Origin of the sequence: Ruegeria sp. HKCCD7296 (assembly GCF_013110775.1) — a bacterium.
Lineage (GTDB): Bacteria > Pseudomonadota > Alphaproteobacteria > Rhodobacterales > Rhodobacteraceae > Ruegeria.
Genome location: NZ_WVRF01000002.1, coordinates 172,357 through 228,267, shown reverse-complemented (window position 1 = coordinate 228,267; position 55,911 = coordinate 172,357). Strand labels below are relative to the sequence as shown.

General features: G+C 56.3%; 56 protein-coding genes and 3 tRNA genes (2 of these 59 cut by a window edge). 30 read left to right on the top strand and 29 right to left on the bottom strand.

Features of this window, described 5'->3' with window-relative positions:
- The 5 genes from GS632_RS03830 to guaA all read right to left on the bottom strand — a co-directional run.
- A protein-coding gene (locus GS632_RS03830; protein WP_171234150.1) for an ATPase crosses the window boundary here: on the bottom strand, positions 1–420 show its 5' end (the start). 453 nt of this gene lie to the left of the window's left edge; 420 of the gene's 873 nt are visible here — the first part of the coding sequence; the start codon lies at positions 418–420; its stop codon lies off the left edge, out of view.
- 52 nt (positions 421–472) lie between these two features.
- Positions 473–1,369: a DMT family transporter gene (locus GS632_RS03825; protein WP_171721379.1), complete on the bottom strand. Its 897-nt coding sequence runs from the start codon at positions 1,367–1,369 to the stop codon at positions 473–475.
- Between the two features lie 100 nt (positions 1,370–1,469).
- Positions 1,470–2,633 carry an OmpP1/FadL family transporter gene (locus tag GS632_RS03820; RefSeq protein ID WP_171174378.1) on the bottom strand — a complete coding sequence of 388 codons (1,164 nt, stop codon included), beginning with the start codon at positions 2,631–2,633 and terminating at the stop codon, positions 1,470–1,472.
- 127 nt (positions 2,634–2,760) lie between these two features.
- Positions 2,761–3,624 (bottom strand): DMT family transporter, encoded by an 864-nt coding sequence (locus tag GS632_RS03815; RefSeq protein ID WP_171237583.1) that lies wholly within the window; start codon positions 3,622–3,624, stop codon positions 2,761–2,763.
- Between the two features lie 364 nt (positions 3,625–3,988).
- Complete coding sequence (guaA, locus tag GS632_RS03810) at positions 3,989–5,548, bottom strand: glutamine-hydrolyzing GMP synthase (RefSeq protein WP_171237481.1); 1,560 nt, start codon at positions 5,546–5,548, stop codon at positions 3,989–3,991.
- Positions 5,549–5,706: 158 nt separating this feature from the next.
- Between guaA and GS632_RS03805 the strand changes: the two genes are divergently transcribed.
- Both GS632_RS03805 and GS632_RS03800 read left to right on the top strand, forming a co-directional pair.
- The gene (locus GS632_RS03805) at positions 5,707–6,402 is read left to right on the top strand and encodes an MgtC/SapB family protein (protein WP_171089683.1); all 696 of its coding nucleotides are present in this window, start codon (positions 5,707–5,709) and stop codon (positions 6,400–6,402) included.
- Between the two features lie 137 nt (positions 6,403–6,539).
- Entirely contained in the window at positions 6,540–8,084 is a 1,545-nt protein-coding gene (locus GS632_RS03800) for a trimethylamine methyltransferase family protein (protein WP_171721380.1), read from the top strand.
- Here GS632_RS03800 and GS632_RS03795 read toward each other — a convergent pair whose 3' ends face one another.
- On the bottom strand, positions 8,085–8,384 hold the full coding sequence (locus GS632_RS03795; RefSeq protein WP_171174369.1) for a DUF6477 family protein: 300 nt from the start codon (positions 8,382–8,384) through the stop codon (positions 8,085–8,087).
- A gap of 241 nt (positions 8,385–8,625) precedes the next feature.
- Between GS632_RS03795 and GS632_RS03790 the strand changes: the two genes are divergently transcribed.
- Positions 8,626–9,708, top strand: a complete 1,083-nt coding sequence (locus tag GS632_RS03790; protein WP_171721381.1) for a DUF6456 domain-containing protein — start codon at positions 8,626–8,628, stop codon at positions 9,706–9,708.
- A 60-nt stretch (positions 9,709–9,768) separates the two neighbouring features.
- On the opposite strand, the gene GS632_RS03785 is transcribed toward GS632_RS03790, so the two are convergent.
- A complete protein-coding gene (locus GS632_RS03785) occupies positions 9,769–10,317 on the bottom strand; it encodes a peroxiredoxin (RefSeq protein WP_171237484.1) in 549 nt (182 codons plus the stop codon).
- Between the two features lie 261 nt (positions 10,318–10,578).
- Here GS632_RS03785 and lipA point away from each other — a divergent pair, with 261 nt between their 5' ends.
- Positions 10,579–11,529 (top strand): lipoyl synthase, encoded by a 951-nt coding sequence (gene lipA, locus GS632_RS03780; protein ID WP_171174363.1) that lies wholly within the window; start codon positions 10,579–10,581, stop codon positions 11,527–11,529.
- Entirely contained in the window at positions 11,526–12,683 is a 1,158-nt protein-coding gene (locus GS632_RS03775) for an amidohydrolase (protein WP_171237485.1), read from the top strand. The genes lipA and GS632_RS03775 overlap by 4 nt, the downstream gene beginning before the upstream one ends.
- A gap of 6 nt (positions 12,684–12,689) precedes the next feature.
- Here GS632_RS03775 and GS632_RS03770 read toward each other — a convergent pair whose 3' ends face one another.
- On the bottom strand, positions 12,690–13,046 hold the full coding sequence (locus tag GS632_RS03770) for a hypothetical protein (RefSeq protein WP_171174359.1): 357 nt from the start codon (positions 13,044–13,046) through the stop codon (positions 12,690–12,692).
- 123 nt (positions 13,047–13,169) lie between these two features.
- The gene (hpt, locus tag GS632_RS03765) at positions 13,170–13,709 is read right to left on the bottom strand and encodes a hypoxanthine phosphoribosyltransferase (RefSeq protein ID WP_171234158.1); all 540 of its coding nucleotides are present in this window, start codon (positions 13,707–13,709) and stop codon (positions 13,170–13,172) included.
- 72 nt (positions 13,710–13,781) lie between these two features.
- On the opposite strand from hpt, the gene GS632_RS03760 reads away from it, so the two are divergent.
- Both GS632_RS03760 and GS632_RS03755 read left to right on the top strand, forming a co-directional pair.
- Positions 13,782–14,228 carry a type II toxin-antitoxin system RatA family toxin gene (locus GS632_RS03760; RefSeq protein WP_171174355.1) on the top strand — a complete coding sequence of 149 codons (447 nt, stop codon included), beginning with the start codon at positions 13,782–13,784 and terminating at the stop codon, positions 14,226–14,228.
- 37 nt (positions 14,229–14,265) lie between these two features.
- The gene (locus GS632_RS03755) at positions 14,266–15,558 is read left to right on the top strand and encodes an MmgE/PrpD family protein (RefSeq protein WP_171721382.1); all 1,293 of its coding nucleotides are present in this window, start codon (positions 14,266–14,268) and stop codon (positions 15,556–15,558) included.
- Here GS632_RS03755 and pyrC read toward each other — a convergent pair.
- Complete coding sequence (gene pyrC / locus GS632_RS03750; RefSeq protein ID WP_171237487.1) at positions 15,555–16,592, bottom strand: dihydroorotase; 1,038 nt, start codon at positions 16,590–16,592, stop codon at positions 15,555–15,557. The two genes, GS632_RS03755 and pyrC, sit on opposite strands and share 4 nt — an antisense overlap.
- Positions 16,593–16,753: 161 nt before the next feature.
- Between pyrC and GS632_RS03745 the strand changes: the two genes are divergently transcribed.
- Together GS632_RS03745 and GS632_RS03740 are read left to right on the top strand one after the other, a co-directional pair.
- Positions 16,754–17,662, top strand: coding sequence for a MoxR family ATPase (locus GS632_RS03745; RefSeq protein ID WP_171174349.1), 909 nt, complete (start codon positions 16,754–16,756; stop codon positions 17,660–17,662).
- 58 nt (positions 17,663–17,720) lie between these two features.
- Positions 17,721–18,980 carry a VWA domain-containing protein gene (locus tag GS632_RS03740; RefSeq protein WP_171174347.1) on the top strand — a complete coding sequence of 420 codons (1,260 nt, stop codon included), beginning with the start codon at positions 17,721–17,723 and terminating at the stop codon, positions 18,978–18,980.
- Positions 18,981–18,984: 4 nt separating this feature from the next.
- Here GS632_RS03740 and GS632_RS03735 read toward each other — a convergent pair whose 3' ends face one another.
- Positions 18,985–19,485, bottom strand: coding sequence for a hypothetical protein (locus tag GS632_RS03735; protein ID WP_171174345.1), 501 nt, complete (start codon positions 19,483–19,485; stop codon positions 18,985–18,987).
- Between the two features lie 228 nt (positions 19,486–19,713).
- Between GS632_RS03735 and GS632_RS03730 the strand changes: the two genes are divergently transcribed.
- Positions 19,714–20,682: an XdhC family protein gene (locus GS632_RS03730; RefSeq protein ID WP_171721383.1), complete on the top strand. Its 969-nt coding sequence runs from the start codon at positions 19,714–19,716 to the stop codon at positions 20,680–20,682.
- Positions 20,679–21,680 carry a molybdopterin-binding protein gene (locus GS632_RS03725; protein ID WP_171237489.1) on the top strand — a complete coding sequence of 334 codons (1,002 nt, stop codon included), beginning with the start codon at positions 20,679–20,681 and terminating at the stop codon, positions 21,678–21,680. Before GS632_RS03730 ends, GS632_RS03725 begins: the two co-directional genes overlap by 4 nt.
- A 38-nt stretch (positions 21,681–21,718) precedes the next feature.
- Here the strand turns inward: GS632_RS03725 and GS632_RS03720 are convergent, their stop codons facing one another.
- The gene (locus GS632_RS03720; protein WP_253284422.1) at positions 21,719–22,603 is read right to left on the bottom strand and encodes a MurR/RpiR family transcriptional regulator; all 885 of its coding nucleotides are present in this window, start codon (positions 22,601–22,603) and stop codon (positions 21,719–21,721) included.
- A 103-nt stretch (positions 22,604–22,706) separates the two neighbouring features.
- Here GS632_RS03720 and GS632_RS03715 point away from each other — a divergent pair, with 103 nt between their 5' ends.
- Positions 22,707–23,480, top strand: a complete 774-nt coding sequence (locus GS632_RS03715; protein WP_171237491.1) for a 3-keto-5-aminohexanoate cleavage protein — start codon at positions 22,707–22,709, stop codon at positions 23,478–23,480.
- Entirely contained in the window at positions 23,477–24,793 is a 1,317-nt protein-coding gene (locus GS632_RS03710) for an aspartate aminotransferase family protein (protein WP_171721385.1), read from the top strand. Before GS632_RS03715 ends, GS632_RS03710 begins: the two co-directional genes overlap by 4 nt.
- A gap of 68 nt (positions 24,794–24,861) precedes the next feature.
- Here GS632_RS03710 and infC read toward each other — a convergent pair whose 3' ends face one another.
- From infC to cobA, 7 genes are all read right to left on the bottom strand, one after another.
- Entirely contained in the window at positions 24,862–25,410 is a 549-nt protein-coding gene (gene infC, locus GS632_RS03705) for a translation initiation factor IF-3 (RefSeq protein WP_171176191.1), read from the bottom strand.
- A gap of 157 nt (positions 25,411–25,567) precedes the next feature.
- Positions 25,568–26,401 carry a ferredoxin--NADP reductase gene (locus GS632_RS03700; protein ID WP_171237493.1) on the bottom strand — a complete coding sequence of 278 codons (834 nt, stop codon included), beginning with the start codon at positions 26,399–26,401 and terminating at the stop codon, positions 25,568–25,570.
- 107 nt (positions 26,402–26,508) lie between these two features.
- Entirely contained in the window at positions 26,509–26,916 is a 408-nt protein-coding gene (locus GS632_RS03695; RefSeq protein WP_171174330.1) for a DUF934 domain-containing protein, read from the bottom strand.
- Positions 26,913–27,674: a phosphoadenylyl-sulfate reductase gene (locus GS632_RS03690; RefSeq protein WP_171237494.1), complete on the bottom strand. Its 762-nt coding sequence runs from the start codon at positions 27,672–27,674 to the stop codon at positions 26,913–26,915. Before GS632_RS03690 ends, GS632_RS03695 begins: the two co-directional genes overlap by 4 nt.
- Complete coding sequence (locus GS632_RS03685) at positions 27,664–29,328, bottom strand: nitrite/sulfite reductase (protein WP_171237495.1); 1,665 nt, start codon at positions 29,326–29,328, stop codon at positions 27,664–27,666. Before GS632_RS03685 ends, GS632_RS03690 begins: the two co-directional genes overlap by 11 nt.
- A gap of 66 nt (positions 29,329–29,394) precedes the next feature.
- On the bottom strand, positions 29,395–29,709 hold the full coding sequence (locus GS632_RS03680) for a DUF2849 domain-containing protein (RefSeq protein WP_171174325.1): 315 nt from the start codon (positions 29,707–29,709) through the stop codon (positions 29,395–29,397).
- On the bottom strand, positions 29,709–30,485 hold the full coding sequence (gene cobA, locus GS632_RS03675) for a uroporphyrinogen-III C-methyltransferase (RefSeq protein WP_171176188.1): 777 nt from the start codon (positions 30,483–30,485) through the stop codon (positions 29,709–29,711). Before cobA ends, GS632_RS03680 begins: the two co-directional genes overlap by 1 nt.
- A gap of 144 nt (positions 30,486–30,629) precedes the next feature.
- Here cobA and GS632_RS03670 point away from each other — a divergent pair, with 144 nt between their 5' ends.
- The gene (locus tag GS632_RS03670; RefSeq protein WP_171237497.1) at positions 30,630–31,112 is read left to right on the top strand and encodes an Lrp/AsnC family transcriptional regulator; all 483 of its coding nucleotides are present in this window, start codon (positions 30,630–30,632) and stop codon (positions 31,110–31,112) included.
- 24 nt (positions 31,113–31,136) lie between these two features.
- On the opposite strand, the gene GS632_RS03665 is transcribed toward GS632_RS03670, so the two are convergent.
- Positions 31,137–32,318 carry a cytochrome P450 gene (locus GS632_RS03665; protein WP_171237498.1) on the bottom strand — a complete coding sequence of 394 codons (1,182 nt, stop codon included), beginning with the start codon at positions 32,316–32,318 and terminating at the stop codon, positions 31,137–31,139.
- On the opposite strand from GS632_RS03665, the gene GS632_RS03660 reads away from it, so the two are divergent.
- The 7 genes from GS632_RS03660 to GS632_RS03630 all read left to right on the top strand — a co-directional run bounded on the left by GS632_RS03660 (position 32,317) and on the right by GS632_RS03630 (position 39,763).
- The gene (locus GS632_RS03660; protein ID WP_253284421.1) at positions 32,317–34,098 is read left to right on the top strand and encodes an ATP-binding protein; all 1,782 of its coding nucleotides are present in this window, start codon (positions 32,317–32,319) and stop codon (positions 34,096–34,098) included. The genes GS632_RS03665 and GS632_RS03660 overlap by 2 nt on opposite strands.
- Complete coding sequence (locus GS632_RS03655; protein WP_171721386.1) at positions 34,095–35,324, top strand: sigma-54 dependent transcriptional regulator; 1,230 nt, start codon at positions 34,095–34,097, stop codon at positions 35,322–35,324. The genes GS632_RS03660 and GS632_RS03655 overlap by 4 nt, the downstream gene beginning before the upstream one ends.
- Positions 35,325–35,616: 292 nt before the next feature.
- Positions 35,617–36,618: a DctP family TRAP transporter solute-binding subunit gene (locus GS632_RS03650; protein ID WP_171174316.1), complete on the top strand. Its 1,002-nt coding sequence runs from the start codon at positions 35,617–35,619 to the stop codon at positions 36,616–36,618.
- Positions 36,619–36,734: 116 nt separating this feature from the next.
- Positions 36,735–37,412: a TRAP transporter small permease gene (locus GS632_RS03645; protein ID WP_171174314.1), complete on the top strand. Its 678-nt coding sequence runs from the start codon at positions 36,735–36,737 to the stop codon at positions 37,410–37,412.
- Entirely contained in the window at positions 37,412–38,788 is a 1,377-nt protein-coding gene (locus GS632_RS03640) for a TRAP transporter large permease (protein ID WP_171234173.1), read from the top strand. The genes GS632_RS03645 and GS632_RS03640 overlap by 1 nt, the downstream gene beginning before the upstream one ends.
- A 151-nt stretch (positions 38,789–38,939) precedes the next feature.
- Complete coding sequence (locus GS632_RS03635) at positions 38,940–39,251, top strand: multidrug efflux SMR transporter (protein WP_171174310.1); 312 nt, start codon at positions 38,940–38,942, stop codon at positions 39,249–39,251.
- 65 nt (positions 39,252–39,316) lie between these two features.
- Positions 39,317–39,763 (top strand): nucleoside deaminase, encoded by a 447-nt coding sequence (locus tag GS632_RS03630; RefSeq protein ID WP_171237500.1) that lies wholly within the window; start codon positions 39,317–39,319, stop codon positions 39,761–39,763.
- A gap of 9 nt (positions 39,764–39,772) precedes the next feature.
- On the opposite strand, the gene tpiA is transcribed toward GS632_RS03630, so the two are convergent.
- A complete protein-coding gene (gene tpiA / locus GS632_RS03625; protein WP_171174306.1) occupies positions 39,773–40,522 on the bottom strand; it encodes a triose-phosphate isomerase in 750 nt (249 codons plus the stop codon).
- 125 nt (positions 40,523–40,647) lie between these two features.
- Between tpiA and GS632_RS03620 the strand changes: the two genes are divergently transcribed.
- Entirely contained in the window at positions 40,648–41,559 is a 912-nt protein-coding gene (locus tag GS632_RS03620; RefSeq protein WP_171721387.1) for an isopenicillin N synthase family oxygenase, read from the top strand.
- Here the strand turns inward: GS632_RS03620 and GS632_RS03615 are convergent.
- The gene (locus GS632_RS03615) at positions 41,556–41,921 is read right to left on the bottom strand and encodes an iron-sulfur cluster assembly accessory protein (protein WP_171176184.1); all 366 of its coding nucleotides are present in this window, start codon (positions 41,919–41,921) and stop codon (positions 41,556–41,558) included. The two genes, GS632_RS03620 and GS632_RS03615, sit on opposite strands and share 4 nt — an antisense overlap.
- Positions 41,922–42,136: 215 nt before the next feature.
- On the opposite strand from GS632_RS03615, the gene GS632_RS03610 reads away from it, so the two are divergent.
- Positions 42,137–42,478 carry a hypothetical protein gene (locus GS632_RS03610; RefSeq protein WP_253284420.1) on the top strand — a complete coding sequence of 114 codons (342 nt, stop codon included), beginning with the start codon at positions 42,137–42,139 and terminating at the stop codon, positions 42,476–42,478.
- A 36-nt stretch (positions 42,479–42,514) separates the two neighbouring features.
- On the opposite strand, the gene GS632_RS03605 is transcribed toward GS632_RS03610, so the two are convergent.
- The 3 genes from GS632_RS03605 to GS632_RS03595 form a co-directional block, all read right to left on the bottom strand.
- Positions 42,515–42,877 (bottom strand): SUF system Fe-S cluster assembly protein, encoded by a 363-nt coding sequence (locus GS632_RS03605; protein WP_171174302.1) that lies wholly within the window; start codon positions 42,875–42,877, stop codon positions 42,515–42,517.
- A gap of 94 nt (positions 42,878–42,971) precedes the next feature.
- Positions 42,972–43,250, bottom strand: a complete 279-nt coding sequence (locus GS632_RS03600; protein WP_171234177.1) for an NfeD family protein — start codon at positions 43,248–43,250, stop codon at positions 42,972–42,974.
- Complete coding sequence (locus GS632_RS03595) at positions 43,250–44,140, bottom strand: SPFH domain-containing protein (RefSeq protein WP_171237503.1); 891 nt, start codon at positions 44,138–44,140, stop codon at positions 43,250–43,252. Before GS632_RS03595 ends, GS632_RS03600 begins: the two co-directional genes overlap by 1 nt.
- Positions 44,141–44,315: 175 nt before the next feature.
- On the opposite strand from GS632_RS03595, the gene GS632_RS03590 reads away from it, so the two are divergent.
- From GS632_RS03590 to lon, 4 genes are all read left to right on the top strand, one after another.
- Positions 44,316–45,227: a nucleoside hydrolase gene (locus tag GS632_RS03590; protein WP_171721388.1), complete on the top strand. Its 912-nt coding sequence runs from the start codon at positions 44,316–44,318 to the stop codon at positions 45,225–45,227.
- Positions 45,228–45,290: 63 nt separating this feature from the next.
- On the top strand, positions 45,291–46,421 hold the full coding sequence (tgt, locus tag GS632_RS03585; protein ID WP_171237505.1) for a tRNA guanosine(34) transglycosylase Tgt: 1,131 nt from the start codon (positions 45,291–45,293) through the stop codon (positions 46,419–46,421).
- Between the two features lie 92 nt (positions 46,422–46,513).
- The gene (locus tag GS632_RS03580) at positions 46,514–46,921 is read left to right on the top strand and encodes a DUF6636 domain-containing protein (protein ID WP_171174288.1); all 408 of its coding nucleotides are present in this window, start codon (positions 46,514–46,516) and stop codon (positions 46,919–46,921) included.
- A gap of 223 nt (positions 46,922–47,144) precedes the next feature.
- Positions 47,145–49,553 (top strand): endopeptidase La, encoded by a 2,409-nt coding sequence (gene lon / locus GS632_RS03575; protein ID WP_171174286.1) that lies wholly within the window; start codon positions 47,145–47,147, stop codon positions 49,551–49,553.
- Positions 49,554–49,601: 48 nt separating this feature from the next.
- On the opposite strand, the gene GS632_RS03570 is transcribed toward lon, so the two are convergent.
- On the bottom strand, positions 49,602–51,188 hold the full coding sequence (locus GS632_RS03570; RefSeq protein WP_171721389.1) for an APC family permease: 1,587 nt from the start codon (positions 51,186–51,188) through the stop codon (positions 49,602–49,604).
- A 111-nt stretch (positions 51,189–51,299) separates the two neighbouring features.
- A tRNA-Val gene (locus tag GS632_RS03565) sits at positions 51,300–51,374 on the bottom strand.
- Between the two features lie 180 nt (positions 51,375–51,554).
- On the opposite strand from GS632_RS03565, the gene GS632_RS03560 reads away from it, so the two are divergent.
- The 3 genes from GS632_RS03560 to uvrA all read left to right on the top strand — a co-directional run bounded on the left by GS632_RS03560 (position 51,555) and on the right by uvrA (position 54,790).
- Positions 51,555–51,631, top strand: a tRNA-Asp gene (locus GS632_RS03560).
- Positions 51,632–51,676: 45 nt separating this feature from the next.
- Positions 51,677–51,753: transfer RNA gene (locus tag GS632_RS03555), tRNA-Asp, on the top strand.
- Positions 51,754–51,931: 178 nt separating this feature from the next.
- Positions 51,932–54,790 carry an excinuclease ABC subunit UvrA gene (uvrA, locus tag GS632_RS03550; protein ID WP_171619114.1) on the top strand — a complete coding sequence of 953 codons (2,859 nt, stop codon included), beginning with the start codon at positions 51,932–51,934 and terminating at the stop codon, positions 54,788–54,790.
- A 16-nt stretch (positions 54,791–54,806) separates the two neighbouring features.
- Here the strand turns inward: uvrA and GS632_RS03545 are convergent, their stop codons facing one another.
- Both GS632_RS03545 and mmsB read right to left on the bottom strand, forming a co-directional pair.
- Entirely contained in the window at positions 54,807–55,130 is a 324-nt protein-coding gene (locus tag GS632_RS03545) for a hypothetical protein (RefSeq protein WP_253284419.1), read from the bottom strand.
- Positions 55,131–55,236: 106 nt separating this feature from the next.
- Positions 55,237–55,911: the 3' portion of a 3-hydroxyisobutyrate dehydrogenase gene (mmsB, locus tag GS632_RS03540; RefSeq protein WP_171237508.1), read on the bottom strand. 198 nt of this gene lie beyond the right edge of the window; only the last 675 of its 873 coding nucleotides appear in the window; its start codon lies beyond the right edge, outside the window; its stop codon occupies positions 55,237–55,239.

The window sequence follows — 55,911 nt, the reverse complement described above, 5'->3', positions numbered from 1 at the left end:
AGCACGATCGATGAAATACTCGGTGTCAAGAAGGGCGTGAATTTCAGCCAGGCGGAACTGTTCCTGTCTGCGACGATACTCTGGCATCTCAAGACCACCGAGAGCCGGATTGCCTGGTTTGCCAAGATAGGTGGCAACTGGGGTCAGGTTTTCGAACGAAATGTTCGAGCCGATAAAGATCGAATCCGACAACAGCAGTTCTCGTAGAAACGGAACCTTCATAGCCTCGGCCTTGGCGTTGTCGGTGATGTATTCGCCCATGTATCGTGTGCCGATCCGGTAATCGATCGAATAGTGGAACCAGTTCCCAGAATCCCTGAGGATGTTAGAGACATAGGTCTTGCCCAGGCCAGACATGCCAAAGAACAGCACTTTCTTGCGGCGGGCGGTGCGCCAGTCTTCGGCGGAGGTGTAAATCATGGTGAGCTGTCGTCCCTATTTTTGCCTTTGCTAAATCGGGCAACGGACGACGTCAATCACGACGGCCAGAGCGATTGAGTACCAAAAGACCCGTGGCAAGAATGCCAAAGCCCAAATAGGCATTGGGGGGCAGGGCTTCACCGCGCAGTAATGACCCCAGAACGATGGCGACAGGGGGAATAACCAGTGTCACCAACATCAGATTGCCACTGCCGGCCATGGCCAGAACACGGTAGTACAGCAGATAGGCCCCGGCGGTTGCAACGATCGCATAATATGCGATGGCAGCCCAGGTGACGGCTGGCAAAACCAGACTTGGCCAGCCGTCGATCATAAGTGTCAGCGGAAGGACCAAAATGGTCGATCCCGTCAACATGCCAGCCGCAGCAACGATCGGTGGAAGGTCGGACAGAGCGTATCGGGCCCACGCGGCCGCAAAGGCGTACGAAACTGTTCCTGCCAGTACCGCAAGCTGCGCTGTGCTTTGCAGGCTGAACCCAATGAAGTTTTGAATCCCGATGGCAATCGTGACGCCGATAAAGCCTAGACATACGCCAAACAGACGCGACCTTGTCAGGCGTTCATCGCGAAAAAACAGTGCTGCAACCAGCACTCCAAAAACGGCGGTTGTTGCGTTCAGAATCGCGGTCAATCCGGTGTCGATGTAGAGCTGCCCCCAAGCCATGAGACTGAAGGGGATGGCATTGTTGAGCAGCGCCATGATCAGAAACGCACCCCAAACCCGAGGCGCACGCGGCACTTTGTGCCCTTGGGCCCATACGACAAGCCAAAGCACCAGCATGGCCCAAAAGGTGCGATGCAGAACGGACGTCATGACTGGAATCGTGTCCAGCGCGATTCGGATCGAGACAAAGGACGCGCCCCAAATGATTCCTAGCAGCACGAGTTCGGCCCAGGCGTGGGGTGAGAGGTGTTTTTGAGCATTCATGGCGTCACTGTCTCATCCAGGGGCTCATACCGCGACCCGGTTCTTGCGAAAAAGCCCCGCTGAAACAGCGGGGCTTTGACATGTTCTGAGATGGTGGCGATCAGTTCAGAGCGTATGTGATCTGGAACCCAACACTCCAGGCGCTGTTGCCTGTGAATGTTGCGCGCGCACCGGGACCAGCGCCGTCTGCTGTTGCGTCGCCAATATCCGTATAGCGAATGCCGCCAGAAATCTGTGCATTCTCAAGAGAGTAGGTACCGCCTACGCCGATGCTCCAGAAACCATCGGTCGGACCGAGGTTTGAAACCGGGGTACCTTGAGACGACTCGTAGCCAAGAGTCACAGCGCCGGAGAACTCTTCCGAGAACTGGTAGCCCAGTCCCAGTGAGTAGGTGAAGGTGGCATCGTCATAGTCAACAAGGTTGCTGGTCGGTGGATAGTTTGGCGGGTTGTAAACCAGCTGTGGCCAGTCGACCCAACGTACCGATCCGAACAGCAAGGTTTTGGGGGCAACACCTGTCTGGAAGTCCAGATTGATGGACTGGGGCGTTTCAATTTCGCTGTTGGTGTTGAAGGTTGCAACCGTTCCCGGAGGAATTGGGGGAATTGGCGGTGGGTTCAGAGATTCTGTCTGCGAAAGATCATGGCTGATCTTCGAGTTGTAGGTCAGCGAGACGCGGGCCGCGATCTCAGGCTTTTCCCAGGCTACACCTATTACGTACCCAAATGCTGTGTCAGCGTTCGTGTCTACGTTATAGCCCGCAGCAAGTGGTACGGTGACTGACGCTTTTACGCGCTGCGCACGAATGCCGCCGATGGCACTAAAGCCTCCGTCGAACTTATAGCGCAACAATGCGGTGATCGCATCCGTGTCCGCCGTTGCCCTCAGAACGTCCGACCGACCACCGGGAATTGGGTTGATCGACAGTGGATAATTAGCTGCATATTGGATGTCAGCGCCAAAAGGCTGATCATACATGATCGCGAAATCAAGCTGTTCGGTCAGCGCCGCCTTGTAGCCCAGGTGCGGCGTAAAAAAGTCGTTCGCCACCTCGCCAGAGTCTTGAGGTTGACCAATGTTTGGACCTGCTAATGCAGGCATTGTTCCGGTCACGCTTGGATTGGTATATCCAAGACGGAACTGCACGACCGAGCCTTCTTCGAAAATCAAATTGATCCCCTGACCGCTTCGGTCAAGGCCACCTGCATGGGCTGTCGCGGCCCCAACGCACAGCGCGCAGGTTGTGAGCAATGTTCTTTTCATTCTGTCCTCCCTGTAGGTCTCCTGCGGGTTTTATTGGCGACTGTAGTGAGTGAATAGATCGCCTGCCCGTTGTATTCCGCACGATACTTTCTTTTTGGTTACTTTAAGGTCAACTGGTGACGGAGCGTTACTTGGTTCGACTCATGTTTGAAGTTGTTGCCAAATTGCTACGATTTTCAGACCAGGTATTTAAAAAGATGCCAGAGAAAATGACCGCAGCACCGATCAGAACCCAATGGTCGATGGGTTCGTGATATAGGATCATGCCAACGACCGCTATCGTGGGAAGCCGGGCAAAGTCGAATGGAATGACGACGGTGGCCGGGGCAATGGCCAGCGCATTGGTGATGCAGAAATGGGCCAGCAATCCGGCCAACCCTACAAGTACAAGGTAAGGGGCCGTGGTTGCGTTCGGCAGTGAAACCTGACCATCGAAACCCGCCGCTACAGCCCCCAATACAGCCTGCATGGCCGTTAACCAGAAAACGATGCACCCAATGCTGGCGAATCGTGTGAGTTTCTTGGTGGTGATCGTTGTAAAGGCAAAGAAAATCGCCGACAGCGCCGCGGTGACAAGGCCGGGGCTCAGCGGTGCCGAGCCGGGTCGGGTGACGATCAGAACACCTGCAAATCCGATAAGCGCTGCTACAATCTTAAGCGGGGTCAGGCGTTCTTTGAGAAACAGAGGGGACAGCAGAATGACCCAGAGGGGTTGCGTAAATTCCAGCGCAAAGACCTGCGCCAACGGGGCCACCGCAAGCGCATAGAACCACAGGTTTTGTCCTGTGAAATGCAGTGTGTTGCGTATGGCGTGCAATCGCAAGCGTTCCGTTGAAACCTGCGTCCAGTTGTCTGTGACTGTTAAAACGACAGCCACGGTAAAGAAACCCACGATGCTGCGGTACATCATGATCTCGAAAGTGTCGTGGGTCAGGCTCAACTCGCGCCCGGCAACGGCCATGGATGAAAAAGAAGCAATGGCACCGGTCATCCAGAGTGCAGCTTGAAGTGTTTTTGCTTGTGGCTGTGTCACGATAAATCTGCTGATCCGGGTGCGCCTACACAGCACTCTTAGGCATTCCGAATGTCAACGGGTCAATGGTCGTTTAGGTATGGAAATGCCCAAATGCGCTACAATAAAAACAATACCGCCGGGCGACAGCAGATAAATGGCATAACTTACAGAGTTTACGCGATTTTCCAAAACCCGATCTACTGCGCATCGGCTCTGGTTGCAGGCGCATTCGATTTGCAGAACGTGGATCAAAGCGACCAACGTATCTGCAAATCCGAATTTCCCAACACTATTGGTCCTGAGTGTTGAGTAGAAAACGCCCGTGCTCAATGTGGCAGGTTTACTCCCACTCGATCGTTCCCGGCGGTTTCGATGTGATGTCATAGGTGCATCGGTTGATGCCTTTGACCTCGTTTATGATCCGTGTGGCGGTTTCGCCCAGGAACTCGTGGCTGAACGGATAGTAGTCAGCGGTCATACCGTCGACTGAGGTGACGGCCCGCAGCGCACAGGCATAGTCATAGGTACGACCGTCGCCCATGACACCCACGGTGCGGACAGGCAGGATGGCGACAAACGCCTGCCAGATTTCGTCATACAAGCCATGCTTGCGAATCTGGTCGATATAAACGGCATCGGCCTCGCGCAGAATTTCCAGCTTCTCACGGGTGATCTCGCCGGGGCAGCGGATTGCCAAGCCCGGTCCGGGGAAGGGGTGGCGGCCGATGAAGCTCTGCGGCAGTCCGAGTTCACGGCCCAGTGCGCGAACTTCGTCCTTGAAGAGTTCACGCAGCGGTTCGACCAGTTTCAAACCCATCTTTTCCGGCAGGCCACCCACGTTGTGGTGCGACTTGATGGTCACCGAAGGCCCACCCGAGAAGGACACCGATTCGATGACATCCGGATAGAGCGTACCCTGAGCCAGGAATTCAGCACCCTCGATGGTGTCGGCGTGTTTCTGGAACACGTCGATGAACAGCTTGCCGATGATCTTGCGCTTGGTTTCCGGATCGCTTTGACCTTCGAGTTCACCCAAGAACAACTCGGTTTCGTCTGCATGGATCAGCTGAATATTATAGTTGTCGCGGAACATGCCCACGACCTCTTCGGCCTCGTTTTTACGTAGCAAACCGTGGTCCACGAAGACACATGTCAGCTGATCCCCGATGGCTTCGTGGATCAGGATCGCCGCGACCGAGCTGTCGACCCCGCCGGACAGACCGCAGATGACCTTCTTGTCGCCGACCTGTTCGCGTATTTTGCGGATCATCTCTTCGCGATAGGCACCCATGGTCCAGTCGCCCTTGAAACCCGCCAGCTTGACGAAATTCTCGTACAGTTTAGCACCTTTGGGCGTGTGATGGACCTCGGGGTGGAATTGCACTGCATAGAAGTGGCGCGATGCGTCAGCCGTGATCGCGTAAGGCGCGTTGGGCGAGGTGCCAAAGACCTCAAACCCGGGCGCGATTTCACTGACGTGATCGCCGTGGCTCATCCAGACCTGCTCATCCCCATCGACGAACCAGCCGTCCAGAACATCCAAGGTGTTTTCAGGGGTGACAAAAGCCCGACCAAATTCAGCAGTGCCGTGGCCGCTTTCCACCTTGCCGCCCAGTTGATGCATCATCACTTGCTGGCCATAACAGATGCCCAGAATTGGTACGCCATAATTGAAAATCTCTTGCGGTGCGCGGGGCGAACCTTCGCGTGTCACGCTGTCGGGACCACCCGAGAAGATCACGGCGCGCGGGGCCATTTCCCGCACGAAATCCATCGTGACGTTCTGATATGGGTGGATTTCGCAGTAGACATTCAGCTCACGTAGGCGGCGGGCAATGAGCTGCGTCACCTGGCTGCCGAAGTCGATGATCAGAAGGCGGTCATGGGATGTCTGGGTCATGCCTGCGCCTTAGGGCAAGCCCGCTCAATTCGCAAGGGCGACATCCAATTCCTGTGGATTTTCAGGACCGGAAAAAAGCCAATTGTAAAAGTTTTGTAACAAAAATATGACAACCGGATGGAATCCTAGTCTGGATTCGTCTGGATAAGGATCATGAATTGCCGATTTCGATAGAAATTGCTGCGTTGAATCTGGCGCTGGCGTTGTTTTGCGGCGCATTGATCGGGTCGGAACGGCAAGTCCGACAGAGGATGGCGGGTTTGCGCACAAACGCACTGGTGGCCCTGAGCGCTGCGGCCTTTGTTGTGTTTTCTGCGCTGTTTCCGGATGAAGTCAGCCCAACCCGAGTGGCGGCACAGGTCGTATCCGGTATTGGATTTTTAGGGGCTGGGATCATCTTTCGTCACGGCTTCACGATCCACGGTCTGAATACGGCCGCAACCTTATGGTGTTCGGCGGCGGTTGGAATGATGGCGGGGACGGGGGCTTGGCTGTTCGCTTTGATGATGACGGGCTTCGTCATTTTCGTGAACCTGGGTCTCAGGCCATTGGTAAAATGGCTCAAGCGTACAACGCGGGCCGGGGTTCCGTTGACGCAAGAATTCAAGATTCTGCTGCAATGCAAGGAAGAGACGCAGGCCGATGCGCGTGTCGCGGTTTTGAAGGCTCTGGCCCAAAATGACATTCGAATCGTGGGGTTCGAAAAAGGAGACAGCGCAGACGGGTCGCAAACAATCGCGGTTTTGGTTTCGATGGAAGACCACCCCGAAGAGCTTCAGCACAAGGTGGTTGCGCCACTTATGCTGGAACCGAGTATCGAGAGTATTGAGTGGGATAGTGTTTCGGAAGCCTGATGAACTTTGACGTGATGTTCACCGCCAAGTAGGGTGGCAATGTCGCTTTTCCCCCTAGAGCGCCGCAATCCCGATGCCTGCGATTCGGTAAACCTGTATCTAAAGCTTCAATCTAACCAACCAGACGGGATTTTCTCATGGCAGAGGCAAACACCCGGCGCAGGGCAAGAGGTGGCGGTGGCGCCGCCCGCCGAGCCGAGCGCACCGCAGTCAGAATAGAGACCGCGAAATACATCGAACGTAACATTCCGAATTTCGAGGTCCTTAATGAAGAGGCGCTTGAAATCATCGAAAACAACGCGGAAACCGTGTTGGAAGAGATCGGTGTTAACTTCGTCGACAACCCCGCTGCGATTGAACGTTGGCGTGAAGTCGGTGCCGATGTTGATGGGGAACGTGTTCGCATCCCGCGCGGCCTTGCGCGCGAGTTGATCAAGACTGCTCCAAGCCAGTTCACACAGCACGCCCGCAACCCCGAGAAATCGGTGGTTATCGGCGGTCGCAACATGGTTCTTGCTCCGGTCTACGGACCTCCGTTTGTGCGCGATGCGCAAGGCGGCCGTCGTTATGCGACCATGGACGACTTCAATAAGTTCGTGAAACTGGCCTATATGTCCAAATGGTTGCATCACTCGGGCGGTACCGTATGCGAACCAACCGACATTCCGGTGAACAAGCGCCACCTGGACATGCTGAAGGCGCATATGACGCTGTCTGACAAACCCTTCATGGGCTCGGTGACCGACCCCAGCCGGGCTCAGGACTCGGTCGAAATGTGCGAGATCCTGTTCGGTAAGGAGTTCGTGCAGGAAAACACAGTGATGACTTCGCTGACCAACATCAACTCACCGATGACCTTCGACGACGTGATGATGGGCTCGCTTGAGGTATATGCCCGCAACAACCAGGCGTGCATCATCTCGCCCTTTATCGTGGGCGGTGCGATGGCTCCGGTTTCGGTTGCCGGTACCCTGACGCAGGTTTTGGCCGAGGTTATGACAGGTGTGGCTTACAGCCAAATTGTCCGTCCAGGCGCACCTGCAATCTTTGGCGCATTTGTCTCGTCGATCGACATGAACTCGGGCGCGCCCACCTTTGGCACGCCTGAAGCAGCCCACATCACCTATGGTGCAGGCCAGTTGGCGCGTCGCCTGAACCTGCCATACCGGTCGTCGGGCTCGTTCTGCGGGTCGAAGCTGCCGGACGCTCAGGCCGCTTATGAAACAGCAAACTCGCTTAACATGGGCCTGTTGTCTGGTGTGAATTTCATGTTGCATTCCTGCGGCTGGCTGGAAGGCGGTCTGGTGGCCGACTTCGAGAAGTTCGTCATGGATGCAGATCAATTGGGCGTTCTGCATTCGCTGGCCAAAGGTGTCGCATATGATGACAACGCGCAGGCCATGGACGCGATCCGCGAAGTCGGCCCAGGCGGTCACTATCTTGGCTGTGCCCACACCCAGGCGAACTTCAAGGACGCCTTCTGGAAATCCGAACTGCTGGACTACAAACCTTATGAAACCTGGCAGGAAGAGGGCGCACGGGATACGCGCACGCTGGCAACTGCGCGGGTCGAACATTTGCTGGCCAATTACCAGCAACCGCAGATGGACCCGGATACAGCTGCGGCGTTGGAAGCCTATATTGCTGAGAAAAAAGCTTCCATGCCGGATGCATTCGCCTGATTACTGAAAAGCGTGGGCGCGGCTGGCTTGATACAGCTGCGCCTCACCCAACAATGCAATAAGCAAGTCCAGATGACGCACCAGTGAATAGGCAGCGTCGTCGTCTTTGCGTTGTGCATTCACTTCCTTTTCCATCTCTATCAAACGAAGCAGCGCCTGACCTGAACCCGGCAGCGAACCGTATCCCAAGATGCGTTGCAGATGTCGGTCCCGATTGTAATCCTGCGCCCCGAATTTGGCGGCCCGCGTCAGCATACGTGGACGGCGAAGGGTTGTGATCATCGTCATCAGGTCCTGCATGTGGTGTATCCCTTTTCGTGAAGAATTCTGGGGGCTTTGTGGCACAACCTAAGCGGGTGTTGCCTGAGTATCAGTCTGGCCGAACGATGGTTTCACGACTGTTTATCTTTTTGAATCAAATCTGGTTCGTGCCTTGGGCGGTTAACGAACGAGTAACGAATGGACCTCTAGTTAGAATTGGTTAACCCGCATTCCGAGGGCGAAAAGTGACAGTTTGTTTTGTCGACGAGGGCAAATAAAGATGGAAAACAACATGGCTTTCACCATTCCGGCATGGGTTCCAGAAGGGGCACAACGATACCTTGCCCATACCGAAACCGGCCGCTCGATCCGCGACATTGCGCGGTCAGCCGGATGCCATGCTTCAACGATCCTCAGGCAAATTCGGCGCATTGAGATGCGTCGCGATGATCCGTTGGTGGATGCGGCTTTGCAATCGCTTGCAGAAACGCATTTTTCGGTGTCGTGTGAGGGCGGCAGGTCCTTTGCTGAGCAAGACGAGGCGGCAAAGGAAGGGGAGTTCGAAAACGAAGCCCTACGCATCCTGCGACGTCTGAGCGAGGCCGGATCTGTGCTTGCAGTGGCTGAGGAAATGGACAAGGCCGTTGTTGTCCGCGACACGGGCGATAACGCGGCAACCAGAACAGCGGTTGTCGATTGTAAAATCGCGCAGGCACTGGCTTTGAAAGACTGGATTGCCTGCGACAATCCGGGGCGTATCTCGCGATATCGGATCACGACGGCGGGGCGAACAGCGCTGAGCCACTTGATTGCGCAGGCAGAGAATAAAGCCCGGTCCGGGACAGAACCGGGCTTTGCCGAAGCGCAAAGCGGGTTTCAGACCAAACCGCTCGGTAGTTCCGCGCAGGGCGTCAGTCGCATTCGCTATAGCGCCACGGAAAGCCCCTTGACTGCGTTGGCCCGGCGCAGGGACAGGGACGGAAAACCGTTTCTGGACGACACGCTTGTCAAAGCGGGCGAACGTTTGCGCGAAGATTTTGAGTTGGCGCAAATCGGCCCTCAGGTCTCGCAGAATTGGGATCGTTTCCTGACGGCTGGGGGGCGAAATAATCACGACAGCGATGCGCATGGGGGGCGGGGCTTTTCAGATGCACGCGATCGTGTGGCACGCGCGTTGTCTGATCTGGGTCCAGGGCTAAGTGATGTTGCCTTGCGATGCTGTTGTTACCTTGAGGGGTTGGAGTTGGCAGAGAAACGTATGGGGTGGTCTGCCCGGTCCGGCAAAATTGTCCTGCGCATCGCCTTACAGCGGCTCAAACGGCATTACCTGGAACAAGCCGAACGCGACCGCATGATTGGTTGAGCGTCGTTGAAAACGCGAAAGGCCCGCCGAAAGCGGGCCTTTTCATATTCAAACAGCGGTTCAGGCCAGTTCCGGCTCGGCCGCCTTTTGCAGATGTTCCATTAGGTTTTCCGGCGACGAGACGCCGTAAGGATCTTCGGGGCAGTTGTCCATCAGGCCGGGCTCTTCGAACCAGGCCTCGACCACGCCGTCATTGACGATGGCGGCATAGCGCCACGAACGCATGCCGAAACCCAGATTGTCTTTGTCGACCAGCATGCCCATCTTGCGGGTGAACTCTGCCGAGCCGTCGGGGATGACTTTGACGTTTTGCAGACCCTGGTCCTGCGCCCATTTGTTCATAACGAAACTGTCGTTGACGGACATACAGTAAATCTCGCCAATTCCGTTGGCGGTGAAATCAGCAAAGCCTTTCTCGAATCCGGGCAGTTGGTAGGTCGAGCAGGTTGGTGTGAACGCGCCCGGCAGCGAGAACAGGATCACGCGCTTTCCAGCAAAAAAATCGGCGGTTGTCTTGTCTTCCCAGCGGAAGGGGTTCGACCCCTCGATGTTCTCGTCACGGACGCGGGTGTGAAAGGTCACGTCAGGCAGTTTTGCGCCAGATTTCATGTTCAAGCTCCTGTGATTCACTTGTGATTTTTTCGTGAGTTAAAACAGTTCTAAATCGCATTCAATCGGGGAAATGCTGCAGTCGCGAATTCTTTGGATGCGTGTTAGTTTTTGAAATATCGTATAAAAACCATTAGTGAGGTTGGTTTTGCTGCGGTTGCTTGGATACGGTGCATAGCGGCTATGCGTCGCTGGTGTAACGCTGGTAACAGGTTTATGTTATACGTAACAAAAGTTGACCCAAAGTCAGGACATCTGCCCGTGCGAGATCTCAAGATCCCAGAACAACGCCATCCGGAAAAAGCGCATCGTCCGGATAACACACAACCCAAAAAGCCAAACTGGATCAGGGTCAAGGCGCCGGGTGGCAAGGGCTATGCAGACACGCGAAAGATCATGCGTGACAACAATCTGGTGACGGTATGTGAAGAAGCGGGATGCCCCAATGTTGGCGAGTGCTGGAGCCAGGGTCACGCTACCATGATGATCATGGGCGAGATTTGTACTCGGGGCTGTACCTTCTGCAATATCGCGACCGGTCGTCCTGACGAACTCGATGCTTTTGAACCCGGTCGCGTGGCGCATGCGGTGGAAAAACTGGGGCTGAACCACGTTGTCATTACTTCGGTGGACCGCGACGACCTGAACGATGGCGGGGCTGAACATTTTGCTCAGACTATTCGCGCTGTGCGCCACCGTTCTCCCAAAACCACGATCGAGATTCTGACGCCGGACTTCCTGAAATGTGAGCCCGAGGTGCTTGAGATTGTGGTTCAGGCAAAACCGGACGTGTTCAACCACAACCTGGAAACCGTACCGGGCCTTTATCCCGAGGTGCGCCCGGGCGCTCGGTATTTCCATTCATTGCGTTTGTTGCAGCGTGTGAAAGAGCTGGATCCGTCGATCTTCACCAAATCCGGTATCATGGTCGGATTGGGCGAAGACGAACAGCAGGTCCGTCAGGTTATGGACGACATGCGCGCGGCGGATATCGACTTTTTGACCATCGGTCAGTACCTGCAACCGACCCCGAAACACCATGGTGTGGATCGTTTCGTTACGCCGGAAGAATTCGCTTCTTACGAAAAAGCGGCGTATGGCAAGGGCTTTCTGATGGTGTCGGCAACACCGTTGACCCGGTCATCGTACCACGCAGGTGATGATTTCGCCCGTCTGCGTGCTGCACGGCAAGAGAAGTTGCAGCAAGCGTGAGCCCGGAACTTTTTGCACGGCTCACCAGCCTGCGCCGCGAGCTGCACCAACATCCCGAGCTTTCGGGGCAGGAGGGTGAAACTGCTGCCCGGATCGCTGCTCTGTTGCGCAACGCCAAAGCTGATTATGTGTTAGCCGGAATCGGGGGCCACGGCGTGGCCGGTGTGTTTGAAAGCGGTCGTCCGGGGCCCACCGTGGGTATCCGATGTGAATTGGACGGGTTGCCGATTCAGGAAGTGTCTGACCTGCCTTATGCTTCAAAAACAAAAGGCAAAGGGCATCTTTGTGGACATGACGGCCATATGACGATGGTGCTGGGCGTGGCCGATGCTTTGAAATCCCAACGCCCGACATCTGGCCGCGTTGTTTTGATTTTCCAACCTGCGGAAGAGACCGGCCATGGGGCCATTGCGTTCCGGGCAGATCCCCAGTTTGGTGAGATTTCGCCTGATATCATACTGTCCCTTCATAACCTGCCGGGATTGGAGCTTGGCACCGTTGAACTTTGCACAGGCCCTGCAAATTGCGCCTCGCGCGGAATGCAGATTGTATTGACAGGCAAAACCTCGCACGCGGCCGCGCCTCAGGATGGGGTGTCACCTGCCGGTGCTCTGGCCAAACTGTTGCCGGCTTTGGCGGGGTTAGGGGCAGGCGGCGACCTGGATGATGACTATGCCCTGACCACGGTCACGCATGCCAAATTGGGTGAGCGCACAGTGGGTGTTGCGCCTGGGCGCGCTGATCTATGGGTGACATTACGAACAGTCTCAGACCGGCGGATGACGCGACTGATGACTGACGCCGAAGCGATGGTCCGTGAGACCGCGCAGGCCGAAGGTTTGTCGATCGAGATTACCTATGACGAGGTGTTCGAAGCCTGCGTCAATCACCCAGAAACGGTCTCAATCCTGAAGCAAGCCTGTGTTGATCAGGGCATTGCCTGCACGCTCGTGGAGCAGCCACAGCGATTTTCAGAAGATTTTGGCCAATTCGGCAAAAGCGCAAAAGCCGCGATGTTCTGGTTGGGATCGGGTCGGGATCACCCACAACTGCACAATCCGGACTATGATTTTCCAGATGCGTTGATACCCGCAGGTGTTGGGATCTTCCTTAACGCCATTTACGCTATTCTTGGAAGGCGATCGTCAGTTTGAATTCACTCAGTTGGCGAGATCACCAACGATTCCAATCGCTTCTATGACTGTCTTCGTGTCATCTGATATCGACAAAATCTCGTCGTCCACCCGAATATATCTTTGACCCGGGCCCAGTGGCTTGAGCTTCCAATTGTCGAGATCGTCAATGTAGTCAAATCGCAAGTCATCCGGCAACTTTTGGCCGCGCGTATATCTTTTGATTTGGCCGGGTGGCACCGCCTTGCCGTTTGACTTGATGGCTTTTTCCACCTTGTTTTTGTTGGCCCCTTGCCCTTTGCCTTTGTTGTCCTTTGCAGCCCCTGCACTGGCTAGGGCCACGATCGCCATAACAACACCAACTGTCGCGACAATACGCTTCATCAACAGACCTCCATTGTTTTAAGGAACACTAGAGGAAAAGACGAGCTTATGTCTATTTATATTCTGATAATGGAATGGCTTGTTCGGAATCCGCCCAGCAAGCGGTGAGTGATGGACAACCTATTAACCCGTAAACCGTACCTTGCCGATAAAGGGCAGGTTTCTGTTCCGCTGCGCGTAGTCGATGCCGTAACCGACTACAAATTCGTCTGGAATCTCGAATCCGATCCAGTCTGACCGGAAATCCACTTCACGACGACTGGGCTTGTCGAGCAGGGCGATTGACTTCAAGCGCGCAGGCTTGCGGCTTTGAAGCAGTTTTATGACGTGATTCAGCGTGTGACCGGTGTCAACAATATCCTCCACAACCAACACATCGCGTCCTTCAATAGCGCCGCGCAAATCTTTGAGAATTCGAACTTCTCGGCTGCTTTCCATCGAGTCTCCGTACGAGGATGCCTCAAGGAAATCTACCTCAATCGGCAAATCCAATTCACGTACCAGATCGGCGATGAAGACAAAACTGCCGCGCAACAAGCCCACGACAACCAGCTTGTCGGTGTTGCCGAATTCTGCTGTGATCTCGCGACAGAGTTCTTCAATTCTGGCAGCGATGGCCTTGGCCGAGATCATCTCATCTATCACATATGCGCGGTCAGTCATCGCAGCCCCCTTGATCTTTGGCGCGCAACATACGACATGACGCGCCATTGTCACCTGCAAATACCGGACGCCATGCCTATCCATTCGGAAACTCGTCACCTGCCATATACCGCCCAGCAGATGTATGATCTGGTGGCAGACGTGGCCAAGTATCCGCAGTTTCTGCCGTGGTGCGCTGCAGCTCGTATCCGCAAGACATATGCTGTGGGCGAGGCCGAAGTAATGGAGGCCGACCTTGTGATCTCGTTCAAAGTGTTCCGCGAACGTTTTGGCAGCCGGGTGACTCTGTTTGCAGACCAGAAGAAAATCGATACCGAATATCTGGATGGCCCCTTCAAATACATGAAGTCCGACTGGCAGTTCGAGGACGCACCGGATGGGGGCTGCAACGTCTCGTTCCATGTGGATTTCGAGTTCAAGAATGCGATTCTGCAGGGGATCATTGGCGTTGTGTTCAACGAAGCCATGCAACGGATCGTGCGCGCGTTCGAGGCGCGAGCCCAGGAACTCTACGGCTAGGTCTTTACGCGGCAAGGGCGCACGCTAGACTGCGCTCATGAAGGATTTCACAGCATCATTGGCCGCTTTTGCGGCAGGCCCGATTTCAACGACTTCGCAGGCGCGGATTGTCACATCACTGTCTGTTCTGGATTGGGTGGCTGTAGGACGTGCAGGTGCGACTGAACCTGTCTCATCCATCATTCGCAAGATGGTTTTGGACGAGGGTGGCAAGGCACAGGCCCATCTTTTTGGCGGCGACGCAGCGCCATTGCGCGGCGCAGCGCTTGTGAATGGCACCGTGTCTCATGCGCTGGATTATGACGACACGCATTTTGCTCATATCGGGCATCCGTCTGTGGCCATCTTGCCGGCAGCGCTTGCTTTGGCCGAGTGGGATGATCGTATACTAGTCGATTTGCTCGAGGCCGCTCTGGTCGGAATGGAGGCTTCGATCCGGGTCGGCCTGTGGTTGGGGCGGGGGCATTATCAGGTCGGGTTTCATCAGACAGCAACGTCCGGTGCATTTGGGGCCGCTGTCGCCGCAGGGCGATTGTTGGGCTTCGATATAAACCAGATGCGGTCCGTTCTGGGGCTTACAGCGACACGGGCTGCGGGGCTGAAGGCTCAGTTCGGGACGATGGGAAAGCCCTACAACGCAGGTCTTGCTGCCGCTGCTGGGATCGAAACTGCCTTGTTGGTGCATCACGGGTTTCGGGCCAATGCCGATGCGCTCGAAGGCCCGTTTGGATTTGGCGCAAACCATCAGGGCGCGTTGGATTTAAGCGCGCTGGAGGGTTTGGGTGATGAATGGTTGTTCGAAAGCGTCAGTCACAAATTCCATGCCTGTTGTCATGGCTTGCACGCCGCGCTGGAAGCGGCGCGTGAACTGGACATCGCCGAGCCTGAAGTGGCCGAGATCAAGATCAAAACCCATCCGCGCTGGATGAGTGTGTGCAATCAGCTAACACCTGCAACCGGGTTAGGGGCTAAATTCTCATATCGCACTGTCATCGCGATGCAGGCGCTGGGGTATGATACCGCTTTACCGGGCAGTTATACGGACAAGGTTTGCGCCGACCCACGCATTAAGTCATTGCGTGACCGCATCACGGTTGAAGCGGATGAAAGCTTGTCAGAAACGCAAGCCAAGTTGGCATTGTTGCGCCGCGATGGTATCCGCCGTGAAGCAACCCATGATCTGCTTACCCCTATGTCGTTGTCTGACCGCGAGGATCGCGTGCGCGCCAAAGCGGCCAAACTGATCGGAGCGGATAAGGCGGACGCGATCTGGTCGATGCTGCGCACCGGAGGTCGCGCCCGCGATCTGGCCGCCAAACTGTCGGGCTAGATCACGCGCCAGTGCAATGGGAAGCCGGGGTCAAAAACGGTAACGGGCCCGACTCCGGTTTCTATCTTGTCGGGGTATTCGACCGGTTCGCCCTTGGTCAGCGTAATGGTGCCTTCGTTCACGGGCAGTCGATAGAACGCGGGACCATTCAGCGACACAAAGCCTTCCAGTTTGTCCAAAGCACCTTCGCGGTCGAACATCTCAGCCACCAGTGACATGGTGTTGGTTGCCGTGAAGCAACCCGCGCAACCACATGCCATTTCCTTGTTGTCATCCGTATGCGGCGCGCTGTCGGTGCCAAGGAAATAACGCGGATCGCCCGAGGTCGCGGCTTTTAGAAGTTCCAGCCGGTGCTCTTCGCGTTTGGCGACGGGCAGGCAATAGTAATGCGGTTTGATTCCACCGACGAGAATATGGTTGCGGTTGATGATCAGGTGATGCGCCGTGATTGTCGCGCCCAGGTCTGCCTCATTGGCTTTAACATACTGAACACCGTCGCGGGTCGTGATATGCTCCATCACCACGCGAAGGCCCGGAGTCGCCTTTCGGATTGGGTCCAGAACGCGATCGATGAACACAGCCTCACGGTCGAAAATGTCGATCTCAGAATCCGTCACTTCACCATGCACGCAGAGCGGCAAGCCAATCTCAGCCATACGCTCAAGAACGGGGCGGACATTGTCGAAGTTCCGCACACCCGAATGCGAATTGGTTGTGGCCCCGGCAGGGTACAGCTTGACCGCTTTGACCAATCCGCTTGCATGAGCAGCAGCCAGATCGTCCGGGTCCGTATCCTCGGTCAGATAGAGGGTCATCAACGGCTCAAACGACATTCCGTCGGGCAGCGCGGCCATGATGCGGTCGCGATAAGCCGCGGCGTGCGCGCCGGTGACAACCGGGGGCACCAGATTGGGCATGATGATCGCACGGCCAAAATGGCGCGCGGTTTCGGGCAGAACGGCCTGCAGCATGGCGCCATCGCGCAAGTGCAAATGCCAGTCGTCGGGGCGGCGGATCGTGAGGGTATCGGTCATGGCTTTCCGCTAGCATAGCTGTTGAAAAAGACCAACCGCGACCGCGCTCATTGGCAAAAAAACTTGTCAACCAACCCGAACGTCGTAGCTGTGTCTTGGCGTGAGGTCTTGACGCACAGGTCTGTGCGTGAACTGTTTGAACGCTAAGGAGAGAGGGTTCCATGACGCAACCAAATTCAATTGACGCCGTGCAGCAGATGTTGGGAGCCCAGGGCTATGTATGCGGACGCGCCCTTGCGACGGTTGTTTTCCTGTCGCTGAAACTGGGCCGACCTTTGTTTCTGGAAGGTGAAGCGGGCGTTGGGAAAACCGAAATCGCCAAAGCCTTGGCCTCGGGTTTGAACCGTCGCCTGATCCGCTTGCAATGCTACGAAGGTCTGGACGCCTCTTCTGCCGTCTATGAATGGAACTTTCCCGCGCAGATGGTTGCGATCCGCACGGCTGAGGCGTCGGGCGGGGCGGATCGGGGTGCATTGCAGTCCGAACTGTTCTCAGACGAATACCTGATCGAACGCCCGTTGTTACAAGCCATGCGGCCAGACGAACATGGCGCGCCGGTCCTGCTGATTGACGAGCTGGACAGGACCGATGAACCTTTCGAAGCCTTCCTGCTAGAGGCTCTCAGTGATTTTCAGGTCACGATCCCAGAGTTGGGCACCGTTAAAGCACCAGAGCCGCCCGTTGTCATAGTCACGTCAAACCGCACGCGCGAGGTGCATGACGCCCTCAAACGCCGCTGCCTTTATCATTGGGTCGACTATCCCGATTTCGAGCGCGAGATCGAAATCCTGCACGCCCGCGCACCCGAAGCCGCGGATGCCCTCAGCCGGGAAGTTGTGGCCTTTGTTCAGCGTTTGCGCACCGAAGATTTGTTCAAGAAGCCCGGCGTGGCCGAGACAATCGACTGGGCCAAATGCCTGTTGGCGCTGGATGTGATGAACCTGAGCCCTGAGGTGATCGGCGACACGCTGGGAGCAATCCTGAAATACCAGGACGACATCCAGAAACTACAGGGGTCCGAGGCGAAGCGCATTCTGGACGAGGCTAAGGCCACCCTCGAACCGGCCTGATGCTTCACCTTTTCCCAAATACTCCGGGGGTATGGGGGCAGAGCCCCCATGGGTGCTGATGGCAGAACAACTCCCGCTGGAAATACCGGACAACCCGAAGCTGGCCCAGAATATCACGCACTTCGCCCGTGCTCTCAGAAAGGCTGGTTTGCCAATCGGTCCGGGGCGCGTGATTGATGCCATCAACGCTGTGCAGGCGGCAGGGTTTACCGAGAAACGGGACTTTTACTGGACGCTGCACGCCTGTTTCGTGAACCGCCCGGAACACCGCACGGTGTTTGCGCAAATCTTTCGAATGTACTGGCGCGATCCGCGATACATGGAACACATGATGGCCATGATGCTGCCCGCCATTCGCGGCGTTCAGGAAGAGCGCAAGGCCGATGCCGGTGAAAAACGCGCAGCCGAGGCGTTGCTGGATGGCGTCGAACAGGATCTGCCGGAACCCGTCATACAAGATGAGGGCGAAACCGAAATCGAGATTGACGCTACTCAGACAGCATCATCCGAAGAACGTTTGCGCAATCTCGATTTTGAGCAGATGAGCACGGCCGAAATCGCGCAAGCCAAACGCGTTTTGGCACGGATGACCCTGCCGGTTAAACCCATCGAGTCGCGCCGTGGGCAGGCCAGCCATCTTGGCCACCGTATCGACCGTGCCCGAACGTTGCGCGCGGCAATGCGACAAGGCGGCGAGCTGCGCACTATAGCCAGGCTTCAGCCCAAGCCGCGCTGGCCTAACCTTGTCGCGCTTTGTGATATTTCTGGATCCATGAGCCAATACAGCCGGATCATCCTTCATTTCCTACACACGGTGTCCAACGCCAAGGGGGCGGGGTGGGCCAAGGTTCACGCCTTCACATTTGGCACCCGTCTGACCAATATAACGCGCCATCTTCATCAAAGAGATGTGGACGCAGCGCTTGCCGCCGCTGGGTCCGAGGCGCAGGATTGGGAAGGAGGCACACGCATCGGCGACTGTTTGCACCAATTCAACCGCGACTGGTCCCGTCGTGTCATGGGGCAAGGGGCGGTGGTTCTGCTGATCACGGACGGTTTGGAACGGGGCGACCCGGAGATTTTGCAGAAAGAGATTGAACGCTTGCACCTGTCCGCAAGACGCTTGATCTGGCTCAATCCGTTGTTACGTTGGGATGGGTTCGCCCCGAAAGCACAGGGCGTTGCGGCAATGCTGCCACATGTGGACAGTTTCCGGGCAGGACATTCGATCGCCTCGCTCGAAGACCTGGCCGACGTGATCTCAGAACTCGACGACCAGGGTCAGAAAGCCCGGCTGATGGCCGCGCTTTCCGGTTAGGCACTTACGACAGCTGTTCTGCGTTGCACTTGCGCGCCATTTCCATGGCTTTGTATGTGCCAGTCAAGTCGACCGTGAACGCATACGCGGTTTCGGGGAACACGATCATGACTTTTTTCTTGGCCAGATCATCAGCGAATTGGGGGTTGTCAGACAGAACGTAACCGCCCGAATAGCCCTTGGTGATATTACCCTTCATTCCGGTGGCTTCACCCAGATAGATATTGTCGCCAATCAGGATAGCGACTTCTTGCGTTTCGCCCCGTTTGATATCGGTGTCGGCTTTGGTGAACACACCGACATAGCCAACGCCGCGGTCTTCGGTCAGACCCATCTGAACGACGTTTTCCGCATCGTCCACAGCCTCGATCAGGCAGGATTTCTTTTCATTGTCGATAAAGACCTTCCAGCCTTCGACTTCACCATAGCGTTCGAACGTATCAGCCCATGCTGCGGTCGCGGTCAAAAGACCAACCGCTGCGCCCAGTGTTAAAAAACGTTTCAACTGCTTGTCTCCGATATATAAATTTTGGATACGCGGTCTGGCAAAATACCAGTTGCGTGGGCAGGCTAAAACGCGGCCTCCAAACAATCAATCCTATGATTTATTGAATGAGGCCGAGGTTTAGCCGGGTTCGGGAAACAACCGGTATAGACCATTTGGCAAGACGGTGGCGCTTTTCATCGCGCCAATCCTGCCTATGTTGGAGTCGGACGACATCTGGAGGGTCTGATGGAGCGATTCGACAACAGCCCGGAAACGGCTCTGGACTGGCACCGCAGCGGGCGGGGCGCGACCTTGGCTACAGTTGTCGAAACCTGGGGCAGCGCGCCACGGCGTGTAGGATCGCAATTGGTGATCGGTGGAGACGGGCGGATTGAAGGCTCGGTTTCCGGCGGTTGTGTAGAAGGTGCGGTGATCGTTGAAGCGCTTGAAGCCTTGGACGAGGGCGAAGCCCGGCTTTTGGAATTTGGCGTCAGCGATGAGGACGCCTTTGCTGTGGGGCTGGCCTGCGGCGGAACGATCCGTGTTCTGGTCGAACCCATTGGCAAGGTCCTGCCCGAGCCCATGCTGGCAGAATTGGTCGCAGCCCGTGCTGCGCGCGCGCCCGTGGCGTATGAGGTGAACACAAATACTGGACACAGGGCCTTACGTCGCAACGCTTACGCTGATCGGTTGCGCATGGACCGGTCCGGTTTTGAAGAGGACGGCGAGACCTTTGTGGCCGTTCACAACCCGCCTTTGCGTCTGATCGTTGTGGGGGCTGTCCATATCGCACAGGCCCTTGTGCCCATGGCCCGCGTTGCAGGTTACGATCCAGCAATCATAGATCCACGCGATGCCTTTGCGTCCAGTGCACGCTTTCCTGGGGAAACGATTTTGACTGATTGGCCGGACGAAGCGGTCGCCAAGTTGGGGCTGGACGCGCGCACCGCAATTGTACTGCTGACCCATGACCCCAAGCTGGACGACCCGGCGCTGCAGGCGTCACTGGATGCTGGTGTCTTTTACATCGGTGCTCTAGGCTCGACGCGGACCCATGCCAAGCGTGTAGATCGTATGAAAGCCGCAGGGTTCACTGAGGAACAGATCTCCAGAATTCACGGCCCGATCGGATTGGATATTGGTGCTGCGGGACCTGCAGAAATCGCCGTTGCTATTCTGGCTCAGATGACGGCGGTCTTGCGGGGCAAAGCATGAGGTTTGGCCCGGTTCCCGTAGCGCAAGCCGAAGGGGCCATTCTGGCGCATTCGGTGACGGCAGACGGGCGTAAGCTGCGCAAAGGATTGGCATTGCAGCCCGAAGATATTGTGCAGTTGACGCAAGCTGGGCTAAGCGAAGTCATTGTCGCACGGCTTGATCCCGGTGACTGCCATGAGGACGAGGCCGCACGGGCTTTGGCAGCGGCCCTTGCGCCTGAAGCTGCCGCAGCCAACCTGCGCGTGACCGAGGCGTTTACCGGGCGGGTCAACCTTTTGGCCGATGGACCGGGGGTGGCCGTTCTGGATGTCGCTGCGCTTGAGCGGTTCAACCAAGTCAATCCGATGATCACAGTGGCCACGGTACCCCAGCATCAGCAAATGGGACCAGGTGGTATGGTGGCGACCATCAAGGTCATCTCTTACGCTGTGCCCGAAGAGGATGTCCAACGCGCCGCCGCTTTGGCACAGGGCGCAATCCGTTTGGCGCGTCCGGTTCACCAAACAGCCGGACTGATCGTGACGGACATTCCGGGCGGGCCATCGAATGAGAAAGGGATTGCCGCTATTCGGGGCCGGGTCGAGTTGCTGGATATGGAACTGAGTGATGTGCAGATCGTTCCGCACAGGGTCGATGCTCTGGCCAAGGCGGTGTCGCAAAGCGATGGTGATGTTCTGATGATCCTGACAGGATCAGCGACGTCGGACCCGGAAGATGTGGCGCCGTCGGCTGTGCGTCTGGCTGGCGGGCAGGTGGATCGCTTTGGAATGCCGGTGGATCCGGGAAACCTGCTGTTTTTGGGCGCCTTGCGGGATCGCCCGGTCATTGGATTACCCGGATGCGCGCGTTCTCCAGCCTTAAACGGTGCCGATTGGGTTCTGTCTCGGATCGCTTGTGGAATTGAGACTACGGGTGCTGACATAGCAGCGATGGGGGTTGGCGGGCTTTTAAAGGAAATTCCGACCAGACCGCAGCCGCGTGCCAAACGCAAAACCTAGACGTATTGACGTGCGCTGGCCGCATCTCAGCAAGGTTGTCAGAGCTTCCTGAGCTTTGGCAAAACACCGGGCCGCCAATAGGCGCCCGTGTCTTCCCGTGCTTTTTGGTACTGTTCCACGCGTGCCCGGGCGTCCTTGCCACCGGCTTCGAACAAATGCCCGAGCAAACATTCCAACACGGCCATCGCGCCGGAAAAGCTTGAAAATGGGTGCAAAGTTCGGGTGCTGACAGACAGAACCACATCCGGTTCAACCCCGGGCGCGATCACCTCGCTTTCCGACAGCAACACGATGCGCATGGACCGGTCGCGGGCAAAGCGCATCGATTGTATCGTATCGGCGGAATAGGGATGGACGGTGATGGCAAACAGACAATCTTCAGCCGTGGCTTCGACCAAATCGTCAATGGCTGAGCCCATGTGACGGGGCACCAGCTGTAATCCGGGATGGGCCATGCGGCCTGCGTAGTGAAAGTAGTAGGCCAGGGCGTGGCTGGACCGTGTCGCCGTCACGTAACAGCGCCGCGCGGAAACCATGTGCCCAATGGCTTGTTGTGTCAGATGCGGATCCATCAGGCGCAAGGATCGCGAAACCACATTCATCTCGTTCTGAGCGAATTTGACCTGCGCCAGATGAAACGGGTCTTGTCCCGACGGAGCCTCCAACCAGCCTTGCCCCAGCCGGTCTTCGCTGTCAGTTGTCAGAGCGCGGCGAAATGGTTGGCGAAATGCGTCGAAGCTGTCAAAGCCCATGCGCTGCGCAAGTCGTACCAACACGTTTGAACTGATGCCGATTCTGTCCGCTGTTTTACGGATAGGGTTCAGTCCAAAGTCGCCGGGATGGTCGACGATATACTTTGCCGCGACCTGCATTTGCGCAGGCATCTTATCAATCTCGCGCCTCAACTGATCCGTGAGTGCCATCAGGGTAGGGGTCATGGCTAAAATAAAACATATGTTTTCTATAGCGTAAATTGAAAACGTATTGAGTGGAGACTAGCTGCAACCTTGTAAGAGGAAAGAACAGATGAATCCCATCCCTGCCGACGACAGCAAAACCCACTATATTCTAGTCGCGCCCAATGGCGCGCGGCGCACTAAAGCAGATCATCCTGCCCTTCCGGTCACGATAGATCAGATCGTCGAAACCGCGCGGGCCTGCCACCTTGCAGGGGCGCAGGGCATTCATGTTCATGTGCGGGACGCGAATGGTCAGCATTCGCTGGATGCTGGATCGTATCTGGAAACGATCGCCGAGTTGCGCCGCATCGCGCCGAGGTTGGATGTTCAAATAACAACCGAAGCGGCCGGAGTATTTGACGTTCCCGCGCAGCTGGCCTGCTTGGAGCAGGTGCGTCCAGACTGGGCCTCGATTTCGGTACGAGAGATTGCGCGCGACCCCAACCTTGCACCGCGTGTCTATGCGCTTTGTGCTGATCAGGGAACGCGGGTGCAGCATATACTTTACGATGAAGAAGACGCGCGGCTGTTGGACCAGTGGCAGCAGGATGACATTGTCCGTAAGGATCAGACGGACCGGCTGTTTGTTCTGGGACGCTATAGCGAAGGTCAGCAATCTGTACCGGCAGATCTGGATGCCTTCCCGAAATGTCAAAACTATTGGATGGTCTGCGCGTTTGGCGCACAAGAACACGCCTGTCTGGCCGAAGCAGCGCGGCGGGGGGGTGATGTGCGCGTTGGATTTGAAAACAGCCTGACGGGCCCGGATGGCACGCCGTGGGCGGACAACGCGGCTTCGGTCGCGGCTTTGGTTGAACTGCTTGGAAAGGCCAGAACATGAGTCACGTATTCCCACGCCACACCAAATCGGACCTACCCATCGCAGCAGGTGGGGAAGGCTGCTTTCTGATCGACGCCCAAGGCAAGCGGTACCTAGACTGCGGTGACGCGGCCGTGTCTTGCCTGGGGCATTCCAACCCCGCAGTGATCCGCGCCGTGCAGGATCAGGTGGAACAGATCGCCTTTGCCCACAGCGGTTTCATGACCTCTGAACCGGCTGAGGCGCTGGCGGATCTGTTGATCCAGCACGCGCCGGGCGATTTGGACCGGGTCTATTTTGTATCGGGCGGGTCTGAGGCAACCGAGGCGGCAATCAAACTGGCGCGTCAGTACTTTCTCGAGACCGGTCAGCCCGAGCGTCGGCATGTCATCGCGCGAAAACAAAGCTACCACGGCAACACGCTGGGCGCTTTGTCTGCCGGGGGCAACGCCTGGAGGCGTGCTCAGTTCGCACCGATGCTGATTGAGATGACGCATATTTCGGCTTGTTATGAATACGCCGAAAAACCTGAAAGTGAGGGTAGCTTTGACTATGGTCAGCGCGTTGCCAACGAGCTTGAGGCTGAAATACTACGCCTGGGTCCGGACACAGTTATGGCTTTCATGGCAGAACCCGTGGTCGGTGCAACCCTGGGCGCGGTTCCGGCTGTTGAGGGGTATTTCAAACGTATCCGGGAAATCTGCAACCAATACGGGGTGCTGTTGATCCTGGATGAGGTTATGTGCGGTATGGGGCGCACAGGCCATCTGTTTGCCTGCGATCATGACGATGTTGCGCCGGATATTCTGTGCATCGCCAAAGGTTTGGGGGCCGGGTATCAACCGATCGGAGCTATGCTGTGCACCGGGGCGATATATGATGCAATTCGGGATGGGTCAGGTTTTTTTCAACACGGGCACACCTATATCGGTCACCCGGTTGCTACGGCTGCTGCACTCGCGGTGGTCCGTGAACTGACGGAACGGGATTTGCCAGCCCGAGCCGGGGTCATGGGAGACAAAGTGCAATCAGCCCTTGAGGCTGCGTTTGGACAGCACCCGAATGTCGGCGATCTGCGTGGGCGTGGCCTTTTCCGCGGGATCGAGCTGGTGTCCGATCGGGGCACCAAAGCTCCGTTCGATCCGTCTTTGGGCATTGCCGGAAAGGTGAAGAAGGCTGCAATGGCTGAAGGCTTGATCTGTTATCCGATGGCGGGGACACGGGATGGACGTAACGGAGATCACATTCTTCTGGCACCACCTTTTATCATCGAAGACGCGCGGATTGACGAACTTGTCAGCAAATTGGAACGGGCGTTGAGCGCAGTTATCTAACGGCGGTAGAAACGAAAAGGCTCTCGCGGTACTTGCGAGAGCCTTAGATCTTTCAGCCGGTGTTTGGCCTATTTCTGAGGAAGTGGGCCGATCATCATGATCATCTGACGGCCTTCCATCTTTGGCATGTTTTCAATCTTGCCAAGGTCTTTGACGTCCTCAGCAACACGCTCCAGCAATTCGCGTCCCAAGTTCTGGTGCGCCATTTCGCGGCCACGGAAACGCAGGGTCACTTTGACCTTGTCGCCGTTTTCAAGGAACTTGAACACGTTCCGCATCTTTACGTCATAGTCATGGGTGTCGGTGTTGGGCCGGAACTTGACCTCTTTCACCTCGATGACTTTTTGCTTTTTACGGGCTTCGCTTTCGCGCTTTTGTTGTTCGTATTTGTATTTGCCGAAGTCCATGATCTTACAGACCGGTGGGTTCGCGTTGGGCGAAATCTCGACAAGGTCAAGACCGGCATCTGCAGCAAGTTGCATGGCTTTGGCGGGATGAACCACCCCGACGTTTTCACCTTCGGCACCAATTAGCCGAATTTCGGGGGCACGGATTCTGTCATTGACGCGCGGGCCGGTGTCACGTTGTGGCGGCGCGTTGTGAGGTCTGCGAGCTATGGGTTCATTCCTTTGATGATTGCAGAATTTCGAGCCCGGAATTTAAACCGGGCTGCGCCGCACTTCAAGCGGCATAAATACAGGTTGCAGTGAAAAAACTTGTTTTATCGGGTGTTTTTCGCGTTCGAAGCACCAAAGCTTCGAACGCAAATTGGTATTATCCGACAAAGGCTTTCTCGATCACGAATTCCTTTGGCTCGGAATTTGCGCCTTCGCGCAGACCAAACCCTTCAAGGATTTCCTTGATGTCCAGGTTGAAAGCCAAGGAACCGCAAACCATTGCGCGGTCGGTTTCAGGCTTGATGCCGCCTTCGATGCCCAAATCGGCAAACACGGTGCCGTCCTGCAGCAGGGTGGTGATACGGCCCATCTTGGGGCTGTCTTCCCGCGTGGTGGTTGGGTAATAGCGGATTTTGTCAGCGAACCCTTCGCCCATCAGCTCGGCCAGCAATTCATCCTGACGGATGTTTTCGATCAGTTGGCGGCCATATTCCAGTTCCGCGACTTCGCGGCAGGTGTGGGTGATTATAACCTCGTTATAATCCTCATAGGTCTGCGGTTCACGCAGTAGCGAGGCAAATGGCGCGAAACCGGTGCCGGTGGCAAAGAACCACAGGCGTTTGCCAGGCAGCAGGGCGTCATGCACCAGTGTGCCAACCGGCTTGGGGCGTAAAATGATCTGATCGCCGGGTTTGATATGTTGCAGCTTCGAAGTCAGCGGGCCGTTCTGTACCTTGATGGAATAGAACTCCAACTCTTCATCCCAGGACGGCGACGCAATCGAATAGGCGCGCAGCAAAGGTTTTCCGTTGTCGCCCAGCAGGCCGATCATCACGAATTCACCCGAGCGGAATCGCAGCGAGGCAGGGCGCGACACCTTGAAAGAGAACAGGCTGTCAGTCCAGTGCTTCACCTCGGTGACAGTCTGGGCATCTGGCAGTACGGGGGCCTTAACGGCGGTTGCTTCACTCACGGATTTCATCTCTGTCATCATTTCACTGCCGGCCAGCTAAACCGACATCTCCGTTTAATCTTTGATCCAAGTCAGGAAAAGGGGACAGATTGCCCCCCTTGTATCACAAGCTTGTGCGTGCAGTCTTATCCGCGCAGGCGGGCCTGATAGTTATTATCTTGCCAATTGGCGCGGGCCAGCCATTGATCTTCGGGCTGTCGGTCCGCAAGCGCATGATCTATTTCAACCTCGTCGAACCCGCTGCGACGGGCCATGGCGTATTGGTCTGCCAGAACATGGCCTTTGGCGCGCAGGCGGCCTGTATACCCTTTCAGGCGTAGAACGCGTGCAATTGTAAAGCCGCGCCCATCCGCAGAGGAGGGGAAGTCCACACGCACCATCTTGGCGCTGCCCAAACGGTCAATCAGCTCATCCGGGTCGGTGTCCGAGGCCACATCAAGGGCCACTACGTCATTGGCGGCATCATCCAGGGTGACAAAGCCGTCGGTCCAGTCATCAGGCGAAAAGCCCTCATCCGTTACGATTACGTTCATGTTTTCTCTCCGATGCGGATCATTTTGCCATCGACAAAATGGATGCCACATTCTTCCTTGTTCTGATCGCGCCAACGTCCGGCGCGTGGGTCTTCGCCCTCTTTGACCGGCGAGGTGCAGGGCGCACATCCGATCGAAGGGTATCCTTTGGCCACCAGCGGGTGCCGGGGCAGATTGTTTTCGTCCATATAGGTGCGCACGTCTTCGGGTGCCCAATGGGCAAGCGGGTTGACTTTGATCCGGCCCGTGCCGTCTTCGACTTCAAAAAACTCGAGCGCGGCGCGTGTGCCCGACTGAAACCGCTTGCGTCCCGTGATCCAGCCACAATAGCCCGACAGGGCTTTTTGCAGTGGGAAGGTTTTGCGCAGGTTGCAGCAGGCATCTGTATCGCGTAGGCGCAGAGCACTGTAAGGGTCGTCTCGTTGAACGTCTTCTTCATCCGCACGAATGATCTTGACGTTCTTCAGGCCCAAACGCTCGCTGACCTCATGTTGGTATTCCAGCGTTTCAGTGAACAGCAACTGAGTGTCCACGAACAGCACCGGGGTCGCCTTGTCGACCACCGCTGCCATATGCAGCAAGACCACCGATTCCGCACCGAAGCTTGAGACAAGAGCAAGATCGTCGATTTCCTCGATGGCACCATGCATGACATCATGCGCAGAATGGTGGCGGAACCGGGCGTTCAGCGCTCCGACCTTTTCGGTCAGTTCGCTGCGGTCTTTGCCCAGTTCCGTCTGGATCAGATCAAGCGGCATTCGCCCGAGCCTCGGGGTAGAGGGCTGCCTTAAACGGAGCCATGCCAACTCGGCGATAGGTCTCCAGGAAAGTTTCTTCGGCGCTCTCCCGCTGGTTCAGATAGGTGTCGACGATGCGCTCTACGGCGGGCACGATTTCACTATAGGCAAAGCCCGGACCCGTGCGGTCGCCCACGGCCGCTGTCTCGGTGCCGTCGCCGCCCAGAGTGATCTGGTAGTTTTCAACGCCCGCGCGATCCAGCCCCAGAATGCCGATATGCCCCACGTGGTGGTGACCACATGCGTTGATGCAGCCCGAGATCTTGATCTTCAGGTGACCGATATCATGCTCCAGCTTCAGCTCGTCAAACCGGGTCGCGATTTCCTGCGCAACCGGGATCGATCGTGCCGTGGCCAGCGCGCAGTAGTCCATACCGGGGCAGGCGATTATGTCGCTGATCAGGCCGATATTGGCGGTGGCCAGTTCGTATTCCTTCAGCTTCGCGTGGATCGCAGGCAGATCCGATTTGTGAACATGCGGCAGGATCACGTTCTGCTCATGGCTGATGCGCAGCTCGTCATAGGCGAACTCTTCGGCCAGATCGGCCATTACGCGCATCTGTTCGGCCGTTGCATCGCCCGGCGTTGCGCCATGTTTCTTGATCGAGATCGTGACAATCGCGTGGTCTGCGTTTTTATGCGGCGCGATGTTGGTGTCGACCCACGAGCGGAAAACCGGATCGTTGGTGTAGGCGCTTTCAAAAGACGCAACCGAACCTTCGCGGAAGGCAGGTGCCGCAAAGTGATCCTTGATCTCTTCGAGAAGGTTCATGTCAGCACCCTTGAACTGCGGGCGGACCTGCAGGAAACGCTCGTTGACCTTGGCGCGGATGGCGTCGATGCCGTGCTCGTGCACGGTGATCTTGATGCGTGCCTTATATTTGTTGTCACGGCGACCGATCTGGTTCCAGACGGACACAACGGATTCCAAATAGGCCAGCAGATCGTCAAAAGCGACGAAATCCGACAGTTCTTTGCCGATCATTGGCGTACGGCCCAGACCGCCACCAACAATCACACGGGCCCCCAGAACACCGTCACGCTCGACCAGTTGCAGGCCGATATCATGTGCCTTGATGACGGCACGGTCATTTTCCGAACCGGTGATGGCAATCTTGAACTTGCGCGGCATGAACTGGAATTCCGGGTGGTCGGTCGACCACTGGCGCAGAAGTTCTGCATAAGGGCGCGGGTCCGCAACTTCATCCGCGGCTGCGCCAGCAAAGTGGTCTGCGGTCACGTTGCGGATGGTGTTACCCGAGGTCTGAATGGCGTGCATGCCAACTTCGGCCAGCGCGTCCAGCATATCCGGCACGTCGTTCAGCTTGGGCCAGTTGTACTGGATGTTCTGACGGGTGGTGAAGTGGCCATAGCCCTTGTCCCACTTTTCGGCCAACAGCGCCAGTTGGCGCATCTGCGCGCTGGAGAGGGTGCCATAGGGGATGGCGACGCGCAGCATATAGGCGTGCAGTTGCAGATACAGGCCGTTCATCAGGCGCAGGGGTTTGAATTCGTCTTCGGTCAGCGAACCGTCAATGCGGCGCTCGACCTGCGCACGGAATTGCGCGTTGCGCTCTGCCAGAAACTCGTGGTCAAACTCGGAGTAGCGATACATGTCTAGCTGTCCTTGGTTGCAGCCCCGAACCTTGGGGCCATAGAAGGGGAGAGAGGGGGCCTAAGTTCAGGCCCGGGGCTGCGGGGAAGTTTCCTGTTTGCCGTGGGCATAGTTGGACGGACCAGTCCGGCGGAAATCTTCCCGAAAATGTGTAGGCTCAGGGCCGTTTTCGCCTGCAACAGCGTCAGCCAGATATGCACCCACAATCTTGCTGGCCTGCCGGGCGGCGTCCAGCAGACGCACCTGGGCATGCGCTTCGTCAGTGATCAGTTCGGCATCAGACAGATCACGCGACCAGCGGTCATCTTCGGTTTGATAAATCACGTCACCTTCCAGCAAATCATTTGCGGTGACGACTTTGGGGGTAAAAGCGCGGGCCATCAGGCAAGCTCCTTATTGAATTCGGTCACAGCCTGCGCCGCTTCTCGCGGGGCAAGGCCATAGAAAGTCAGGGCCGGGCCGTTCATTTCGGCGGCGGCCAGATCGGTGGGCAACTGGTCCAAAGTGGTGGCCAGAATGCGTTGGTCAGGGCGCGAGGCGTTCTCGATCAGGGTGACGGGTGTAGCGCGATCTGCACCGTGCATGATCAGGCGGCCTTGAATGAACCGGGCCGACTTCTTGCCCATGTAAATTGCAGCAACCGACCCTGAGCGCGCCAGAGCGGCCCAGTCGTGATCAGCAAAGCCTTTCATGTCGTGCCCGGTCAGAAACCGTACCGAAGAGTTGCGGCCCCGGCGTGTCAGGCTTTGCCCGATGCTTGCTACAGCCGCAGACGCAGCGGTAATTCCGGGAATGATCTGCCAGGAAATACCCGCAGACTGAACCGCTTCGATTTCTTCATCCAGCCGACCAAACACAGTGGGGTCCCCTGATTTCAGGCGCACCACGCGGTTACCCTTTTGGGCACAGTCCACCAAAAGCGCGTCGATATCGCTTTGCTTCCAGGACGGACCAAAACCGGCCTTGCCAACATCAACCAGCTCGGCGTGCTGGCCTGCCATGTCCAGAACAGGTGCGCTGATCAGGCGGTCATGCAAAACGATATCAGCCTGCTCAAACGCGGTGAGTGCCTTGAGCGTCAGCAGATCGGGATCGCCGGGGCCAGCGCCGACAAAGTCGACATGTCCTTTGGATCTGATTGTGAGCATGTCCTGCATTGGATCGTCTCGGGTGTAGTTTGACTTGATCAGCAATATAGGAAATATTCCCGTCAAAGCGCCATATGGGCGTCGAAATAAGAACATTAGTTCCGCATGCGTTGAAAAATGGAACGAAAACCTCGAATTGGAAGGAATACTGGAATGTCGGTTCGAATAGACGAAACGGATCGGAAAATTCTGGCCGAGCTGCAACGTGATGCGGGTCAGTCACTGGACGAAATTGCGGTCCGTGTGGGCAGTTCCAAGACCCCGGTCTGGAATCGAATCCGTAAGCTAAAAGGGGCAGGTATCATTGGGCAGCAAACGGTTTTGCTGGATGCCGAAGCGCTTGGGTTCGAGGCGACATTTTTTGTCTTGATCCGTACGTCGGAGCACGAGGCTGAATGGCAGCGCAAGTTTCTGAAAGCGTTGCGCGATCACCCCGAAGTGCAAGAGGCACACAGGTTGGCTGGCGACATCGACTACATCCTCAAGGTCAGGGTCAAGAATGCACGTGCCTATGACGTGTTCTATCAATCGCTTATCTCTGAAGTGCGGGTCCACAACGTGACGGCGCTTTTGTCGATGGAGGAAATAAAATCCACAACAATGCTGCCGTTGAACGCGTTGGTTGAGAAGGCATAAAAAGGCACAGGCGTTAAAGCGGCCTCAGATTTGCACCAGAACCTGTTGCAAGCCATGGAAGTGATAACTGTCCGAATAAGCCGGAGGTGCGGCCAACCGCAAGTTCGGGCAGCTTTCAAACAGAATTGGCAGAGCGATGCGCATTTCCAACCGCGCCAAAGGCGCACCAACGCAGAAGTGGATCCCGCCACCAAAGCTGGTGTTCACATCGATGGACCGCGTGGCGCGGAAAGCGTTCGGTTCTTGCCAGACAACGGGGTCGCGGTTCGCGGCCCCCAGCAACAAAGCAACCTGATCGCCGCGCTTGAAGCTATGTCCAAAGGTCTCGACATCCTCGTAGGCATAGCGCGTAAACATGTGCAAGGGCGGGTCATAACGCAGGATTTCTTCGATGGTTGAGTCAATCTTGTCTGGTCGTAAGACGCTTGGGTCTGTTTGCGTTTCCAGTAAGGTTTTGACCCCATTCCCCAAGGAGTGCACCGTCGCTTCATGACCGGCATTCAACAGCAGAATACAGGTCGCGACCAACTCCTCGCGTGACAGTTTCTCGCCTTCTTCTTCTGCAACGATCAATCGTGTAATCAGATCGTCACGCGGGTCACGCCGCCTCTGGTCGATATAGTCTTCCAGAAACGTGGTGAATTCCTGCGCCGATTGTGTAGCCTTGTCTTCGGTGTCCCGCGTTCGATTGGCTTGGTACATTGCCACCATGTCGTGCGACCAGCGCAGCAAGTCCGGTGCCATTTCTTCGGGTACTCCCAGCAGACGACAGATCGTAATCACGGGGACCTGAGTGCAATAGGCATGCAAAAGGTCAAACGGCTCTTGTGGGAAGTCCCGGATCAGATCGTGACAAAGGGTTTCAATCGAAGGCTGCAATGCCGAAATCGCCCGCGAGGTAAAGGCCCGCATGACCAGCGCTCTCAGGCGGGTGTGTCTCGGCGGCTCGGCTTCAAGCAGCGAATGAGCTTCGACTGACAACCACGGGGCCAGATGGGCGGGGCCTTGCGTAGCACATTCGGGTGGAACTTCGCGTCCGAACCGACGATCTTTCAGCAAGGTGCGGACGGATCGGCAGGATACAGCGGCAACCATGCCGTAATCAGTCCAATAGAACAGATCTCCGGCTTGTCGGGCTGTGTCATAAAACGGATAGGGGTTCTGGACGAAATCCGGGTCTGTCGGGGATTGTGAGAGAGACTTCATGCGACGCACACTTGCCACGCGGCGCGTTGAATGCAAGACCCTGTATATGCACAGAGTTTGGGTCATCGCCGGTTTTCTGCTTGCCGTTGGGGTACTGTCCGGATTCGTCTGGTCCTATGGCTACCGTCAAGCTTTGTCTCAGCTGAGTGAAAAGGCCGAGGCCGATCTTGAACTGGCGGCTGACCGGCTGAGCACGCAAATGCAAGTGTATCAAGAACTTGCAGTGCTGATGGCGACCCATCCGATTCTGCATGAATTGGATCAACCAGCCGACATACGACAAGCTGAGGCAATGCTGCTGGACATTGCTGACAAAACAGCAGCAGTCAACATGATGTACCTGGACCGAAAAGGGCAGGTCTTGGTTTCAGCGCAACCGGTGTCTCAGCTTAACATGGCCGAACACCCCGCTTTCCGTCGGGCGATGCAGGGGGCCTTGGGCAGCGCGCATGAGGTTACGCCAGTTGGAGATGATCGGATCTACTCCTACGCTGCGCCTGCTTTTGGCCCATTTGGTCAGATCAAAGGTGTACTGATGGTTGTTGCCGATGTTCAGGATGTGGAACAGACATGGCGTGGCAGTACCGAGGCGGTTTTCTTTGTTGATGCAGAAGGCGTTGTGTTCATTTCGAACAGGTCGGACCTGCTGTTCTGGTCTCGCGAGGAAGGAGAGGCGGGGCTTACTCCGCCGAATGGCGCGACCGTTGATTTTGCATCAACGCGCGTTGGTGGGCACGAGCTGTGGCAATTGAACTGGGGGCGCTATCTGCCGCGCGATGCTTTGCACCTTACCCTCGAATTGCCGGTACTCGATATGACTGCCGAAGTATTGGTGGACGTAGCCCCAGCCCTGCAACTTGCGCGGCTTCAGGCAGCAGCAGTCGCAGCGATCTGTTTGGCATTTGGTGCAATGCTTTTTCTTGCGATGGAACGGCGGCGGACGCTGGCCGAAGCCAATGCGGTTCTGGAAAGCCGAGTGGCCAAACGGACCCTCGACCTGACGGTTGCAAACGACAGCTTGCAAAAAGAAGTCGCGGAACGACAGGAAGCCGAAGCGGCCCTACGTCGCGCACAAGCGGATTTGGTTCAGGCCGGAAAGCTCAGCGCGCTTGGTCAGATGTCAGCAGGGATCAGCCACGAACTGAACCAGCCCCTGATGGCGATCCGGCAGTTTGCGGACAATGGCACAGCTTTCCTGGAACGCGGAAAACCTGAAAAAGCGGCCGAGAACTTGGGCCGTATTTCTGAAATGGCTGCGCGCATGGCGCGGATTATCAAGAACCTGCGCGCCTTTGCTCGCAATGAAAGCGAACCTATGGGGCGGGTTGATCTGGTGCAGGTTCTGAACACAGCCGTTGAACTGACCGAAGCCCGGCTGAACACGGAAAACGTCGCCATGGATTGGCAACCGCCAAACGCGCCTGTTTACGCTTGGGGTGGCGAGGTAAGGCTTGTGCAGGTCTTTGTGAACCTGATCAACAACGCCGCAGATGCGATGAGCCAGCAGGATGAACGCCTTATTCAAATAGTGATCAATAATGGCGAGAGGCTTTCTGTCACTGTGCGTGACATTGGCCCAGGCATCGAGAACACGGAAAAGCTGTTTGAACCGTTTTACACCACCAAGGCCGTAGGTTCGTCCGAAGGAATGGGGCTGGGGCTTTCGATTTCTTACGGTCTGGTTCAGAGTTTCGGTGGAAACATTCGCGGGACCAATGCGCCCACTGGCGCGATGTTTACTGTGGAACTGGAATACTATCGGGAAGACGAGGCAGCATGACCCGAAGAGTTCTTTTGGTCGACGATGATGCGGCCGTACGCGAGGCTTTGGCACAAACGCTTGAGCTGGCGGATGTTCAACCAACAACGGCAGGCTCATTTGTCGCGGCCAAGGACCATATCCGAGCGGACTTTCCCGGTGTCATCATCTCGGACATCCGTATGCCGGGTCGGGATGGGTTTCATCTGTTGACCTACGCAAAAGAGGTCGATCCCGATCTTCCCGTCATTCTTCTGACCGGCGAAGGGGATATTCCCATGGCCGTTGATGCAATGGGTAAGGGCGCGTTCGACTTTCTGGAAAAACCCTGTGCCGCGTCCGATCTGCTGGTTGTGCTGGAGCGTGCGTTCGCAGCCCGAGCCGAGGTTATCGAGCAGAGAGCAATGAAATCCGAACTGGAACGTGGAGACCCGGCTGCACGATTGCTGTTTGGCCTGTCGCCCCAGGCAGAGGCGTTGCGAGAAAGGGTTCGCGCCGTTGCGCCCACACAGGCCGAAGTTCTGGTGACTGGCCCTCCTGGCAGTGGCATCTCAAAAGTGGCTGAGGTTGTGCACCTGATGTCCTCAGCCGGGCAGGGGCCATTTGTGAAAAGACCGGCCTCGACCCTCAGTCCCGAAGATCTGGCCCGCAGTTGTGAGGATGCAGCGGGTGGGTCGTTGTTTCTTGATGAGGTTTCGGCCATGCCGCAGGCCACGCAATTTGCAGCGCTTGAACTGATCGAACAAGGGCCGGGTGGTCGGATCATTGCTGGCACCACCGCTGATCTGTCTGTCTTAAGCGCCGACGGCCGTTTCAAAGCCGATCTTTTCTACAGACTGGACGTGATGCGTGTGCGTATTCCGTCGCTGGCAGAGCGGCCTGACGATATTCCCGTTATCTTTCGTCACTATGTAGCTCAGGCAGCTGAACAGGCCGGTATTCCGGTTCCTGAAATCTCATCGGAACATCTGGCGGCGTTGATGGCCAACGATTGGCCCGGGAATGCGCGGTCCCTTATGTCCGCCGCCATGCGCTTTGTTTTGGGAATGCCGGAAGAGGTCGCACAGGCCACAGATCTGGGCCTGAGCGAACAGATGGCACGGGTCGAACGATCGCTGCTGATCGCGGCGTTGGGGCGTCATAATGGAAAGGCGTCAGATGCGGCAAAGGCGCTGAAGCTTCCGCGAAAGACCTTTTATGACAAGCTGGCGCGTTACCAAATTCGTCCCGAGGATTACCGAAGGTAATCCGACCAGCGAATGTACGCCGGGTGGTGATTCGCATGAATGATTCGAAAATTGTGCGGAAATCCGCACAAGCAGCATTTTCGGCTGTGCGGATTTTCGCACACAGAAGAATAGGTGATTCTGTTTTGTGTGTTTGATGACATGTAAGGCTTTGTAAATGAGTGATTTTAATGCTTAGCTGCGCGTTCAGAGGGAAAAGTTGTTTGGTTGCGACCGAGTCGCTTCACTGCACGCCATACGGCGCCAACCCGGCGCTGATCGCTTGTTTCTTGGAAGTCTGGGAGGAAAACAGATGAAGATTTTGACAACAGCTGCAACGGCTCTGGCGCTGACGGTCACCGCAACTGCCGGCATGGCGGCCTGTGACGACGGTGAGATTGTTGTGAAGTTCGCGCATGTGACGAACACCGACAAACACCCCAAAGGTATCGCGGCCTCGCTGCTGGAACAGCGCGTCAACGACGAAATGAACGGCGTGATGTGCATGGAGGTCTATCCTAACTCGACCCTCTATAACGACGACAAAGTGCTTGAGGCGATGCTGCAAGGCGACGTTCAACTGGCTGCGCCGTCCTTGTCCAAGTTCGAGAAATTCACCAAGCAGTTCCGCCTGTTCGACCTGCCATTCATGTTCAAGAACATTGACGCGGTGGATGCGTTCCAGGCCTCGGCTGATGGTCAGGCGATGAAGGACAGCATGCAGCGCCGCGGCCTGCAGGGTCTGGCCTTCTGGCACAACGGCATGAAGCAGATGTCTGCGAACAAGCCGCTGGAAGATCCGTCAGACGCAAACGGGCTGAAGTTCCGCGTGCAGTCCTCGGACGTGTTGGTTGCGCAGATGGAAGCGATCGGTGGCAGCCCGCAGAAAATGGCGTTCTCGGAAGTTTACGGTGCGCTGCAGCAGGGCGTTGTGGACGGGCAGGAAAACACCTGGTCGAACATCTACGGCAAGAAGTTCTTTGAGGTTCAGGACGGCATCACTGAGACCAACCACGGTATCATCGACTATCTGGTCGTGACCTCGGTTGACTGGTTGGACAGCCTGGACCCCGAAGTGCGTGATCAATTCCTGACCATTCTGGGCGAAGTCACCGAGACTCGGAACAAAGAAGCCTTTGCCGTGAACGAAGCGGCCAAAGCCTCGATCACGGACGCGGGGGGCATCATTCGTGAGCTTAACCCCGAACAGCGTCAGGCCTGGGTCGATGCGATGAAGCCGGTTTGGGACAAATTCGCCGGTGATGTGGGTCAGGACAAGATCGACGCCGCACAGGCCATCAACGCCGGTTTCTAAACCGGATCGAGGCCGCGCGTCAGGGGACTGGGGAGTAATCGACGCACTGGCCGGGCGGGCTGACATAGCCCGCCCTCATACACTCTCTCATCATCAAAAAATGCGGGGACAGAAAGATGTCTGGTGCGAATTCCGGCCAAGGCGGGCTGGTCGACCATATCGAAGAAACCCTGATTGCGTTGCTGTTGGGCCTTATGACGGTCGTAACATTTGCCAACGTGATTGCACGGTTTGTTTTCAACTCAAATATCCTATGGGCTCTGGAACTGACGGTTTTCACCTTCGGCTGGCTGGTGCTTCTGGGTGCGTCTTATGCAGTGAAAAAACATGCGCATCTGGGTGTAGACGCCATCCTGAACATGCTGGCCCCAGCGCCGCGCCGTATTTTAGCTCTGATTGCGGTGGGCTGCTGTCTGGTTTTTTCGCTGCTTCTGCTGAAAGGCGCCTATGACTATTGGGCCGTCTTTGCCGATCTGCCGCCCACATCTGGGCGCTGGTTCCCCACGGGTTTCAATTTCGACGCCCGCAGTCAGAGCTTTTATGAGGTCGACGACATCCCGATGGTCGCTCCTTTGCGGTTCCTTGAGGACCTGATCAACTACGGCGAGTACTACGAAAAACTACCCAAGGTCGTACCGTATCTGGTTCTGCCGGTTTCGATGCTGTTGCTCGTGATCCGGTTCGCGCAGGTCGCTGTTCAAATTTGGCGGGGCGAAACCGACCGCCTTGTCGCCAGCCACGAAGTCGAGGACGAGATCGAAGAAGTCCGCGCTCAGCAAGGGATGCATGACTGATGGACGTTGTACTTTTATTCTCGATGGTCATCGGACTGCTGCTGATTGGTGTTCCGATTGCGGTTGCGCTTGGCCTTAGCTCGACCTTGTTCCTGCTGATCTATTCAGACAGCTCGTTGGCCTCGGTCGCAGGTACTTTGTTCGAGGCGTTCGAGGGTCACTTTACCCTTCTGGCGATCCCGTTCTTCATTCTGGCGTCGTCCTTCATGACAACCGGCGGAGTGGCGCGGCGGATCATCCGGTTCTCGATTGCCTGTGTGGGGCATCTGCCCGGCGGTTTGGCAATTGCGGGCGTGTTTGCCTGTATGCTGTTTGCCGCACTTTCGGGGTCGTCCCCGGCAACCGTTGTGGCCATCGGTTCGATCGTCATCGCCGGGATGCGGCAGGTGGGCTATTCCAAGGAATTTGCCGCTGGTGTGATCTGTAACGCGGGGACACTTGGCATCCTGATCCCACCATCCATCGTTATGGTTGTGTACGCCGCCGCCGTCGAGGTTTCCGTTGGGCGCATGTTCCTGGCGGGTGTCATTCCGGGCCTGATGGCGGGTCTGATGCTGATGATTACCATCTATGTTATGGCGAAGGTCAAGAACCTGCCCAAAGGCGACTGGAAAGGGTGGGGAGAGGTCTTTACATCGGCCCGCGAAGCCGGTTGGGGCCTGTTCCTGATCGTCATCATTCTGGGCGGCATCTACGGGGGTATCTTTACCCCGACAGAAGCCGCTGCTGTAGCCGCTGTCTACGCGTTCTTTATCGCCAGCTTTGTCTACAAAGACATGGGGCCGCTCAGCACAGAAGAAGGTCAATCCAACCTGTCATTGCTGAAGAAGCCATATGCGCTGGTGACGGCGTTCTTCCACCCGGACACAAAGCACACGCTGTTTGAGGCGGGTAAGCTGACGGTCACGCTGCTGTTCGTCATTGCCAACGCGCTGATCCTGAAGCACGTGCTGACAGATGAGCAAGTGCCCCAGCATATCGCAAGTGCCATGCTGTCGGCGGGTCTGGGGCCGGTCACTTTCCTGATCGTGGTGAACGTGATCCTGCTGATCGGCGGTCAGTTCATGGAACCCTCGGGTCTGCTGGTCATCGTCGCCCCGTTGGTGTTCCCGATTGCCATCGAACTGGGCATCGATCCGATCCATCTGGGCATCATCATGGTGGTGAACATGGAGATCGGGATGATCACGCCTCCGGTCGGGCTGAACCTGTTCGTGACTTCTGGCGTGGCCGGGATGCCGATGATGGGTGTTGTGAAGGCGGCGCTTCCTTTCCTGGCAGTCCTGTTCGTCTTCCTGATCATGGTGACGTACATACCGTGGATATCGACCTTCCTGCCCAACACCTTCATGGGACCGGAAATCATCACCAACTAGCGGGCCTGACCCGTATCGCCGGGCGGTTGCGACTGCCCGGCCTTTTCATGCCTTAAAACCGCCGCACGGGCGCTTATTTGAAAGGCAGAGGACGACCTCCCCAACACGGGTAAATCATGCGGGACGACCCGCTTTGACAAGAGGTCATATCATGGCATGGATCATGTTGCTTATTGCTGGAATTCTTGAAGTTGTCTGGGCGGGTGCAATGAAGCAATCCGCCGGGTTCACGCGGCTTTTGCCGACCGCGATCATGGGAGTGTCCATGATCGGGTCTTTCGGTTTGTTGGCGCTGGCGATGCGTGAACTGCCGCTGAGCACCGCCTATACGATCTGGGTTGGTATCGGCGCGGTGGGGGCTTTTGTGGTGGGGGTTACCTTGCTGGGCGAGGCGGTGACGCCGCTTCGGGTTCTGGCAGCGCTGCTGATCATTGCCGGAATTGTCACCATGAAGCTGGCCTGATCCGTTGACGGTCGGGGCGTCATTGGGCAGGCTGCCGGTACACGCCCCAACCAAGGATTTTCCCCATGTTGACCGAGACCGACAGCCGCCTGCTGCGCATCGCCTTTGACGAGGCGAAAGCCGGGTATGATGAGGGCGGCTGTCCCATCGGCTCGGCCCTGGCCCGTGGGGGCGAGGTTGTGGCGCGCGGACGCAATCAAAGAGTTCAGGGCGGTGATCCGATTGCCCATGGCGAGATGGACGCCTTGCGCAAGGCCGGACGGCAGAAAACCTATCGCGACACGGTGCTGTATACGTCGCTGTCGCCCTGCATGATGTGTTCGGGCACCATCGTTCAATTCGGAATCCCGCGCGTCGTGATCGGTGACACGAAGAACTTTGGAGGCAACGAAGACTTCCTGCGCGAGCGCGGGGTCGAAGTGGTGATAGCCGACGACCCCGACTGCATCGCGCTGATGCAACGATTTATCGAAGAAAAACCAGAGCTTTGGGCCGAGGATATTGCCGAATAACGACCGAGGTCAGATGCTTTCCAGCGCCTGAATAATGCCCGAGAAATCCGCAGCCTTCAGACTGGCCCCACCGACCAAAGCGCCATCCACATTCGAGACAGCAAAGATGTCGGCCGCATTGCTGGGTTTGACGGACCCGCCGTAAAGCAGTCGTACTGACCGGCCCACGCCTTCGCCAAAACGACGTTCCAGCCGGGCGCGCATGAAGTCGTGAACCTCGCCGATCTCTTCCAGAGTGGGGACCTTTCCAGTGCCGATCGCCCAGATCGGCTCGTATGCGACGATCAGGTTTTCGCCGGTGGACTGATCCGGGATCGAGCCGGACATCTGCCCGCCGATAATGTCGAGCGTGTTGGCCGCCTCACGCTGTTCCAGACTTTCGCCGACGCAGATGACTGCCTTCAGGCCCGCATCCATTGCGGCGCGGGCTTTGGCGCGTACATCCTCGTCATGCTCTCCGTGATCCACGCGCCGTTCGGAATGGCCCAGAATGACCGAAGTCGCACCGGCATCCAGCAACATATCCGCGCTGATGTCGCCGGTATGAGCGCCAGAATGGCCTGAGTGGCAGTCCTGTCCACCAACCGTAACCGCCGATTCTGCCACGGCATCAGCGGCGCGGTGAAGCAATGTCGCAGGGGGGCAGATCAGAATATCGACCGAGGCTTCAGAATAGCTTTGCGACAGCGATGCAAGCTCGCTCAGCGCCGAGCCAGTTCCGTTCATCTTCCAATTTCCAGCCGCCAGCTTGCGCCGCATATCGGTTTCTCCCTGCGTATTCGGTTGTTTAAATCACCGGATAACATCGTTGTCCTCGCCATACAATTCCGGTTACAAGCTCCACGGGTGATTGGCAGGAATGTCGCAAATTCTGGGAGAGCGCCATGATCGACAACCTCGACTTGAAAAAGCTGGACGCCCGAGACGCTTATGAGCTTTCCCGCCTGCGCCAAGCCGTTGGTCAGGTCGGGTTTTTGACCGTTTGCAACACGGGCCTGACGGCTGACCGCATCAACGACGTTATAGCTGCCTACAAGGGTTTCTTCCGTTTACCGGAACACCAGAAGCGTTTGGTGGACATGGCTGCAACGGGATCCAACCGAGGTTGGGGTGCGTCACAGTCCGAACAGGTCGACCCAACAGTTAACCCTGACTTCAAAGAAGTGTTCGATTGCGGATACGAACTGCCGCTGGACAACCCCTACCGTGCAAAGAACCTAAGCGTGTACGCCCCAAATCAATGGCCCGAGCAACCCGATGCTTTCCGTGAAATTGTACAAGCCTATTACGTCGATGCCTGTGGTGTAGCGATGCGGGTGCTGCGTGCGATTGCGGTGGCACTGGGTCGGGAAGCGGACAGTTTCGATCAGGCATTCGATGCGCCAATGGCTCTGCTGCGCGGCAATTATTATCCAAAACGGCCCGCCTGGGCCGGAGAGCAGGATTTTGGTATTGGCGCGCATACAGACTATGGCTGCCTGACTTTGCTGGCCACAGACGGCGCTGCCGGTTTGGAAGTGCGGATGCCTGATGGCGCATGGGAAAAGGTTCAGGCCGAACCGGGCGTGTTTATCATCAACTTTGGTGAGATGCTGGAATTTTGGACAGCAGGGCAGGTGAAGGCGACCGAACACAGGGTTGTTGGTGGATCGCACGAGCGAATCTCGGTCCCTATGTTCTTCAACCCGTCTTTTGACACCAATGTCGCGCCACCTGGGTCAGGCCAAGTGATCTCGGCCGGTGATCATCTGACCAAACGGTTCAACGAAACCTATGTTCACCTGCGAACCAGTTAGGACTGCGACGCGAGGTTTGCGTCGAACTTTATTGATTCACCGCAGCCGCAGGAATCAACAACGTTCGGGTTCTTGAACTTGAAGCCTGCTTCCAACAGGGACACTTCGTAGTCGATCTCGGTTCCAAAAAGGAACATCTGCGCCATCGGTGCGATCATCACGCGCGCTCCGTCTTGCTCGACCACCTCATCATGCGGATCTGCCTGGTCTACATATTCCATGGTGTATTCCATGCCTGCACAGCCGCCTTTCTTGACGCCAATGCGCAAACCAGCATGCCCGCCCGAATTCATCAGGCGTGTAATCTGCTCTGCGGCTTTGGGCGTCATGGTCACAGCCTGTTTGCCGGGGATGCCGAACATGTAAATCTCCGTTGTCACGCGTCATTCCCAATTTAGGGCTCAAACGCCTCGGGCTCAAGGTCACGAGTGTTAAAGAGTGCCTTTTGGCTAAACCAACTTGGTATTGGCTTCCTCCTTGAAACCTTGCATTAAACAGGAAAGCGGGTTTAGCTTTGCTGGAATGGGTGCAACGTCCCGTGTTCCGGAATTCATATTGCAGCAGAAAGATCATAAATATGAATGACTTGATCCGTTTTGTTAAGCTGGTTTTTCAAGGATCTACTCTTACTTTTCTGCTTGCCAGTTTAACTGCAACCGGTGCGTTGGCTATCACAGATGCCGAGAGGCACCCGGTAAACTGTGCGACAGCGGCAGGTGATCTGCGCGCTATTCAGGCCGAAAAGGAACATGCCGAGACCAAGCAGCTTGAAAGCATCGCTTCGATCACGCCCGCCGGTGCTCTGCTGGGTCTGGTTACAGGAACCGAACACAAACACCTGCAAATGTTGTCTGGTGATTACATCAATGAACTGGATGCCCGTGCCGCAGAGATCAAAGCAACCTGCGATCTGGAGTAACTGTGTTCGCAGACATGTTAGTCGCGGGTATTTAGTTTACATAAAGCCCAGTTCCAGACGAGCTTCGTCCGACATCATCTCCATACCCCAGGGCGGCTCCCAGGTCAGTTCAACGTCAACTTCTTTGACGCCGGCTACGGGTTCAATCGCTTCCACGATCCATCCGGGCATATCACCGGCCACTGGGCATCCGGGCGCAGTCAGGGTCATGATCACCTTAACTGCGTTATCCGCAGTAATATCAATCGTGTAGATCAAGCCGAGGTCATAGATGTTGACCGGGATTTCAGGATCATAGACCGTGCGGCACGCCTCAACCACGGCGTCGTACAACGGGTGTTCAATTGTTGACGGCGCAATCAGCGGTGTGCCTTCAAACTGTTCGCTCGGGTGAGTCATCTTTGCCTCGGGTCAGTTGCCTGAGTGATTATATAGGGAATAGCCGTATCAGCGTCCAGTGGGGGCGTGGCGCTCAGACAAGCGCCACCGCGATTCAATCATTGATATCATGTTTGAAGGTTTTGACTTGACCATGCGGCAGCGCAAAGAGCTTGCGCAAGACAAGCCACGCTACAAGCGACAGCACCGCAAAGATCAACGCAAGGACGTGAAGCGACATTGTCAGACCCGGAATGATCAAGAGAAGACCCGTGATTGCTGCGCCAATTGCGAAACCAAGAAAGATGAATCCCGGCAGAACAATCTCGAGGATACCGAGCGCCAGTGCGGCCGCCAGCCAAATCCACCATGTCAGCCAGAAGGGGTCTGCCATCACTTTCCTCCTTTGAGCATTTTGAACGCATCGCCAAAGGCTTCAAGGGCGTTCGCTGGCACAACAATGGTCTGTTTGCCAGACCCGTTGCCCAGCGCATTAAGGGCTTCAACCTGCTTCAAAGCAACCTGATACTGGGCGGCCTCGATACCGTTGTCCTGAATGGCCTTGGCCACGAAGCCCGTAGCATAGGCTTCAGCTTCAGCCTGAATGCGGCGGGCTTTGGCGGTTTGTTCAGCGGCATAAAGTTCAGCATCAGCGTGCAGTTCAACGGCGCGTTTCTGACCCTCGGCCTCGGTCACTTGCGCGCGGCGGGCACGTTCCGCGTTCAGCTGTTGCAGCATGGCATCGCGGGTCGCTTGATCCAGATTAACATCGAGAATCTCGGCGCGAGTCACTTCGATGCCCCAGTCATCGACTGCGGTTTCAACGCTTTCCTGGATGCGCGTGATCAATTGCGCGCGGTTCGACTGAACCTCGTCCAGATCCATCTTGCCGATTTCGGCGCGCACGATCCCGGCGACAGTGGTCGCAATCGCGCCGTCTACGTCGCGGATGCGGTAAACCGTCTTTTCCGGTTCAAGAATGCGATAGAAGACCGAGGTGTCGATCTGCACCAGCACGTTGTCCTTGGTAATTGCGTCCTGCGTCGCATTCGGCAGTTGGCGTTCCAAGATCGAGATTTCGTGGCGTGCAACATCCAGAAAAGGAACGATGAAATTGATTCCGGGGCCAAGCACCGAATGCAGTCGGCCAAACCGCTCAACCACGTATTTTTCGGACTGCGGTACAATCTTGATGCCTTTGAGAATAACGACAACCACCAGCACAGCTGCCAGCAGGTAAATGATGTTTGACGAAAGCAATCCGATAATCTGATCTTCGGTCATTCTGTCCTCTTATTATTGTGTACTATGGTATACATTTGGGGATTGAGTCGCCCGATTTCAACTCTGGTATGAGTGGGTTGGAGCGTTATGCAAATGCCTGAACGCGTGGGCGCGGCCCGGAATATTGTGGCTGTGACCGGTTTGCATCCCACGGCGTTTGCGGTATCGGGCGGGGATGAAACTGATTATCGACACAGATCCCGGCGTCGACGATGCAATGGCCATCGCGTATGCTGCCGCCGCGCCAGAAATTGACCTGATCGGTCTGACAACGGTTTTTGGCAACACGTATGTGCACCAATCCAGTCGCAACGCGCGGTTTTTGCTTTACAAGCTTGGGTTGGACTTGCCTGTGGCCGAAGGGGCTGCGGTGCCGCTGGGGGCGGACACGCACGCGCCGTCGGAGCATGTTCATGGCCCCGAAGGTTTTGGTGATCTGACCGAAATCCCGGAGATTGGACAGAACCACGCGTTGCCAGCAGCCGAGTTTCTGGTTGAAATGGCCCGAGCCCATAAGGGTGAACTTGTAGTCTGCGCCGTGGGGCCCTTGACTAACATTGCAAACGCAATGCGTCTGGACCCGGAATTTGCAGGCAATCTGCGCGAATTGGTGGTCATGGGAGGCGCGGTCTACTGCCCGGGCAACATCAGCCAACACGCCGAGGCCAATATCTATCACGACGCTCTTGCTGCTGAAGAGGTCTTTTCCGCCCCGGCCAACACAGTTCTTGTTGGATTGGACGTGACCCTGAAGACGCTTTACGAAACGGCGGACTTCGAAGCATTGGCGCAAAAGTCACCCGATATGGGGGCGTTTCTGCGCGACATCTCCAGATTCTATCTGAAGTTTTACAAAGAGATCGGGGGGCTGGAAGGCTGCGGCCTGCACGATTCAACAGCCGTGATTGCGTGTTCCCATCAAGCAATGTTCGATATGGTTGAAACCGGGCTGCGGGTTGTCACCGAAGGCGATCAAATGGGGGCGACACAACCAGATCCCGACCGACCCGCGATCCGGGTGTGCCGCGATGTGGACGGGGCAGGGGTTGTACGTCTGTTCACGGACCGCGTGGCCTCGTTGCCCTGACGGGTTGCAAAGACGGAACGGATCGGGCAAAGCCTGCCCGGTTCGGCGATCCGAGGCGATGACATGACGCAGAAATTCTCATTTGAGCTTAAGGCAACAGACGGCAAGGCACGCACGGGTGTGATCATCACGCCGCGAGGAGAGGTGCGGACGCCAGCCTTCATGCCTGTGGGCACAGCCGCGACGGTCAAAGCGATGATGCCCGAAAGTGTGCGCGCCACCGGGGCGGATATTCTGTTGGGCAACACCTATCACCTGATGCTGCGACCAACTGCGGAACGGATCGACCGTTTGGGCGGGTTGCACAAGTTCATGAACTGGGACCGCCCCATCCTGACCGACTCGGGCGGGTTTCAGGTCATGTCTTTGGCAGGGCTGCGCAAGCTGACCGAAAAGGGCGTGACCTTCAAATCTCATATCGACGGATCAAAACACGAACTGACGCCCGAGCGGTCAATGGAGATTCAGCGCTTGCTGGGCTCGGACATTGTGATGTGCTTTGACGAATGCCCCGCGCTGCCTGCCGACCGGGATCGCATCGCCGAGTCCATGCGGTTGTCGATGCGATGGGCAGAACGGTCGCGTGACGCGATTGGGGATCGTCCGGGTCACGCCCTGTTCGGCATTATGCAGGGCGGTTTGGAACAGGACCTGCGCGAAGAAAGCGCAGAAGCGTTGAAATCTATTGGTTTCGAAGGCTACGCGGTGGGCGGTCTGGCTGTGGGTGAGGGGCAGGAGGCCATGTTTGGCTGCCTTGATTACGCCCCCGATTTTCTGCCTGAAGACAAACCGCGTTACCTGATGGGTGTTGGTAAGCCAGACGATATCGTCGGCGCCGTCGCGCGTGGGATCGACATGATGGACTGTGTGTTGCCGTCGCGTTCGGGCCGCACGGGGCAAGTGTTCACACGTCGCGGTGTGGTCAATATCAAGAATGCCCGCCATGCGGATGACCCGCGTCCGCTGGATGAAAACTGCACATGTCCCGCTTGTTCCAACTATTCGCGCGCGTACCTGCACCATGTTTTCCGCGCCAATGAGATGATCTCGGGCATGTTGCTGACCTGGCACAACCTGCATTACTTCCAAGAGATCATGCAGGGGATGCGAGATGCGATTGCTGCGGGCACGTTTGTCGCCTGGCAGGCCGAGTTTCATGCGCAGCGTGCGCAAGGTGATATCGAACCCTTGTAACCTTTCCCTTTGGGTGACAATTGCGTGGCTTTCCGGTAGTCTAGTGCCACTTCAAGCAATGCCATTTTAGTCTGTGACCCGGAGAGTTTATGATGTTTCGCCTTATTCTCGGCGCAGCAATTTTCTGCGCGACACCTGCCATTTCAGATGTCTGGACCTTCGAAACTCCGTCCGAAAACATTCAGTGCTCGGTCGGGGAAAGTGCTTCGTCCTCGGATATACAATGTACGATCATAGAAAAATCCGGCCCACCTGCGATGCCACGCCCCGCGAATTGTCAATCCGACTGGGGGCATGATTTTCTGATGTTCGACACTGGCCAGGTAGAGATGTTGTGCCAGCCGCTGAATCGTAACAAAGACGGATATGACCGTGCGGAATATGGGGTCACTGGTCAGTTCGGAGGATTCACCTGCAGTTCTTCGACAAAAGGTCTGGAATGTCGCAACCAAGACGGTCACGGGTTTTTCCTGTCTCGCGCAGTACAGCGGGTGTTCTGACCTTTGAAGTGCACGTCGCCTATGCTTGTCGTGCTAATTTCGGTGGATATGTTCCTTGGACGTCTTGCAGTCCCGAAAACCTCGGTTCATGCTGAAACACGATACATGGCGGTAAGGTTGAAAAAGGGCGATGAGGCCCCACCTTTATCGTCCAAGACAGGAGATGGCCAAATGTTGCCTCGATGAGGGACACGTGCCGTCTTGCCAACGATAAGGATAGAGCATGCAAGAGCCTCTGAATTCCTCATACCCCGTCCTGCCGCTGCGCGACATTGTGGTGTTCCCGCATATGATTGTGCCGCTCTTTGTGGGCCGCGATAAATCGGTCCGCGCTTTGGAAGAGGTGATGCAGGATGACAAGCAAATTCTGTTGTCCAGCCAGATCGACCCCGGCGTTGATGATCCCGATGAAGAAGGGATTTATCGCGCAGGAGTTTTGGCCAATGTGCTGCAACTGCTGAAGCTGCCCGACGGCACCGTGAAGGTTCTGGTCGAAGGGCAGGCGCGTGTGCAGATCACTGAGTTTCTTGAAAACGAAGAGTTTTTCGAGGCTCGGGCAGAATATCTGACCGAAATCCCCGGCGACGTTACGACAACCGAAGCCCTGTTGCGTACCGTTGCGGATGAGTTTGAACGCTACGCCAAAGTGCGCAAGAACATCCCCGAAGAAGCGCTGGCGGCAGTGGGGGAAACCACCGAGCCTGCAAAGCTGGCCGACCTTGTGTCGGGCCACTTGGGCATCGAGGTCGAACAAAAGCAAGAGCTGCTGGAGACCCTCAGCGTCAGCGAACGGCTTGAGAAAGTCTATGGTCTGATGCAGGGCGAAATGTCGGTTCTGCAGGTCGAGAAAAAGATCAAGACCCGCGTCAAATCCCAGATGGAGAAGACACAGCGCGAATATTATCTGAATGAGCAGATGAAAGCCATTCAGAAGGAACTTGGCGATGGCGAAGACGGATCGAACGAAGTCGCTGAGCTGGAAGAGAAAATCGCCGAGACCAAACTATCCAAAGAAGCGCGTGAAAAGGCCGAAGGAGAGCTGAAAAAGCTCAAGAACATGTCGCCCATGTCGGCCGAGGCGACCGTTGTGCGCAACTATCTGGATTGGATTCTGTCTTTGCCGTGGGGCACCAAATCCCGCGTCAAAAAGGATCTTGGGCGCGCGCAGGACATTCTGGATGCCGATCACTATGGGCTTGAGAAGGTCAAGGAGCGCATCGTCGAGTATCTGGCAGTTCAGCAGCGTTCGAAAAAGCTGAAGGGCCCGATCTTGTGCCTTGTTGGCCCTCCGGGCGTGGGTAAGACCAGCTTGGGTAAATCGGTTGCAAAAGCCACGGGGCGCGAGTTCATTCGCATCTCGTTGGGCGGTGTGCGCGACGAATCCGAGATCAGGGGCCACCGTCGGACCTATATCGGTTCGATGCCGGGTAAGATCATCCAGGCGCTGAAAAAGGCGAAAACCACGAACCCGCTGATCTTGTTGGATGAAATCGACAAGATGGGTCAGGATTTCCGTGGTGATCCGGCCTCGGCAATGCTTGAGGTGCTGGATCCGGAACAGAACAACACTTTCATGGACCACTATTTGGAGGTCGAATACGACCTGTCCAACGTGATGTTCCTGACGACTTCAAACAGTTACAATATGCCAGGGCCTCTGCTGGACCGGATGGAGATCATTCCGCTGGCCGGTTACACCGAAGAGGAAAAGAGCGAGATCGCGAAACAGCACCTGATCGAAAAGCAGGTCAAGAACCATGGTCTGAAGGCCAAGGAATTTGAGCTGACCGATGAGGCGCTGCAGAAGATCATTCGCACTTATACCCGCGAAGCGGGTGTTCGTAACCTTGAACGTGAAATCGCCAAGGTGGCGCGGAAATCGTTGACCAAGATCATCAAGAAAGAGGCGGAGTCGGTCACCGTAACACCAGACAATCTGGATGATTTCCTGGGTGTGCCAAAGTTCCGTTATGGTCTGGCTGAGCAGGACGATCAGATCGGTGTCGTGACCGGCCTGGCTTGGACGTCCGTGGGTGGCGATCTGCTGCATATCGAGGCGCTGAAACTGCCTGGTAAGGGGCGGATGAAGACCACAGGTAAGCTGGGCGATGTGATGAAGGAATCCATCGATGCGGCTTCGTCATATGTGCGGTCGATTTCACCTCAGATCGGGGTGAAACCGCCAAAGTTCGACACATTGGACATTCACGTTCATGTGCCGGATGGGGCGACGCCCAAAGACGGCCCTAGCGCTGGCCTGGCGATGGTGACATCGATCGTGTCTGTGCTGACCGGCATTCCGGTGCGCAAGGATATTGCCATGACCGGCGAAGTTTCGCTGCGCGGTAATGCAATGCCGATTGGCGGGCTGAAAGAAAAACTGCTGGCGGCTCTTCGTGGTGGCATCAAGACCGTTCTGATCCCGGAAGAGAATGAAAAGGATCTGGCGGACATCCCTGACAATGTGAAGGAAGGGTTGGAGATCATCCCTGTAAAGCACGTCTCGGAAGTTCTGAAGCAGGCGCTGGTGCGTAAGCCTGAGTCGATCGAGTGGGACGAAGCGGCAGAGGAAGCAGCCGCTGCGGCCGCCGCTTCGGCCAAATCTGCGGATGCTTCAGCCACAGCGCATTAAATTGCATTAATAGAAAACGGAAAAAGGCAGAGCAACGCTCTGCCTTTTTTACAGCCCGACAACGGGCAGCTTTGGATCAAGTATCTCTTCTTCCGCTATGTATTTCATGAATTTCTCGTCAGACAGCGCTGAACGTATCGCGAGGGCGAAGATGATCGCGGAAAACACGACACAAAGCAGAATATCCCACCCAAACGGGATCTGCTTCAAAGACCCGGTGCCGAATTGACCCAGAAATGAGATTAACCCGAGTCCGGCAAAATAAGGCATCAACCAAACGGCTTCGGTCAGGTCCATTTCATCAAGGCGCCCTCGGAACCGGATAAGCAGCAGAATTTTTCCAACGATAAGCGCGATCCCAAGGCGCCAGACAGTGTCCCAACCGCTCCAATAGACAATCAGGGTTGCAATGGCGAAGGCAGTCAACGCGACCAGACGCACCGCTGGGATGCGGATTGAACGGGGTTGGTCTGGCAGCAGATCCCGTAGGCAAACGACGGCGATTGGGCCAACTGCGAATGACAAAACAATAGCGGCACCGTTCAGGGCGATGACGGTAGTAAAGGGAACGGTCAAAAGGAACAGAGTCCCGATCAGAAAATTCAACGCCAAAGCCCATACTGGAACCCCAAACGAAGACAAGTTTTGCAAACGTTTTGGTAGAAAACCGTTTTGGGACAGGGCAAGGGCAATACGGGCATTCGACCCGGTTGCGACCAATCCGTTGCCAAAGGGGCCAACGACTGATCCGACATTCAGCAAGCTGATGAACCAGACCAACCCGACCGACATGATTACAGCGTCCAATGGGCCTTCGCCCCCAAAGCTCAGTTGCGACCAGCCATTAGCCAGCAAAGATGGATCCAGCGCGCCGATAAAAGCCACTTGGAGGCCAAGATAGATTGCGGCGCACATGATGATCGACAGGACGAGGGCGGTGGGGATTGCAAATTTCGGATTTCGCACTTCTCCCGCCATATCGACCACATGACGAAATCCTATGAACGAGAAAATGACACCGCCGGTCGAAACTGCAGCCATGATTCCCTGCAAGCCATAAGGTGCAAACCCATCCGGATGTGTAAAATTGTCAGCGTTGAAACGGTTGGAAATTAGTAGAACAGACAGAACGACCGGAATAGCGATCTTGGCCCACGTCAAAGCGGCATTCACATGTGTGAAAAACTTGACCCCAAGCGCGTTGACGGCAACGAAAAGCAGCATGAATACAAGGGCCGCAAATATACCCGCGCCTGTCAGGTCGCCTGTATCGGCGGCATGCAGCCAGGGCGCGTATGGCGCGAGGTATTTCAGCATCGCCTCCACTTCGATGGGGGCAGTGGTGTTGTAGCCAATCCAAGCCGTCCATCCCATGGCCATTGAAACGATATTGCCGTGTGAAAACTGCGGAACCCTGGCAATCCCACCCGGAATAGGCAGCATGGCTGAGATTTCTGCGAAAGTGATTGCCAAAATGAACATCGCAGCCGCGCCGATCACCCACGAGAGGATAGCCGCAGGTCCGGCATGCTGAACCGCCAGAAGGGGGCCGAACAACCAGCCCGAACCGATGATTCCTCCAACCGAAATAAAGGTTAGTCCGATCAGGCCGATGTCTCGCTTTAGCTCTGCCATAACGACCCCTGACTTTGCAATCGGCACACGGTTCGGCCGATGAAGCACGATAGTCGCCGAGGTCGCGCGCTGGCAAGCCCCTCAATTTCAAGCGTAATCTGCGAAAAGGAATGGTGGGTGATAAGAGATTTGAACTCCTGACATCTTCGATGTGAACGAAGCGCTCTACCACTGAGCTAATCACCCATAGGACGCGTTGTTATCTGTCCTGTGGTTCGGCTGCAAGCGAATTTGACGATGGTCTGCGCGCGAAAATCTGCGGGTAAACAAAAAACTGGATTCTGACAAAAAACTTCAAAACGCCGCTTGACGCTGCCCGAGCGTAGCCATAATACACCCCAACGTTCAGCAATGAACGTGCAGCGGGCGGTTGTAGCTCAGTTGGTTAGAGTACCGGCCTGTCACGCCGGGGGTCGCGGGTTCGAGCCCCGTCAACCGCGCCATCGCTGCTTACCTTGGCCCAGGACAACGGCCACGAAAATAGATGCGCGGTTGTAGCTCAGTTGGTTAGAGTACCGGCCTGTCACGCCGGGGGTCGCGGGTTCGAGCCCCGTCAACCGCGCCATTTTCCTCTTACTCTCAACCGATCGGCTTAAAAGCTTCGCAGCGAAGATCCCGATTAAGCAGCTGCGGTTTGATTTGCTCGGCTAAAACTCGTATGTTCACTAAATGTTCTAACTTTTCTGTTGGAGACTCAGGCAAGCTCGCCTATCTCTAAACCACTTGTTTCTTGGGGGCCGGAAATGGCTGAGCTGAAGAATATCGAGGTGCGCGGCGCGCGCGAGCATAACCTCAAAGGCATCGATGTTGATATCCCTCGGGATCAGCTGGTGGTGATCACCGGCTTGTCTGGTTCGGGCAAGTCCTCGCTGGCTTTTGATACCATCTATGCCGAAGGGCAGCGTCGCTATGTTGAAAGCCTGTCTGCCTATGCGCGGCAGTTCCTCGACATGATGGAAAAGCCCGATGTCGATCATATCAGCGGTCTGAGTCCGGCAATCTCCATTGAACAGAAGACAACGTCCAAGAACCCGCGTTCAACTGTTGGGACGGTTACGGAAATCTATGACTATATGCGCCTGCTGTTCGCACGCGCTGGAACCCCCTATAGCCCGGCGACCGGACAGCCGATCGAGGCGCAGCAGGTACAGGACATGGTCGACCGGATCATGACGATGGAGGAGGGCACGCGAGGTTACCTGCTGGCCCCCATCGTGCGAGATCGCAAGGGTGAGTACAAAAAAGAATTCCTGGAGTTGCGCAAGCAAGGCTTTCAGCGCGTCAAGGTCGATGGTGAGTTCTACGAACTGGATGAACCGCCGACGCTGGACAAGAAATTCCGCCACGACATCGATGTCGTGGTGGATCGACTGGTTGTCCGAGAGGGTATGGAGACCCGCTTGGCCGACAGCCTGCGCACAGCCTTGGATCTGGCTGACGGTATTGCGATTCTGGAAACTGCCCCGCGTGAGGGTGACCCAGAGCGGATCACCTTTAGCGAGAACTTTGCCTGCCCGGTCAGCGGGTTTACCATCCCCGAGATCGAACCGCGCCTGTTTTCCTTCAACGCGCCATTTGGGGCTTGCCCCGATTGTGATGGCTTGGGGGTCGAGTTGTTCTTTGACGAGCGGCTTGTGGTGCCCGATCAGTCGCTGAAACTCTATGACGGGGCCTTGGCGCCGTGGCGCAAGGGTAAGTCTCCGTATTTCCTTCAGACCATCGAAGCCATTGCGCGGCATTACGAGTTCGACAAGAACACACCATGGAAAGACCTGCCCCAGAAGGTGCAGCAGGTGTTCCTGCGCGGCTCTGGCGATGAAGAGATCCAGTTCCGCTATGATGAAGGTGGACGCGTTTATCAGGTGACGCGCAGTTTCGAAGGCGTGATCCCGAATATGGAGCGCCGCTATCGTGAAACTGACAGCGCTTGGATTCGCGAGGAATTTGAACGGTACCAGAACAACCGTCCATGCGGCACGTGTGAGGGGTATCGCCTGCGGCCCGAGGCGCTGGCGGTCAAGATCGCTGGTCTGCATGTCGGGCAAGTGGTGCAGATGTCAATCCGAGAGGCTTTGGCCTGGATTGAGGACGCGCCGAACCATCTGAGCGCTCAGAAAAATGAAATCGCGCGCGCCATACTGAAAGAGATTCGCGAACGTCTTGGGTTTCTGAATAATGTTGGTTTGGAATACCTTACGCTTTCGCGTTCAAGTGGAACACTGTCGGGCGGGGAAAGCCAGCGTATTCGTTTGGCCAGCCAGATCGGCTCGGGTTTGACTGGGGTTCTTTACGTGTTGGACGAGCCCTCTATCGGCTTGCATCAGCGTGACAATGACCGGTTGTTGGGAACGCTCAAGAACCTGCGGGATCAGGGCAACACGGTAATTGTTGTAGAACATGACGAGGAGGCCATCCGAGAGGCCGATTATGTGTTCGACATTGGCCCCGGAGCGGGTGTGCACGGGGGGCAGGTCGTCAGTCACGGTACGCCGGCGGACATTACGGGTGATGCTGCCTCTATCACCGGGCAATATTTGGCGGGGACCCGGGAAATCGCGGTTCCGGCTGAACGGCGCGCGGGCAAGAAGCAGAAAGTGACTGTGGTGAAAGCCACTGGTAACAACCTCAAGAACGTCACGGCTGAATTTCCCTTGGGCAAATTTGTCTGTGTGACAGGGGTGTCTGGCGGCGGCAAGTCCACGCTGACGATTGAGACGTTGTTCAAAACCGCATCGATGCGCCTAAATGGTGCGCGACAGACTCCAGCGCCGTGTGAGACGATCAAGGGGCTTGAGCACCTGGACAAGGTTATCGATATCGACCAACGCCCGATCGGGCGAACTCCGCGTTCGAATCCAGCCACTTACACCGGGGCCTTCACGCCGATCAGAGACTGGTTTGCGGGTTTGCCCGAGGCGAAAGCGCGTGGGTACAAACCTGGTCGTTTCAGTTTCAACGTTAAGGGAGGCCGGTGCGAAGCCTGTCAGGGTGACGGTGTTATCAAGATCGAAATGCACTTTCTGCCTGATGTCTACGTTACCTGCGAGACGTGCAAAGGCGCGCGCTACAACCGCGAGACCCTTGAGATCAAGTTCAAGGGCAAGTCCATCGCTGATGTGCTTGATATGACGGTGGAAGACGCGCAGGAGTTCTTCAAGGCTGTGCCGTCGATCCGCGATAAGATGGACGCTTTGGCCCGCGTTGGGCTGGGCTATATCAAGGTCGGTCAGCAGGCCACCACGCTATCCGGTGGCGAGGCGCAACGCGTGAAGCTGTCCAAGGAATTGTCGAAACGGTCAACCGGGCGAACGCTCTATATCCTAGATGAACCGACCACGGGTTTGCATTTTGAAGACGTACGCAAGCTATTGGAAGTGCTGCATGAGTTGGTCGATCAGGGGAACACGGTTGTTGTGATCGAGCACAATCTGGACGTGGTGAAAACTGCAGATCACATCATCGACATTGGTCCCGAAGGCGGCGATGGCGGAGGTGAGATAGTGGCTACGGGCACACCCGAAGATGTCGCCACAGTCGAGCGCAGTCATACCGGTCGCTATCTGAAATCGATGTTAGACAACGCGCGCGTTGCTGCTGAATAGGCTTAGCGCCTTCAGATCAGTTCAGAATATCGGCAACCGCACCGATCAGGTTCAAGACTTTGCGTGTGTCTGGGTCGACCCGGTACACGTAGTCACCCGCGCGAATGTAGGAATAGTTTCGGTTCAGCCCATAACGGTACGGATTGTCTACCCATCGATAGTCGTTGCGGATGAAATCGCCGTTCCGATAGATCTTTTTTGCTTGCCCGGGAGGCACGCAAGGAATGGACTTCTTGGCTAAACCCGGTGGGCAATGCCCGATTTTGTTTTTTGCCACGGATGTAACAGGTACAAGCGTCACCGCCACAAGCATCGCTGTAGTCACCAGGTATCTTGTCATGTCACTTTCCCTTACGAACAGGCTGAAGACGCCTCGGAACATGACTGCATAGATGGCCCCTTGCCGATTGTCTGTCAAATGGCTGGGCAAGAGGCCGCCGAATTGCCTATTCGCGCCCTCGTTTTTCAAAGCGTGGCAACATCGCGCTGAAGTCGCGGCCCAATCCGTCTTCATTTTCAACAAATTGTTCATATAGCGAAGTCGCGACCTGACCCATCGGTGTATCCGCATCAGCGCTGTCTGCTGCTTGCTGGCTGAGACGCAGGTCCTTTAGCATGAGCTCGGCGGCGAATCCGGGCGTGTAGTCATTGTCAGCAGGGCTTTGCGGGCCAACGCCGGGGGCAGGGCAATAGGCATTCATCGTCCAGCTATAGCCTGACGATGTACTGACGACATCGAACATCTTTTGCCGGTCCAATCCCAGTTTGTCTGCCAGTGCAAAAGCCTCGCAGGTGGCAATCATGGTGACGCCAAGGATCATATTGTTGCAGATCTTGGCGGCTTGTCCGGCCCCGGCTTCGCCACAGTGAACCGCTTTTTGTCCCATGATCTCGAACAGCGGTGCAGCTTTGGCGAATGCGGCTTCCGATCCGCCGGCCATGAACGTTAACGTACCTGCCGCTGCACCGCCGATACCGCCGGAAACCGGCGCATCCACGGACAAAAGTCCGGCTCCCATAGCCTGATCCGCAACCGCACGCGCGCTGTCCACGTCAACCGTCGAGCAGTCGATTAACACAGCCCCTTTTGACATTGCGGGAATGACCTGATCCGCAACGGC

Excerpts from the sequence above, each read along its gene's own strand:
- GS632_RS03825 (WP_171721379.1), bottom strand. The coding sequence starts at position 1,369 with ATGAATGCTCAAAAACACCTCTCACCCCACGCCTGGGCCGAACTCGTG.
- GS632_RS03820 (WP_171174378.1), bottom strand. The coding sequence starts at position 2,633 with ATGAAAAGAACATTGCTCACAACCTGCGCGCTGTGCGTTGGGGCCGCG.
- GS632_RS03815 (WP_171237583.1), bottom strand. The coding sequence starts at position 3,624 with ATGACCGGTGCCATTGCTTCTTTTTCATCCATGGCCGTTGCCGGGCGC.
- guaA (WP_171237481.1), bottom strand. The coding sequence starts at position 5,548 with ATGACCCAGACATCCCATGACCGCCTTCTGATCATCGACTTCGGCAGC.
- GS632_RS03800 (WP_171721380.1), top strand. The coding sequence starts at position 6,540 with ATGGCAGAGGCAAACACCCGGCGCAGGGCAAGAGGTGGCGGTGGCGCC.
- GS632_RS03795 (WP_171174369.1), bottom strand. The coding sequence starts at position 8,384 with ATGCAGGACCTGATGACGATGATCACAACCCTTCGCCGTCCACGTATG.
- GS632_RS03790 (WP_171721381.1), top strand. The coding sequence starts at position 8,626 with ATGGAAAACAACATGGCTTTCACCATTCCGGCATGGGTTCCAGAAGGG.
- GS632_RS03785 (WP_171237484.1), bottom strand. The coding sequence starts at position 10,317 with ATGAAATCTGGCGCAAAACTGCCTGACGTGACCTTTCACACCCGCGTC.
- GS632_RS03770 (WP_171174359.1), bottom strand. The coding sequence starts at position 13,046 with ATGAAGCGTATTGTCGCGACAGTTGGTGTTGTTATGGCGATCGTGGCC.
- hpt (WP_171234158.1), bottom strand. The coding sequence starts at position 13,709 with ATGACTGACCGCGCATATGTGATAGATGAGATGATCTCGGCCAAGGCC.
- GS632_RS03760 (WP_171174355.1), top strand. The coding sequence starts at position 13,782 with ATGCCTATCCATTCGGAAACTCGTCACCTGCCATATACCGCCCAGCAG.
- GS632_RS03755 (WP_171721382.1), top strand. The coding sequence starts at position 14,266 with ATGAAGGATTTCACAGCATCATTGGCCGCTTTTGCGGCAGGCCCGATT.
- pyrC (WP_171237487.1), bottom strand. The coding sequence starts at position 16,592 with ATGACCGATACCCTCACGATCCGCCGCCCCGACGACTGGCATTTGCAC.
- GS632_RS03745 (WP_171174349.1), top strand. The coding sequence starts at position 16,754 with ATGACGCAACCAAATTCAATTGACGCCGTGCAGCAGATGTTGGGAGCC.
- GS632_RS03740 (WP_171174347.1), top strand. The coding sequence starts at position 17,721 with ATGGCAGAACAACTCCCGCTGGAAATACCGGACAACCCGAAGCTGGCC.
- GS632_RS03730 (WP_171721383.1), top strand. The coding sequence starts at position 19,714 with ATGGAGCGATTCGACAACAGCCCGGAAACGGCTCTGGACTGGCACCGC.
- GS632_RS03725 (WP_171237489.1), top strand. The coding sequence starts at position 20,679 with ATGAGGTTTGGCCCGGTTCCCGTAGCGCAAGCCGAAGGGGCCATTCTG.
- GS632_RS03720 (WP_253284422.1), bottom strand. The coding sequence starts at position 22,603 with ATGGCACTCACGGATCAGTTGAGGCGCGAGATTGATAAGATGCCTGCG.
- GS632_RS03715 (WP_171237491.1), top strand. The coding sequence starts at position 22,707 with ATGAATCCCATCCCTGCCGACGACAGCAAAACCCACTATATTCTAGTC.
- GS632_RS03710 (WP_171721385.1), top strand. The coding sequence starts at position 23,477 with ATGAGTCACGTATTCCCACGCCACACCAAATCGGACCTACCCATCGCA.
- GS632_RS03700 (WP_171237493.1), bottom strand. The coding sequence starts at position 26,401 with ATGACAGAGATGAAATCCGTGAGTGAAGCAACCGCCGTTAAGGCCCCC.
- GS632_RS03695 (WP_171174330.1), bottom strand. The coding sequence starts at position 26,916 with ATGAACGTAATCGTAACGGATGAGGGCTTTTCGCCTGATGACTGGACC.
- GS632_RS03690 (WP_171237494.1), bottom strand. The coding sequence starts at position 27,674 with ATGCCGCTTGATCTGATCCAGACGGAACTGGGCAAAGACCGCAGCGAA.
- GS632_RS03685 (WP_171237495.1), bottom strand. The coding sequence starts at position 29,328 with ATGTATCGCTACTCCGAGTTTGACCACGAGTTTCTGGCAGAGCGCAAC.
- GS632_RS03680 (WP_171174325.1), bottom strand. The coding sequence starts at position 29,709 with ATGGCCCGCGCTTTTACCCCCAAAGTCGTCACCGCAAATGATTTGCTG.
- cobA (WP_171176188.1), bottom strand. The coding sequence starts at position 30,485 with ATGCAGGACATGCTCACAATCAGATCCAAAGGACATGTCGACTTTGTC.
- GS632_RS03670 (WP_171237497.1), top strand. The coding sequence starts at position 30,630 with ATGTCGGTTCGAATAGACGAAACGGATCGGAAAATTCTGGCCGAGCTG.
- GS632_RS03660 (WP_253284421.1), top strand. The coding sequence starts at position 32,317 with ATGCGACGCACACTTGCCACGCGGCGCGTTGAATGCAAGACCCTGTAT.
- GS632_RS03665 (WP_171237498.1), bottom strand. The coding sequence starts at position 32,318 with ATGAAGTCTCTCTCACAATCCCCGACAGACCCGGATTTCGTCCAGAAC.
- GS632_RS03655 (WP_171721386.1), top strand. The coding sequence starts at position 34,095 with ATGACCCGAAGAGTTCTTTTGGTCGACGATGATGCGGCCGTACGCGAG.
- GS632_RS03650 (WP_171174316.1), top strand. The coding sequence starts at position 35,617 with ATGAAGATTTTGACAACAGCTGCAACGGCTCTGGCGCTGACGGTCACC.
- GS632_RS03645 (WP_171174314.1), top strand. The coding sequence starts at position 36,735 with ATGTCTGGTGCGAATTCCGGCCAAGGCGGGCTGGTCGACCATATCGAA.
- GS632_RS03640 (WP_171234173.1), top strand. The coding sequence starts at position 37,412 with ATGGACGTTGTACTTTTATTCTCGATGGTCATCGGACTGCTGCTGATT.
- GS632_RS03635 (WP_171174310.1), top strand. The coding sequence starts at position 38,940 with ATGGCATGGATCATGTTGCTTATTGCTGGAATTCTTGAAGTTGTCTGG.
- GS632_RS03630 (WP_171237500.1), top strand. The coding sequence starts at position 39,317 with ATGTTGACCGAGACCGACAGCCGCCTGCTGCGCATCGCCTTTGACGAG.
- tpiA (WP_171174306.1), bottom strand. The coding sequence starts at position 40,522 with ATGCGGCGCAAGCTGGCGGCTGGAAATTGGAAGATGAACGGAACTGGC.
- GS632_RS03620 (WP_171721387.1), top strand. The coding sequence starts at position 40,648 with ATGATCGACAACCTCGACTTGAAAAAGCTGGACGCCCGAGACGCTTAT.
- GS632_RS03615 (WP_171176184.1), bottom strand. The coding sequence starts at position 41,921 with ATGTTCGGCATCCCCGGCAAACAGGCTGTGACCATGACGCCCAAAGCC.
- GS632_RS03610 (WP_253284420.1), top strand. The coding sequence starts at position 42,137 with ATGAATGACTTGATCCGTTTTGTTAAGCTGGTTTTTCAAGGATCTACT.
- GS632_RS03605 (WP_171174302.1), bottom strand. The coding sequence starts at position 42,877 with ATGACTCACCCGAGCGAACAGTTTGAAGGCACACCGCTGATTGCGCCG.
- GS632_RS03600 (WP_171234177.1), bottom strand. The coding sequence starts at position 43,250 with ATGGCAGACCCCTTCTGGCTGACATGGTGGATTTGGCTGGCGGCCGCA.
- GS632_RS03595 (WP_171237503.1), bottom strand. The coding sequence starts at position 44,140 with ATGACCGAAGATCAGATTATCGGATTGCTTTCGTCAAACATCATTTAC.
- GS632_RS03590 (WP_171721388.1), top strand. The coding sequence starts at position 44,316 with ATGAAACTGATTATCGACACAGATCCCGGCGTCGACGATGCAATGGCC.
- tgt (WP_171237505.1), top strand. The coding sequence starts at position 45,291 with ATGACGCAGAAATTCTCATTTGAGCTTAAGGCAACAGACGGCAAGGCA.
- GS632_RS03580 (WP_171174288.1), top strand. The coding sequence starts at position 46,514 with ATGTTTCGCCTTATTCTCGGCGCAGCAATTTTCTGCGCGACACCTGCC.
- lon (WP_171174286.1), top strand. The coding sequence starts at position 47,145 with ATGCAAGAGCCTCTGAATTCCTCATACCCCGTCCTGCCGCTGCGCGAC.
- GS632_RS03570 (WP_171721389.1), bottom strand. The coding sequence starts at position 51,188 with ATGGCAGAGCTAAAGCGAGACATCGGCCTGATCGGACTAACCTTTATT.
- uvrA (WP_171619114.1), top strand. The coding sequence starts at position 51,932 with ATGGCTGAGCTGAAGAATATCGAGGTGCGCGGCGCGCGCGAGCATAAC.
- GS632_RS03545 (WP_253284419.1), bottom strand. The coding sequence starts at position 55,130 with ATGACAAGATACCTGGTGACTACAGCGATGCTTGTGGCGGTGACGCTT.